This is a genomic window from Micromonospora sp. BRA006-A (genome assembly GCF_033433935.1).
In the GTDB taxonomy this organism is placed as follows: domain Bacteria; phylum Actinomycetota; class Actinomycetes; order Mycobacteriales; family Micromonosporaceae; genus Micromonospora; species Micromonospora aurantiaca.
The window spans coordinates 4,777,470-4,834,341 of the sequence record NZ_JANCLW010000001.1; the positions used below are offsets into that span (position 1 = coordinate 4,777,470).

The following is a 56,872-nucleotide window of genomic DNA, read 5'->3' on the forward strand; positions in this document are numbered from 1 at the left end:
GTGTAAGGAGGGGGCCCTTGTTAACGCCTCCGGTAGAGGAAGGGCCCCTTATTAACGCCGGCAGCCCGCCGCGCGCCCGCCCGGCGGCTCGCGGGCGCGGCAGGGCTGCGCGGCGTGGGCGTGGCGGTCAGCCGGCGTCGACCAGCGCGCGGCGGACGGCGGAGAGCAACTGACCCAGGCCGAACCCGGCGAGCAGCACCCAGACCGTGGTGGCCATGGTGATCGTGCCGGCGGTCAGGTCGACGTCGATCAGTCCGGTGAGCCCGGCGACCAGCAGCCCGACCAGCGCCACGCAGACCCGGGTCGGCCGCTCCCCCACCGTCACCGCGCCGATCTCCCGCATCCCCGCCGAGACCGCGCGCGCCCGCACGTACTCGTGCAGCCAGGACAGGCCACCGGCCGCCGCGACCAGCGCGCCCGGCGCGCCGAGCAGCCAGAACGCGACCAGCCAGGCGACCTCGCCGAGCCGGTCGGCGACCGAGTCGTACACGTAGCCCAGCCGGGTGGTGCGGCCGGTGGCCACCGCCACCGCGCCGTCGACGCTGTCGGCCACCGCCGCCAGCAGCACGAACAACGCGCCCAGGAACGGCCCGTCGCCGGGCCGCTCGACGAACAGGGGTACGCAGAAGCAGAGCAGCACCCCGAACACGGTCACCGGGGTGGGGCCGACGCGCAGCCGGCCCAGCACGTAGCCCACGTGGTAGGCGAAGCGCAGCCAGGCGCGCACCACCGGCGCGGCGGTACGCGGATCGAAGCCGCCGTGCAGCCGCGCCCACGCGGTCGCGTACTGGTCCCAGTTCAGCTGTGTGCCCACCACGGATCAACCGTAGAAGCACGGCGCGGGTGTCGTGTGGCGGGTGGTCACACCCGTGCGGCGGCGCGCAGCCGCTGCCACACCTCGCGGGTCGCAGTGGACCGGTTGAGGGTGATGAAGTGGATCCCCGGCACGCCCTCGTCGAGCAGCTTCTCGCACATCTCGCTCGCCTGTTCGACGCCGAGTCGGCGTACCGCCTCCGGGTCGTCGGCCACCCGCTCGAACCGCTCGGCCAGCGCCGGCGGGAACGGCGCGCCGGACAGCTGCACCGACCGTTCGATGGTGCCGATCTGGGTCACCGGCATCACTCCGGCCAGGATCGGGGTGTCGCAGCCGGCGGCGGCCACCCGGTCGCGCAGGCGCAGGTAGTCGTCGGCGTCGAAGAACATCTGGGTGATCGCGAACTCCGCGCCGGCCCGGCACTTGCGGACGAAGTGCGCGGTGTCGCTGTCCACGTCCGGCGAGCGCGGGTGCTTGTACGGGAAGGCGGCCACGCCGACGCTGAAGTCGCCGCTGTCGCGGACCAGCCGGACCAGGTCCTCGGCGTACCGGACGCCCTCGGGATGGGCGATCCACTCGCCGCCCGGGTCGCCCGGCGGGTCGCCCCGCACGGCCAGCACGTTGCGCACCCCGACCGAGGCCAGCCGGCCGATCACGTGCCGCAGCTCGGCGACCGAGTGGTTCACCGCGGTCAGGTGCGCCATCGGCAGCAGCGTCGTCTCGGTGGCGATCCGTTCGGTCACCGCCACCGTGGTGTCGCGGGTCGAGCCGCCCGCGCCGTAGGTGATCGACACGAACGAGGGCCGCAGCGACTCCAGCTCGCGGATGGCCTGCCAGAGCAGCTTCTCCCCGGCCGGGGTCTTCGGCGGGAAGAACTCGAAGGAGAACGTGGGGCGGCCGTCACGGATCAGCTCCCCGATGGCCGGCTGGGGATTGGGAAGGACCGAGGGAAGACCGAGCGCCACGGATCGACTGTAACCGGGACGGGACGCCGCATCGGGAATCTTCCCAGCCCGCGAACACCTGTCCCGGCGCGACGTCGTACCCCGGGGGTAGAAATGCGGCAGCGCGGTGGGGCGGCCGACGGCCGTTCCGGGGGCCCGCGCGGGGGTCGCCACGACGGCGACGCGCCGGCGCCACCACCTGGCCGGGCGTCCGCGTCGCCATCCGCGCCGTCGCCCCGGAGGTTCCGATGATCCCGTCCCCGCCGCCGGGCCCGCGCCTGCTCGGGCCGCTGCTGGCCGAGTTGCGGGCCGCCCGTGGCTGGAGCCAGCAGCGGCTGGCCGACGAGCTCTGCGCCGCCTCCGGCGTGCCCACGCTGACCCGCAACGAGGTGTCCCGCTGGGAGCGCCAGCTGCGGCTTCCCGGCGACTTCTGGTCCGCCTGGCTGGCGACTGTTCTGGGGGTGCCGGGTGAGGTGCTGGCCGGGGCCGCCGCCCGCAGCCGCCGGCTGGGCGTGGCGCCCGCGGTGGTCGACCCGGCCGGCTCCCGCGCCCGGCTGGCCCTGCTCACGCTCGCGTACCGCTGGGCGGCCGACCCGGGCGGCCGCACGCCGGCCGGTCCGTTCGCCGCCGCGCCGCCGCAGCACGGCCGTCCCGGGCGGGAGGCCGGGCGCACGACCGCGGACCAGCCCTTGTCGCTCGGCGTCCCGCGCGGGCCGGACGAGCCCGCCGGTCGTGGTCACCCGGCGGACCGGGTGACGCTCGCCACGCTGCGGCGCTGGGACGACCTGCTCGGCGGCGGCGACCTCGCCGGGCACGGCGCCCGCCGGCTGCGGCACGCGGTCCGCGGCTACCGGCGCGCCGGGCCCGCCGGCCGGCGCGCGATGCTGCCCGCGCTGGCCGAGTCGGCGCAGCTCGCCGGCTGGCTGGCCGCCGACGCCGGGAACCCCGGCGGGGGCCTGGTCGCGTACCGGCTGGCGCTGCGGGCGGCGGTGGCCGCCGGGCAGCCGCCGCTGGCCGGGCACGTGCTCGCGTCGGCCAGTCACCTGCTGGCCGACGCCGGCGACCCGGCCGGCGCGCTGGTCCTGGCCCGGATCGGGTACGCCGCCACCCGCGCCACCGCCACGCCCGGTCTGCGGGCGCTGCTGCTGCACCGGGTGGCGCTCGCCGCCGCGCTCGCCGGACGTCCCCGTGCCGCCGGGCAGGCGCTGGCCGGGGCGGACCGGGCGGGCACGCCGGAGCCCGGCCGGGAGCCGCCCTGGCTCTACTGGCTCGACGCGGCCGAACTGGCGGCGATGACCGGGCGCACGCTCGTCGCGCTGGGCCGCCCGGCCGCCGCCGTACCGCTGCTGACGCCGGTGGTGGGCGCACCGGGCCGCCCGCGCCGGTCGGCCGTCTACGGCGGCTGGCTGGCCCGCGGCCACCTGGGCCTGGGCGCGGTGCCCGAGGCGTGCGCGGTGGCCGGCGAGGCGCTGCTCGACGCGGTCCGGTCCGGGTCCGCCCGGGCCGTCGGCCAGCTCACCGCGTTCCGTCGCGGCCTGGCGCACGCGCCGCCCGCGCCGGCCACCCGGGGGTACGCGGGACTGGTCACCGCGGCCCGCCCGTACCTGCCGTCCGGCGTGCCGCGCCACCTGCGCGACCGTCCGGGCAGGTGAGCCACGAGGCACGCCGGGGCGCCGGGCACGGCGCGAACGGGTGTGAACCGCTAGCGTCGTGGCGTGACCCACGCTGCTCCCGTTTCCCCCGTCGACCGTGCCGGCCTGCGCCAGCGGATCGACAAGGCGCTCACCGAGTTCCTCGCCGGCCAGCGCGGCTGGCTGACCGCCGTCGACGACGGCCTGCTGCCCGTCGCCGAGGCGATCGAGGCGTTCGTGCTGGGCGGCGGCAAGCGGCTGCGCCCGGCGTTCGGCTACTGGGGTTACCGGGGCGCCGGCGGGGTCGACTCCGACCAGGTCGTCGCCACCCTGGCGGCGCTGGAGTTCGTGCAGGCCAGCGCGCTGATCCACGACGACCTGATGGACCGGTCGGACACCCGGCGGGGCGAGCCGGCGATGCACAGGCGGTTCGCCGCCCGGCACCGTACGGCCGGCTGGGGCGGCGACGCGGACTCCTTCGGCGACGCCGCGGCGATCCTGCTGGGCGACCTGTGCCTGGTCTGGTCCGACGAGCTGCTGCACTCCTCCGGCCTGCCGCCGGCCACCGTGGCCCGGGCGCGGCCGGTCTTCGACGAGATGCGCACCGAGGTGACCGTCGGGCAGTACCTGGACGTGCTGACCCAGGCCACCGGGGACACCTCGCTGGACCGGGCCGCGAAGGTGGCCCGGTACAAGTCGGCGAAGTACACGGTCGAGCGTCCGCTGCTGCTGGGCGCCGCGCTGGCCGGCGCGCCGCCCGAGGTGCACGCCGCCTACTCGGCGTACGGCCTGCCGCTGGGTGAGGCGTTCCAGCTCCGCGACGACGTGCTGGGGGTGTTCGGCGACCCGGAGCGCACCGGCAAGCCGGCCGGCGACGACCTGCGCGAGGGCAAGCGGACATACCTGGTGGCGGCGGCTCTGGAGACGCTCGACCCGGCCGGCCGGGAGGCGCTGCTGGCCGGGCTCGGCGTACCGGACCTGGACGCGGCCGGGGTGGACCGGCTGCGCGAGCTGATCACGACGAGCGGCGCGCTGGATCGGGCCGAACGGCACATCGCCGCGCTGACCGAGAGCGCCCTGGCCGCGCTCACCGCTGTCGACCTGGACACCGAGGCCCGCCAGGCCCTGGTCGACCTGGCCATCGCCGCCACCCGCCGCCCCGCCTGACCCGCCCTCCCTCCCCCGTCCCGCACCCGTCCCGCACCCGTCCCGCACCCGTCCCTTCAGCGGTCGATCATGAAGTTGGCGGCACTTTCGGAGATCGACTTCGCCGCCAACTTCATGATCGACGGGAGCGGAGGGGGGCGGGTTCGGGGGGGGGTTAGAAGGCGACGGCCTGGGCTCGGCGTTTGACCTCTCGGGCCAGGTCGCCGCCGAGGGCTACAGCGGGGGTACCGGGAAGACTGGGGTCCTCCCGGTAGAGCCAGCGCAGCGCCTCCTCGTCGTCGTACCCGGCGTCGGCGAGCAGGTTGAGCACGCCGGGCAGATGCTTGAGCACGGTGCGGTTGGCCACCAGGTCGGCCGGGATCCGGCGGACGCCGTCGCGGCGCACCGCGATCAGTTCGCGGTCGCGGATCATCTGGTGCACCTTGCTGATCGACAGGTCCAGGCGCTCGGCCACGTCGGGCAGCGTCAGCCAGCCGGCCGGGTCGGCCGGTCCGGCCAGGTCGGGGCCGGTCTCGGCGGGTACGGAATCGGTCACCCGACCACCCTGCCACGTGCCCGTCGAGCGCGGCGCGCGGCACCCCGCACCGTGGCGGTCCCCCCGTGTCGCAACCCGGCGGTAGCATCCTGTTCTACCTTCACCCTTCCGACACATAGACTGCCTGCCGATGGACACACAGGTCGCCGACACGTTGCTGGGCTCGCTGATCGAGGGGCGCTACCGCATTCGCGGGCGCGTCGCCCGTGGCGGCATGGCGACCGTGTACACCGCCACCGACGAGCGCCTGGAGCGCACCGTGGCGGTCAAGATCATTCACCCGACCCAGGCGCCGCAGGCCCGGGCCCGGATGGCCGGCTTCGTCGAACGCTTCACCGACGAGGCGAAGACGATCGCCCGGCTCACCCACCCGAACGTGGTGGCGGTCTACGACCAGGGCATCCACGCCGGCCTGCCGTACCTGGTGATGGAGTACGTCCGCGGCCGCACGCTGCGCGACGTGCTCGCCGAGCGCCGCCGGCTGAACCCGGACGAGGCACTGGCGATCACCGAGCAGATGCTCGCCGCGCTCGCCGCCGCCCACCGGGCCGGCCTGGTGCACCGCGACGTCAAGCCGGAGAACGTGCTTGTCGCCGAGGTGCCCACCGGCGGCAGCCGCAACCTGGTCGACAGCGTGGTCAAGGTGGCCGACTTCGGGCTGGCCCGGGCCGTCGAGGCCAGCGCCGAGGACGAGAACGGCAACCAGCTCATGGCGACCGTGGCGTACGTGGCGCCGGAGCTGGTCACCCAGGGCCACGCGGACCCGCGCACCGACGTCTACTCGGCCGGCATCGTGCTGTTCGAGATGCTCACCGGCCGGGTGCCCTACGACGGCGACCGTCCGGTCGAGGTCGCGTGGCAGCACGTCGACCGGGACGTACCGGCGCCGTCGACGCTGGTGCCGACGCTGCCGCCGGCCCTCGACGCGCTCGTCGCCCGGGCCACCCGGCGGGATCCGGCCGGCCGCCCGGCCGACGCCGCGGCGCTGCTGAGCGAGGTGCAGGCGGTCCGCGACCAGCTCGGCGACCCGCACGCGCACACCACCGTGCTGCCGCAGCTCAGCGACGACACCGCGGTCCTGAGTCAGCCGACCCAGATGGTGGCCGCGCTCCAGCCGGTCGAGCGCCCGGCGTGGGCCCGGCTGCCCGAGAGCGGTGCCGCGCAGCGCCCGCACCGGCGCCGCGCCGTCGAGGAGGACGTTCCGGGGACCGGTTTCGCCGCCCTGCGTACCCGGATCATGGGCTCGCCGCGCGGACGGCTTGCCGTCGCCGCGGTGGTCGTGGTGCTCGGCCTGGTCGCCGCCGGCGGTGGCTGGTGGTTCGGCGTGGGCCGCTACACGGTCGCGCCGCAGCTGGTGAGCCTGACCAAGGCCGACGCGGAGGCGCGGGCCGAGCGCGGCGGCTTCACGCTGCGGTACGCCGCGCCGCGCTACGACGAGAACGTCCCCAAGGACATGGTGCTCGGGCAGGATCCCGGCTCGGCCGCGCGGATCGTCAAGGGCGGCACGATCACGCTGACCCTGTCGCTCGGCCCGGAGCGGCTGCCGGTGCCGGACGTGGTGGGCAAGGACTACGCGCTGGCCCAGGCCGAGCTGGAGGGCGCCAACCTGGTCGTGGCCAAGGGCTCCTCCCGGTACGACGACGCGTTGCCGGCGGGTGTGGTGCTGGCCACCGACCCGAAGGTGGGCACAGTGGTCAAGCCCGGGGCGAAGGTGACGGTGATCCTCAGCAAGGGTCGCGCGCCAGTGACGGTGCCCAACCTGGTCGGCAAGAGCCTCACCGAGGCGCGCACCATCCTCGCGCAGCTCGGGCTGAAGCCGGTGGAGAACGTCAAGGAGTCCGACAAGCCGAAGGACGAGATCCTCGGCCAGAGCCCGGCCGACGGCACCGGCGTGGAGAAGGGCGCCCAGGTCAAGCTGGAGATCAGCAAGGGCCCGCCGCAGGTGGCCGTGCCCCGGGTGATCGACATGCCCTGCCAGCAGGCCAAGCAGACGCTGGAGAGCCAGGGCTTCCCGGTCAACGTCCAGCTCAACCCGAACGGCATCGTCCGGATCCAGAACCCGGCCGAGAACACGCCGGTGCCGCCGGGTACGACGATCACGGTGACGTGCCTGTGAGCGGATGTGACGGCCGCCGCCGGGTGGGGTCGCACACCCCCACCTCCGGCGGCCTGGGCCGGACGGCCCTGCCGTACGCGGACGCGGCCGGGTCCGAGGTGGTGCAGGTCTACGTCTCGAACTCGCGGGGCTGGGCGCTGCCGGCCGGTGACCCGGCGCAGGACGCGTCGTTCCGCGACGGGTGCGGCGAGCGCGGCCTGCCCGTGTTCATCCACGCGTCGCTGCTGGTGAACCTCGGCTCCCCCACCCCGGCGACGGTGACCCGGTCGGCCGAGACCCTGGCGCACGCGCTGCGCCGGGGCCGGGCGATCGGCGCCGAGGGTGTGGTGTTCCACGCCGGCAGCGCCGTCGACGCCGGTCACGCCGACGCGGCCCTGCGGCAGGTCCGGGAGGCGCTACTGCCGCTGCTCGACGAGGTCGCGGCCACCGGCGGGCCGATGCTGCTGGTCGAGCCGAGCGCCGGGGGCGGCCGGTCACTGGCGTCCCGGGTCGAACACCTCGGCCCCTACCTGGACGCGGTCGACCGGCACCCGATGCTCGGGGTCTGCTTCGACACCTGTCACGCCTGGGCGGCCGGTCACGACCTGGCCGCCGAGGGCGGCATGACCGCCACGCTCGACACGCTGGTCGCCACGGTGGGCGCGGACCGGCTGCGGCTGGTGCACGCGAACGACTCGAAGGACCTGTGCGGTTCCACCCGGGACCGGCACGAGAACATCGGCAAGGGCACCATCGGTGAGCCGGCGTTCGCCGAGCTGATGCGGCATCCGGCAACGGCCGGCGTGCCCGTGCTGGTGGAGACCCCCACGGAGAAGCACGTCGGCCACGCCGCCGACATAGCCACCCTGAAGCGCCTCCACCCCTGACGGTCCCGCCCTCCCCCGGCCCCTCCCCACCTTCCCCGTATGACCGCGGTGATCAAGGAGTTCGTGTCCCGCCACGGCGCGGATGAGGACACGAACTCCTTGATCAACGAGGCGGAGGACGGAGGCCGGTAAGGCAGGGGGTCAGGCGCGCAGGGCGGCGTTCAGGATGGTGGCGGCGCGGTCGATCTGCGCGTCGGTGACGTCCAGGTGGGTGACCAGCCGGGCGGTACGCGGGCCGAGCACCGAGATCAGCAGCCCCTCCGCCCGCGCGGCCGCCGCCAGCGCGTGCGCGTCCAGCGGGTGCTTGGTCAGGTCCAGCGGCACGATGTTGGTCCGCACCACCGCCGCGAGCACCCCGTGCGGGGCGACCGCCTCGGCCAGCCGGGCCGCCTTCACGTGGTCGTCGGCGAGCCGCTCGACGTGGTGCGCCAGCGCGTACCGGCCGGCGGCGGCCAGGATGCCGACCTGCCGCATGCCGCCGCCCATCCGCTTGCGCAGGAACCGCGCCCGGGCGATCTTCTCCGCGCTGCCCACCACCAGCGAGCCGACCGGCGCGCCGAGGCCCTTGGAGAGGCAGACCGAGAGCGTGTCGAACAGCACGCCGTACTCGGCCAGCGGCACCCCGTCGGCCACGTGCGCGTGCCAGATCCGCGCGCCGTCGCAGTGCAGGGCCACCCCGTGCTCGTCGGCGACCTCACGCATCCGGCGCAGCGTCGGCAGCGGGATCACCCCGCCGCCGCCCCGGTTGTGGGTCTGCTCCACGGCGATCGCCCGCGTGGGCACCGCGAAGTAGCCGTCCGGCCGGATCATCCCGGCGACCACGTCGGGGTCCAGCTCCGCGCCCACCGCCGGCCAGGTCCGCGAGGAGATCCCACCGTACGCGGCGGCGGCACCCACCTCGTACGTGACCACGTGCGCGTCGGCGTCGCAGAGCAGTTCGTCGCCGGGCGGTACGTGCAGCTGGAGCGCGATCTGGTTGGCCATCGAGCCGCTCGGGGCGAACAGCGCCGCCTCGTGACCGAACAGCGCGGCCACCTCGGTCTCCAGCGCGATGACCGTCGGATCCTCGCCGTAGACGTCGTCGCCCACCTCGGCGGCGGCCATCGCCTCCCGCATACCCGGCGTCGGCCGGGTCACGGTGTCCGTCCGCAGATCGATCAGTTCGGGGCTCGCAAGCTCACTCCTCGCGTCACCCACTGTGCCTCCTCCGGCTGCCGACTGCGGGGCTCGCAAGCTCACTCCTCGCGTCAGCCACGGAGCATCTCCGCCACCAGGAACGCCAACTCCAGCGACTGCTGGGTGTTCAGCCGGGGGTCGCAGGCGGTCTCGTACCGGTCGGGCAGGTCGAGGTCCTCGATGCCCTGGGCGCCGCCGAGGCACTCGGTGACGTCCTCGCCGGTCAGCTCGACGTGCAGGCCACCCGGGTGGGTGTCCAGGCCGCGGTGCACCTCGAAGTAGCCGAGCACCTCGTCCACGATCCGGTCGAAGTGCCGGGTCTTGTAGCCGTTGGAGGACTCGTGTGTGTTGCCGTGCATCGGGTCGCACTGCCAGACGACCTTGGCGCCGGCGGCGGTGACCTTGGCGACGATCGGGGGCAGCGCGTCGCGGACCCGGTGGTTGCCCATCCGGCTGATCAGCGTGAGCCGGCCGGGGATGTTGTCCGGGTTGAGCTTCTCGCAGAGCTCGATCGCCTCGTCCGGGGTGGTGGTCGGGCCGAGCTTGACGCCGATCGGGTTGGCGATGCGCGAGATGAAGTCGATGTGCGCGCCGTCGATCTGCCGGGTCCGCTCACCGATCCAGAGGAAGTGCCCGGACAGGCCGTACGCCTTGCCGTTGGAGATCCGGGTCAGCGCCCGGTCGTACTCCAGCGCCAGCGCCTCGTGCGAGCAGTGCAGCGTGACGGTGCGCAGCGCCTCGTCGTCGGTCATCCCGCAGGCCCGGATGAAGGCCAGCGCCCGGTCGATCTCGCGGGCGATCGCGTCGTAGCGCTCGCCGGCCGGGGACCGCCGGACGAAGTCCTTGTTCCAGTCGTGCACGGCGTGCAGGTCGGCCAGCCCGCCGGCCAGGTACGCGCGGAGCATGTTCATCGCGGCGGCCGAGTTCGCGTACGCCCGGATCATGCGCTGCGGGTCGGCGACCCGCGCCTCCGGCGTGGCCTCCAGGGAATTGATCATGTCGCCGCGGTAGGCGGGCAGCCCGCGGGCGTCGGTCGGCAGGGACCGGGGCTTGGTGTACTGGCCGGCGACCCGGGCGACCTTGACCACCGGCAGCGACGCGCCGTAGGTGAGCACGATGGCCATCTGGAGCAGCGTGCGGGCGTTGGCGAGCAGGTGGCTCTCGGTGTTGTCGGCGAAGGTCTCCGCGCAGTCACCGCCCTGGAGCAGGAACGCCTTTCCCTCGCAGACCAGCGCGAGCCGCTGCCGCAACTGGTCGACCTCGTAGGGCGCGACCACCGACGGCACCGTGTCCAGCACCCGGCAGACCTCGGCGACCTGGGCCGGGTCGTCCCAGGGCGGGGTCTGCGCGCGCGGCAGCTCCCGCCATCGGTCGAGGCCGAGGGCCGCGTCCTCGGCGGAGTCGGCGGTCGGGCGGCTGGTCTGCAGACCAGGGCTGCCCACGGCGGGGTGACTCAGCTGATGCCACTCATGGCGCATGAGGGAAAGCGTACGGCGACCGTCGCGATCACTCGCCGCCGAGGGGGATGGTTCCGGTCACTGGGAGGTGACCGGTGAGGGCGCCATCGCCGGCGGTGCCGGCTCCGCCGGGTCGGCGGTCGGCTCGGCCGCGCTCCCTCCGGGCACCTCGCCGGAGATGCACCAGTCCGCCCCGTTACGGGTGACGGTGAACAGCAGCGACCGGGCGGCCTTGCGCGCGCCGGCGGCAACGGTGATCGAGGCGCTGACCTCCTGGCCGTTCGGGCCGGAGCGGACCTCGGTAATCGTCGCCTCGGGCACCGTGAAGTGGTCGGCGAAGTCGCCGTTCGGGCCGGTGGCGGCGGAGTCGAAGGCGGCGTGCATGGGCGCGCAGAGCTGGCTGCGGCCGGCGGCGGCGTCGCGGGCGGTGAGCGCGTCCAGGTACGCCTGCACACGTTCGCGGCTCTTGGCCGCCGCCTCCTCGGCCGGCGCCTTCCCGCTGGGCGGGGTGTCTCCGCCGTCCTGGCCACCCGAGCCGCAGGCGGCCAGCGCCGCGGGCAGGAGCGCGAGGACGGCGAGCCCGGCGAACCGGTCCCGGTGGCTGCGACCCATCTGTCCTCCCGTCGCGTGGACTCGTCGAGCGGCGAGTGTGCCACACCCGGCCGGCGCGGCCGGGTGACTCCCCATCCTGACCCGGATCGGCGCGCTCGGCCAGGACGGCACGCGGGCGGGGAGGGGCCGGTGCGGCCCCTCCCCGCCGGGTGGGTGGTGCGTCGGCCCTCGGCTCAGCCGAGACCGCCCTTGATGGCGCCGATCAGCTCACCGTTGCTGGTGTCACCGGAGAGCTCCCAGAAGAACGCGCCACCGAGGCCCTGGCTGTTGGCGTAGCTCATCTTCCCGCCGATGGTCGACGGGGTGTCGTAGCTCCACCAGTTGCTGCCGCACTTGGCGTACGCCGTGCCGCCGACGGTGCCGGTGGCCGGGCAGCTGTTCTTGAGCACCTTGTAGTCCTCGATGCCGGCCTCGTAGGTGCCCGGTGCCGCGCCGGTGGCGCTGCCGCCGGGTGCGGCCTGGGTCACGCCGGTCCAGCCGCGTCCGTAGAACCCGACGCCGAGCAGCAGCTTGCTGGACGGCACGCCCTTGGACTTGAGCTTCTGGATCGCCGCGTCCGACCAGAAGCCCTGCTGCGGGATGCCGGCGTAGGAGTAGAGCGGCGAGTGCGGCGCGGTCGGCCCCTGGGCGTTGAAGGCGCCGAAGTAGTCGTACGTCATCGGCATCAGCCAGTTGAGGTTGTTCGCGGCGCCGGCGTAGTCGGTGGCGTCGATCTTGCCGCCGTTGCTGCCGTCGGCGGTGATCGCCGCGGTGACCAGGAAGCTGGAGCCGAACTTGCTCCGCAGCGCCGAGACCACGTTCTTGAACGCGTTCGGGCCGCTGCTGTCGCACTGGAGGCCGCAGGCGTTCGGGTACTCCCAGTCGATGTCGATGCCGTCGAAGACGTCCGCCCAGCGGGGATCCTTGACCAGCGAGTAGCAGGAGTCGGCGAACGCGGCCGGGTTCTGCGCGGCCTGGGTGAAGCCGCCGGACCAGGTCCAGCCGCCGAAGGACCAGAGCACCTTCAGGTTCGGGTACATCTTCTTCAGCTTGCGCAGCTGGTTGAAGCTGCCGCGCAGCGGCTGGTCCCAGGTGTCGGCGACGCCGTCGACGCTGTCCGCCGCGGTGTACGCCTTCTCGTAGTCGGCGTAGCTGTCCCCGATGCTGCAGCGGCCGCCGGTGGTGTTGCCGAAGGCGTACAGGATGTGGGTCAGCTTGGCGGCCGAGCCGCTCGTGTGGATGTTCTTGACGTGGTAGTTGCGGGCATAGACGCCCCACTCGGCGAAGTAGCCGACGATCTTCTTGCCGCCGGGCGGCGGCGTGGTGGGCGGCTGCGTGGTCGGCGGGGCGGTCGTCGGCGGTGCCGTGGTGGGCGGCGCGGTGGTCGGCGGCGCGGTGGTCGGCGGCGCGGTGGTCGGCGCGGTGGTCGTCGGCGTCCCGCCGCCGGTGCAGGAGCCGCCGTTGATCGTGCAGCTCACCGGCGCCTTGTACGCGCCGGTGCCGTTGTAGCCCCAGCTGAAGCTGGCGCCGGGGGCGAGCGTCGACGCCCAGCTCTTGTTGACCGCCACGTAGCGGTCACCGCTGCGGGTGATGTCGGCGTCCCAGGAGCTGCTGATCGAGGTGCCGGAGGGCAGCGTGAACTCGATGCGCCAGCCGTTGACGGTGGAGCTGGTGCCGTTGGTGACTGTCACCCGTCCCTCGTGGCCGGTCCCCCAGTCCTGCACCTTGGCGAACGTGGCGGTGACGCTGCCGGCAGCCGACGCGGTGGTCATGGGCACCGCGGCGACCGCGAGCGCGACCACGGCGCCGGTGGCCCACAGGGCCCGGCGGAGCGATCTCTTCATACGGCGTCCCTCCAATAGTTAGGAAACTTTCCAAATTGATTGCTGAGACGCTACTCACGCCGTCACCACTTAGTCAAGATGTCGATGCATCGATTTCACAGGTGGCGCGGGACGGTGGGCGCGAAGGCCCGTAACCTCGTCCCATGACCGTTTTCGACGTCCAGATCGACGCCCTCACCGGCGGCCCGGCCGACCTCGGCAGCTACCGCGGCCGCGCCCTGCTCGTGGTCAATGTGGCCTCCCGCTGCGGCCTCACCCCGCAGTACGCGGGCCTTCAGGAACTCGCCGACACGTACGCCGGACGCGGGCTGACCGTGCTCGGCGTGCCGTGCAACCAGTTCGCCGGCCAGGAGCCGGGCAGCGCCGCCGAGATCGAGGAGTTCTGCCAGGTCAACTACGGCGTGACGTTCCCACTGACGGAGAAGGTCGACGTCAACGGGCCGGACCGGCACCCGCTCTACGCGGAGCTGGTGTCCACGCCGGACGCCGAGGGGCACACCGGCGACGTGCGCTGGAACTTCGAGAAGTTCCTCGTCGCGCCGGACGGCACGGTGGCCGCCCGGTTCGGTCCGCAGGTCACGCCCGAGGCCCCCGAGCTGCGCGCGGCGATCGAGAAGGTCCTGCCGGCCTGAAGAGGCACACCCGCCGCCGGGCACGGCGACGCGGCACGCCCCCACGGGAGGCGTGCCGCTGCCGTGGACCGGGTCAGCCGGCGGCGGCCCGGAAGACCGGGTAGTAGCCGCCGGACTGCCCCGCGGCCGTCGGGTGGTACGACTTGCTCAGGCTCAGCACGTTCAGCGCGTGCAGCCACTTGGTCCCGTAGCTGCACAGCTGGTGGCCGACGAAGATGGAGCGGACGTCGGCGAAGGTGAAGCCGGCCGAGACGGCGGCCGTACGGGTGATGTCGTCGAGCAGGTTGATGCCCTCGTTGATCTTCGCCCGGGACGTCGCGCTGAGCCCGATGCAGGTGGTGCCGAGCTGGTAGAAGACCGGGTAGCCGACCACCACGACGCGGGCGGAGGGCGAGCGGCTCTTGATGCCGTTGTAGACGTTGGCGAGGCGGCCCGGCATCGAGGTCCGGGCCACGTTCATGGCGGACTGCACGGCCGCCACGCACTGGGTCTCCCCCTGGAGCACGCAGGTGCTCATGATGTTGGCGAAGCCGACGTCGTTGCCGCCCACCGTGACGCTGACCAGCGTGGTGGTCGAGGAGAGCGCGGAGAGCTGGCTGTTGATGACGTCCGCCGTGGTGGCGCCGGAGCAGGCGACCGAACGGTACGACGCGGGCTTGATGTTGGTGTTGTAGAGCGCCGGGTAGGCGTTCGTGCTGCGTAGACAGTTGCCGCTCTCGGAGGTGTAGCTGTCGGCGCCGACGCCGGAGGCGTACGAGTCGCCGAGCGCGACGTAGCGGTCGGACGGGGCCGCCTGGGCGGGGGCGGCCAGAGACAGAGTGACCCCGACCGAGGCGGCCAGGGTCAGGGCGAGGGTGGCAAGACGGGATCTCCGCACGTCGCACTCCTGGGGGCGTGAAGTGGTGGTGAGAGATAGATATCAATAAGATCACGGTGCATGGAAGATCACCGATTTGCGGCCGGGCGCGCATAGCGACTTACGCCGACAAATCGTTGCCGGGTTCGCGGAGCGGGATGAAGGATTGTTCCGGGAACGTCAGGCGCATCGCCGGGTCGGTGCTGGCATCGAAGACGCCGACGACCCGCTAATGCCGGCGCGCGTCAGCCACAGCGCGAGGTCAGACCGGACGGCGGCCGGCGAAACCGCACTCGACCCGGTGGTACCACCGGATGTCGGTGTCCCCCTCCAGCCAGCACCACAGCACCGCCCGGCCGTCACGCTCACCGGGGAAGTCGAGCAGCACCGGGGCGATGCCCTTGACCGCGATGTCGTGCTGGTGGAACTCGTCCACCACCACGTGCAGCCGCGCCTCCAAGGCCTTCACCTCGGCGAGCCCGCCGAGCGCGCTGACGCCGTGGTCGGCCAGGTCGACCCGCAGCTCGGCCAGGTCGGCCCGCAACCGGATCAGCTCGTCGACACGCGGCCGCAGCGTGGCCACCAGGTGTCGCGCCTGGGCGAGAGTGAACACCGGGCCAGTATGCGGCACGACCGGTGTCGTCCGGGTCACCGCTCACCCGCAGGTCGACCGTCAAGGCCGGGACGAGACGGTGGGTCCGGAATGGCCGCGGGAGACCAGACGACGCCGGCAGCCTCCCGCACCTCGGCCTGCCAGGCACGCAGGGCCCGCTTGATGCGGTCGTTCTCGCCCCGGGCGTCGTCGAGCAGCCGGGTCCGCTCCCCCAGTTCGTAGACGAGCCGATGCAACAGCGCATCGACGTCGTCGGTCCGGTAGCCGCGCCGGCCCAGCGACGTGCGGGGCAGTTCGACGGCGCTGAGCCGGTCCGCGGTGAGCGGGCCGGCCAGCGCGTGGCGGCTGCGGTAGACGCCCATCAGACGCCGAACCCGTCCGGCAGGTGGATCCGCTCGGCCGGCACCCCACCGGCGAGCAGCCGCAGCCGCGACCCGGCCACCATCAACGGCGGCCCGCACAGGTAGACCTCCTGACCGGGCCGCCAGTGGTCCAGCGCGACGGTGAGTGCGTCGCCCTGCTCTCCCGCCTCCGCCACGGGATCGTGCGAGAACGCGGGTACGACGGTCAGCCAGTCGTAGCCGCTCTGGAGCTTGTCCAGGCTGATCGGGTCGTAGAGGTCGGCGAAGGTACGGGCGCCGACGACCACTGTGACCCGGCGACCGGCCGGCGCGGCGGCGACCTGCTCGACCAGGGCGCGCAGCGGCGCCAGCCCGGTGCCCCCGGCGACGAGCAGCAGGTCCGCATTCGACGCCGGATCGAGGGTCAGGCCGGTCGACCGGGGCGGGCCGAGCCAGATCCGATCACCGGGGCGTACCCGGTGCACGAGCGTGCGGGAGACGGCGGCGACGGCACGGACGTGGAGTTCGACGGTGCCGTCGGCACGCGGAGCGTTGGCCGGCGAGTACCAACGCCACCGGCCGGGCCGGCGCTCGGTGCAGACGGGCAGCGCCTGACCGGGCCGAAACGCCAGACGGCGCCAGGGGCGCACGGTCACCACGGCGATACCGTCGGCCGCCCGGTCGTGGTCGACGACCTGCGCCGGCCACCAGGGCGGGCCGTCGTCGGCCCGCTCGACCGCACGGCTCACCGCCGCCGTGGCCCGCCGGGCGGCCCCAGTCCAGGCCGCCGCCAGCTCCGGTGTCCACCTCACCTGCCGGGACACCGTGGCGACGAGCGCGGCCTCGACGGTGAGTAGGTGCGGCACCAGCCGGTAGCGGCGGCAGGCGCGGCCGAGCACAGCCAACAGCGCCGCCCGCCCGGCCGGGTCGTCGCCACCGCTGACCAGCCGTCCGAACGCGGTGAGGAACACCGCTGCCTCCCGCTCCGGCAGCGTCCCGGGGCAGTGGTCCTCGACCGCGCACCAGAAGTGGTCGGCTGCCTCGCGGGCGTACCGCATGGTGGCGGACCACGACGCGGCCAGGGCGGCGGTCACGAGCCGACCTCGGCCGAGAAGGCCCGCCGGGCCGCTGTCACCGAGCCTGCCGGCACGTCGAGCGCCCAGAGCACCCCGGCCAGGTAGTCGACCATCCGGCGGTGCTGCGCCTCGGTCAGGCCCAGGCCCCGCCACGCCCCGGCCGCCGGCCGGGCGATGTCGCCCGCCGGTCCGCCGAGCGCCACCGTGAGAGTGAGCGCCAGGTGTCCGGCGAGCCGGGCCCGATCAACCCCGACGAGGTACGGCGCCAGCTCGGCGTCCGCCGCCACCAGCCGCAGCCACCGGGCCACCGCCTCGCGCACCGCCGTCGAGCCGGGCCAGCTCTCCATCGGGTACGCCCCGAGCCCGGTCACGCCCACGGCCAGGCGCCCGGGTCGCCGGCGGCGACCAGCTCGTCCACGCGCTCCTCGGTGAGCCCGGCCGCCCGTAGCGTGCTGCGGCCCCAGCGGGCCAGCCGACACGGATGCGGCACCCGCTCACTGCGGCACAGTGGACCCGCCGGCCACCGCTCCGGCACATGCACCGCCACCGCGCGTACGGCCAGCGCCACGTCCTCGTCGCTGACCGGGGTGAGCACCGGGAAGTCGTCCAGCACCGCCGCCATGAGAAGCCCTTCCGTCGAGAGTCGGAGCGGCACCGGGGCGGGCGGGGACGGCGGGCGCGCTCGGGTGACGCCCCACCGGAGCCCAGCACCCGCCCCGGGCCATGCGTCCACCCTCGCCAGCTTGCGGCCTACGGGGTACGACTACGCTCTGCACTTGCGCTGTACCAGCTCTGAAGTCGAGCCGCTAAGCTGCTGGCGGCCGGTCTCGACGCACTCGGAGGCGAGCCGATGACGACCGTGCAGAAGTGGACCGGGCGGGAGACCCGGATGCTGCGGCACGCGCTGCGAATGAGCATCCGCGACTTCGCCGAGCACCTCGGTGTCAGCGAGCGCACCGTCTCGAAGTGGGAGGCCGGCCGGGATGCGGTGCAACCTCGACCGGAGATGCAGGCCGCTCTCGACACCGCTCTGGTCAGAGCCAGCGATGAGGCGGTAGCCAGGTTCTGCCAGGCGACGGGCAACGAGTCTCCCGGCTCTGCTGCTTCGGTGACTTCCGGCTATCGCATGCAGTCCCACAAGTTCATCCCGGCGCACGTCGGTGGGGCTGCGGTACGGGAGTTGGCCACTTTGCCGCGGGTGAAGCCCCGCCCGCACGAGTGGCTGCACGTATGGACGACCGATGTGCCGCATCCAGACGGGCAGTGCACAGCGCACGTCTTCGCCTGCGGCGTGGTGGTGCTGCACCTCCAGCAGGAACTCACCTTCAGGAGGCTGGCGGAAGTCGCCGCCTGGCGGTACGCGAGCTACGGTGACGACCTACCGTGGGCGACCCGGCAGCTCAAACGGCTGCTCTCGGATCAGTTTGACCGACGAGAAGTGGCCCCGGAGTACGTGATGTCGATGTACCTTCCCCAGGAAATGGGGTGCCGCCCCGCGGAACTGAACAACGCCGTCCGCTTGTTGAGTCTCCCGTCAGTGCTGGTGAACCGACATGCAGCACCCCGGCCACAACTTGTTCCCGAACACGTCGAGCGGACCTTGTTGACCAAGGGGTTCGACCAGCCCACTGCTGTGCCGTTCGGAATCGCCGGGGTATCCGTCGGCTTCGCGACCTGGTCCGGACTCGCCTATCACGCAATCTCACCGGAGCGAGCCCTTACCGCCGACGAGCTGGTGTCGCTTGAGATCGACGTGCAGATGCTCTGGGCCTACTGCCGGCAGGTCCAGCGCGTGGTGGAGAACGGGCGAGACCCGGTGGTGCCTCACGGGTTCGGTTGGCGGTTCCTGAGAGCTGCCCGCTCGCGACTCACCACCGCACGAGTGCAGGAGACTGCGCAGCACTGCATGATGCGTCAGGCAGCCGTGACGACCAGCGGCCTACCCGAGCACCTGACGCAGGCCCAGGCGGCGCTTCGCGAAGCAGAAACGACGGCTGGAAGAGTCGGGGTATGAGCGGCAAGCGGGCGGCCCTGATCGTCATCGACATGCAGAACGGCTTCATCAACGACCGAAGCCGGCATGTCATCCCCAGGGTTGTGGACCTGGTCGAGCAGTGGGAGGCAACGGGCAAACCAGTCGTCTTCACGCGCTACTACAACTATCCGGGTAGCCCGTTCGAAAGGCTGATCCACTGGACGCGAATGCAGCACTCGCCCGAGACAGAGATCGTGCCTGAACTGAGCCGACATGCCGCTCGGGCACACGTGCTCGACAAGCCCACTTACTCGTATTTCACGAACGAGGGTGCGGACCTGACTGCTCGGGAAGGCTGGACCGATCTCGTGTTCTGCGGAGTGGCCACCGAGAGTTGCGTCCTCAAGTCAGCGGTGGACGCATTCGAGCGCGACCTGACGCCATGGGTGGTCACCGATGCGTCGGCCAGCCACGGCGGTCCGGCCGCACACGAGGCGGGCATTCTTGTGGCACGGCGCTTCGTCGGTTCTGGCCAGCTCATCGAGGCAGATGCGATCGGCGAGATCTTCGGCTTCTGGTGATCCTGCGATGCCACGACGACAGGCGGCATAACCGTTGCGCTGGCCGGTGACGCACTCAAAATGCTGGGGGAGCACGCAGCTGGCCACGTGGAGTCACCCGCCGACGCTACCCCGATCATCCACCGGCAGGAGGGCGAAGCCGGTCACACTCTGGCCCGCGAGAGCCAGTCTCTGCCCATCACTCCACCAGAGCAATGTCGCTCGCGGGTCGCCGCGACTTCCCAACCACATTCCTCATGCTTGACAATTACTAGATGATTCCTTCACAAGTAGGCCGCTATCCCACCAAGTACAGGTGGCACTCACTCTGGACGAACTGGTCGTGCGAAAGGGCTGCCCATTGTCGTAAACCTCGATCGTGCCGGACTGCCCCTGAGAAGACCAATCCACCTCGATGCGCCATTCGACGTCGTACTTAGAGATCACGGACGAGACAACGAAACTCTCGGCCTCATCAATCGCGACCTGATAGGGGAACTTCGCGGGATCCAAACGGGCGTTACGTTCGCCACCTATCGAGCCTGTAGTTTTCGAAGCCATGGACGGCGGATTTTTGTCGAGGTTGGCCTCCAGATATCTGTACTCGAAGGGCTCGCCGCACTGTATGTCCACAAGCGTGCCGACAAGGGGTGCCCTGCGAGCACCCACCACCACTACTCGAATGCCATCTACGACAACCCTGGCGTCCGAGACTCCTTGGACAGTAAGGAGTACTTCATGCCTGTTTACGCGCACCGCTCCCTGCTGCCGCGCCCAGGCTGGCCAGTCTATCCAGCCGTCATTTGCCTGAGGAATCGGACGAGGAGCGTCGGGCAAGACCCACCCTTCCCGGCAGTACTCGTCAGACTGCTGAACGGCAACGGTAAGCGGTGGCGAAGTTCCAGGAGTTGCAGTGGGTGGCGCAGATACCGACATCCCGGATAATGGGGCCTGCGGCTGGGTGCTAGTTAGGATATGAGGGAGGATAGATGCAACGACGGCAGAGACAGCGGTAATCGCAGCTGCCGACACCGTACCAATCAGTGCGATCTTAGCAACGTGGCGGTCGGATGAATCCGACTTATTCGATGAGACCGAATTTCGCCTTCGCCTCATTGGCGGCATTGCAACCTCTCGTAAACCCAGTAAAGCTGCCGTTCAACGTGCGATCGGCGCAGACCCCGTCGGCTAACACAGCGCAGGCCCGTCGGCGCCCTGCCACTTCCACAAGGCAGTGCGGGATAAGACGAAAAGCGTAGAGCCGTTTCGCCCGGATCGGGCCGCCTCTTCTGTCAGGCAAGCACAAGACGTGCCGTTCGAACCCTGGCTGCGGTGTAGGAGAAAATCGTTGCAGGCTCCTGACAGTCCTCGGGGATAGATCAGGCATCGGAGACCCACCTACGGGCCTCGGCGCCCCGCCGTCGCAGACTGATTCAATCACCTTGTGTCCACAGTGGCGTCAATCCCTACGGCCGAAACCCGCACGCTGACCGAAGGGATGAGTTGCGCGATCCGATCAGGCGGTAGCCTCCGCCTGTCAGGACTGGACGCGTTCCGCCTCCTGCACGAACGTGTCGCTCCGCCGCGCCCCCATCCGGTCCAGCTCGTCCAGCACCGCCCCCACCCCGTCCGCGCCCACCAGCACGGTGACGCGCAGCCGGGCCGACAGCGGCTGGTCCTGCCAGTAGCCACGCGGCAGCAGGCTCGCCTGTGGCGTCGTGGTCGCCACTGCGGCGTCGCTGACGATGACCGAGATCGCGCCCGCGCGCAGCAGCGCGTCGCGCAGGTCGGCGCTGTTCGCCGCCGGATCCGGCTCCAGCAGCGCGGTGACCACCCGTACCCGCTGGCCGGGCGGCACGGACGGTTCGCCGGCCGGCGCCGCGGCGGTACGGCGCCGGGGCGCGCCCGGCGCGGTCAGGCTGGTGACGCCGCCCAGGTGGTACGCGTCGGCGCCCTGCTGCGCCTGGTCCAGGCGTTCCTGGTCGGCCGGCGGCACACGCAGGCCGATGAGCGCCTGCACCCCGGCGGCGATCAGCCAGGTGAGGACGAAGGAGAACGCCACGACGCTCACCACGCCGACGAGCTGGCGCCACAGGAGGCCGCCTCCGCCGCCGAGGAACAGCCCGTCGGCGCCGAGCGGGTTGACCCCGCGGTTGCCGAACAGGCCGAGCAGGAGCGTGCCGAGCATGCCGCCGACGAAGTGCACGGCGAGCACGTCGAGCGCGTCGTCGAGGCGCAGCAGGTACTTCAGTTTCAGCGCGAAGTGGCAGACCAGGCCGGCCAGCGCGCCGATCGCGACGGCCGACGCCGCGTTGACGTACCCGGCGGTCGGGGTGACAGTCGCGAGGCCCGCGACCGCGCCGGAAACAGCGCCCACGACGGTGCTGTGTCCGTCGGTGACGCGTTCCAGCGCCAGCCAGACGAGCATCGCCGCGGCGGCGGCCAGGTGCGTGTTGAGGACGGCCTGGGCGGCCAGGCCGTTGGCCTGGAGGCCGTCGCCGCCGTTGAAGCCGAACCAGCCGAACCAGAGGATGCCGGCGCCGACGATGGTCAGCGGGATCGAGTTCGGCGGTGCGGCGGTGTGCGGCCAGTCCCGGCGCCGGCCGACGACGAGCAGGACGGCGAGGACGGCGGCGCCGGCGCTGGCGTGCACGACGAGCCCGCCGGCCCAGTCCTGGGTGCCGAACTTGGCGAGCCATCCGCCGGGGTGCCAGAGCCAGTGCGCGATCGGCGCGTAGACCACTATCGACCAGACCGCGAGGAACAGCACCCAGCCGCCGAAGCGCAGCCGGCCGGCGGTGGCACCGGTGACGAGCGCCGGTGTGATCACCGCGAACATCATCTGGAACAGCACGAACGCCAGCGTCGGGATGGTGATCCGGCCGTCGATGACGTGCAGGTTCGGCGCGGGCGGCACCTTCAGGTCGGTGAGCCCGAACAGTTCCAGGTTGCCGAAGAGTCCGCTGCCGGCGTCGTCGCCGAAGGCGATCGTGTAGCCGACGAGCACCCAGGTCAGGCTGACCACGCCCAGCGCGATCATGTTCTGTTGCAGCATCGCCAGGACGTTGCGGGTGCGGACCATGCCGCCGTAGAACGCGGCGAGCCCCGGCGTCATGAACAGGACGAGGCCGGCGCAGACGAGCACCCAGGCGGTGTCACCCGCGTTCGGAGCGGACACGGTTTCCCTCCTTCTCTCGCAGGTGGACGGAGTCGCGGACGGTGTGCATCACGGTGTCCTTGACCCGTTCGTGGTTGGGCACCGGCGCGAAGTGCCGGTCCGGCAGCAGCAACAGCCAGGTGGCGATGTTGAACGGCCCGGTCAGCACCGGGATGCCGAGCGGGGTGAGCATGGTGGTCAGCGCCATCTGCACGAACAGCGTCAGCGCGATGCCGAACAGCGTGTAGACGGTGACCAGCGCGCCGGGGCGGTGCGCCACGGCGCCCACCACGATCGCGGTCAGCACCGCGTTGAAGGCGAACAGGCCCTTGTCCAGGGACGCGCCGTCGGCGCCGAACCAGAGCGCCAGCAATGTCGCGCCGACGGCGCCGATCACCGCGAACAGCGCCGCCCACCGGGAGTTGATCAGCAGGGCGACGAGGATGAGCAGGCCGGTGACCCAGCTCTCGATCAGGTAGATCTGGGACACGCCCTTGAAGAAGACCGGGATGAGGCCCCAGTCGAACGTGCCGCCGGTCAGCGATCCCTCACCGGGGAACTTCGGCGTCAGCTTGGTGAGGACGGTGAACCTGTCGAACTGGTACGCCGCCATCAGCAGGAACCAGGTCGTGAGCACGAACGGGAACGTGTAGGCGGTCAGGTTCCAGCGTTTGAAGACGGCGTTGAGGGCGAGCGTGACCACCACCGTGCCGATCGCGCCGAGCACGAGGTAGAGCCACATCAGCGGACGCTGGTCGAGGAACGTGGGCACCGCGAGGCCGGTCAGCAGCGGGCTGAAGCCGAACAGGCCCTTGCGCCAGCTGGACATGTCGACACGCAGCGCCAGCGCGGTCGCGGTGCCCACGACCAGGCCGAGCACGCCGCCGCCGAACACCCGGGGCGTCCCGTTCTCGAACGCGCCCCAGGCCAGCGCGATCAGGATGAGCAGGCCGCTGAGCGGATTGTTCTGGAGCACCACCTGCGCGGCGCCGCGCAGGCTGGCGTCGACGAACCCGGCCGCCGGGTTCCGGTCGGCCAGGTGGTGCCAGCCTCGTCCGATGTCGGCCATGTCGCTGTTCTCCCTCGCCTCAACGCCAGCTGAAGACCGGCGGGAAGGTGCAGCCGGTCACCTCTTCGCGGGCGGCAGTGCAGAACGCGCGTACCGCGGCGCGGACCGGTTCGGTCTCCTGCCCGAGCACCTTGAACACCAGACCGGCGTCGTTCGGCAGCCGGCTGACGGCGGTGGCCAGCGGTGTCTGCTCGTCCCACACCGGCGTCGCGGTCCGTTCGAAGACCCGGGCCGCCCGGTCCGGGTCGGTGAGCAGCACGGCGTTGCCGAAGACGTGGAAGCGGTCCATCATCCCGATCCGCGACACCGGGAACCGGCCGGGCGTGATGACGAACTTCTCGACGAACAGCGGGCGTCCGTCGGGCCGCTGCGCCCGCAGCGTGGTGGAGAACAGGTCGTACGCGAAGATCTCGCCGTCACGGTAGTACTTGCGGCCGGGCTGGAGCACCTCGGCGTACAGCATCGTGGCGCTCTCCGGCAGCCGGACCACGGTGTCGGAGACGAACCGGCTGCGCCGGAACGGGATCACCGGTTCGGGCAGGAACTCCAGGTAGGCGTCCTCGGCCAGGGTGAAGCTCTGGGTCTGGGTGCCGTAGTTGGCGTCCATCTCCTGGATCTTGGTGGCGGCCTGGGTGACCAGGTGCGCCTGCGCACCCGGCCCCAGGTCGACGTCGATGCGCAGCCGGTCGCCCTGGAGCACGCCGCCGGAGGTGGTGAGGATCATGACGCAGGGCAGGCCCGGCATCTCCTCGTCCCAGTACAGCGCGCGCTGCACCAGCAGCGGAGACTGCCGGAAGACGTCGCGCATGATGGTCCGGTCCTCGCGCCGCTCGAACCCCAGCCGGAGGATGCCCACCTTGCCGTTCGCGGCGGCCGGCAGCTGCGCCGGCTGGTCCTGGTACGGCGCGAGTTCCCGGACGGAGTCCAGAGTGGTCATGCGAGGACTTCGGCGTCGAACAGCGCGTTGCGGCGGACCAGGTCCACCAGGTCGTCGATGCCCTCGCCGGTCTTGCAGTTGGTGAACACGAACGGCTTGCCGCCGCGCATCATCTCGGCGTCGCGGGCCATCACGTCCAGGTCGGCGTCGACGTACGGGGCCAGGTCGGTCTTGTTGATCACGAGGATGTCGGACTTGGAGATACCGGGGCCGTTCTTGCGCGGGATCTTGTCGCCGGCCGCCACGTCGATCACGTAGATGAAGTAGTCGACGAGCGCGGGGCTGAAGGTGAGCGTGAGGTTGTCGCCGCCGCTCTCGATGAGCACGACGTCGCTGTCCGGGAACCGCGCCTCCATGTCCTCGACCGCGGCGAGGTTCATGCTCGGGTCCTCGCGTACGGCGGTGTGCGGGCAGGCGCCGGTCTCCACGCCGACGATGCGTTCCTCCACCAGCACGCCGGTCAGGGCGCGGCGGACGTGTTTGGCGTCCTCGGTGGTGACCACGTCGTTGGTGATGACCAGGATGCGCAGGCCCTGCTCGACCAGGCGGGGCACGACGGCCTCGATGATGGCCGTCTTGCCGCTGCCCACCGGGCCGCCGACGCCGATCCGACTCGCTGATTTCATTTCCGAAAGCCCTTCAGGTGATGAGCACTCAGCTCATGAACATCCGTACGTGTGCGTGCTGGTGTGCGCCGGCCAGCACGTCGAGGTGCGGCGCGAAGCTCTGCATGTCGTCGAGCCCGGCGGTGCGCACGTCCTCGTAGTCCTCGCCGACCCGCTCGTTGACCGCGAAGAGGATCGACTGGGTGTCGAGGTGGTCCACCCGCATGAGCCGGACCGCCGCGCCGAGCACCATGGAGGCCGCGCCGTACTGGTGGGCGGCGAACGCGTCCGCCTCGCCCACGCCGAGTTCGGCGAAGAGCACGCCGAGCGCGACCGGGTAGGTGACCGGGACGCCGCCGCTCTCCGCGACGCGCTTGCGCAGCAGGGACTCCCCCACCACCCGTTCGGCGGCCTCGGCCAGCTTGCGCCCCATGCGGACGGTCATCGTCCGCGTCTCCTCGTTGATCTTGCGCAGGTGTACGGCCTCTTCGGCCGCCCGGATCCGGTCGAGGTCGCCGGCGCGGGCGGCGCGGTGCGCCACGAGCAGCGCCACCCCGTCAGCGGTGGCGGCGGCGCGCGTGACGGTACGTACGAACTCCTGCAACGTGGTCCGGTCGTGCACCGCGCCCTGCTCGACCGCCGTCTCCAGCCCGTTGGAGAAGGAGAAGGCGCCGACCGGGAAGACCGAGTCGCCGAACTGGAGCAGTTTCAGTGCCCCGGTCACCGTGGACACCCCGGCCCCTCAGTTCAGGTCGGCGGGCAGGTGCGTGTGCGGGGTCGAGTCGGCCCCGCCGAACAGGCGCCGCGACTCGTGCGGGGCCAGGTACGCGATGATCTCGGTGCCGGGGATGAACTCGTGGGTGAGACCGGTGAACGCGTGGGTCCGCATCACCGAGTCCATGACCTTGCGGTCCACGGTCAGCGGGACGTACATCTTGGTGCCCTTCACCACCGCCGGCCAGTGCTGGTTGCCGATCGCGTGGCCGAGTTCGACGGCCGAGCGGATCACCATGTCCAGGGACTCCCCGTGCAGCGTGTCGAGGTGCACGACCATCACCTCGCCGAGCGCGATCCGGGCCACCACCGCGGTCGCGGTGTCGTCGTCCCAGGCCAGCACGTCGCCGTCGCGCAGCCGTACGCCGCGGGCCAGGGACAGCGCCAGTTCGGTCCCGAGGCTTGTGGTGCGGCGCAGCCGGCTCTTCTGGGCGTCCCACTGGTCGAGGACCAGGTCGTCGACCTTGGCCTCCCGGAGCCGCTCGGTCCAGGCCGGCTCGTTCACGTTGCCGAGTACCGTTTCGACGAGCATGTGTTCTCCTTTCACGCGGCCCCGCCGCCGGCCCGGCCGGGGCGGGACACCGCGCCGGGTCAGCTGAAGAAGTAGAGCTGGCTGAGGGGGAGGTTCTTGGCCGCCGGCACCGTCGCGTGCACGCCGTCCATCTTCACGGCGAAGGTCTCCGGGTCGACTTCGAGCTTCGGCGTACGGTCGTTGCGCACCATGTCGCGCTTGGTCAGGTTGCGGCAGCCGTAGACCGGCATGACCTGCCGTTGCAGGCCGAGCTGTTCGGCCACACCCGACTCGTGTGCGGCCCGGGACACGAACGTCACGCAGTTCTTGGCGACCTGGGTGCCGGTGGCGCCGAACATGGGCCGGTAGTAGACCGGCTGCGGCGTGGGCAGCGACGCGTTCGGGTCGCCCATGATCGACCAGGCGATCATGCCGCCCTTGAGCACCATCTTCGGCTTCGTGCCGAAGAACGCGGGCTCCCAGAGCACCAGGTCGGCGAGCTTGCCCGGGCTGACCGAGCCGATGACGTGCGAGACGCCCTGGGTGATCGCCGGGTTGATGGTCATCTTGGCGACGTAGCGCAGCACGCGGAAGTTGTCGTTGGCGTCGGAGTCCTCGGCCAGCTTGCCCCGGACGTTCTTCATCTGCCCGGCGAGCTGGACGGTCCGCAGCCAGGTCTCCCCCACCCGGCCCATGGCCTGCGAGTCGCTCTGCATCATCGAGATGACGCCCTCGTCGAGGAGCACGTCCTCGGCGGCGATCGTCTCGGTGCGGATGCGGCTCTCCACGAAGGCGACGTCCGAGGGCACCTTCGGGTTGAAGTTGTGGCAGACCATGATCATGTCGTACAGCTCGGACTGGCTGTTGATGCCGTACGGCACTGTCGGCGTGGTCGAGGCGGGCAGGACGTTCATCTGGCCGGCGACCTTGATGATGTCCGGCGCGTGCCCGCCGCCGGCGCCCTCGGTGTGGAAGGTGTGGATGGTCCGGCCCTCGAAGGCGGCGATGCTGTCCTCGATGTAGCCGCTCTCGTTGAGCGTGTCGGTGTGGATGCTGATCTGGACGTCGTACTCGTCGGCGACCGCCAGGCAGGACCGGATCACCGCGGGCGGCGCACCCCAGTCCTCGTGGATCTTGAAGCTGGGCACCCCGGCCATGATCTGCTCGACGAGCGGCGCCCGGCCGCTGCTGTTGCCCTTGCCCAGCAGGCCGATGTTGATCGGCAGGTTCTCGAAGGCCCGCATCATGTTCTGGATGTTCCAGGGGCCGGGGGTGATGGTGACGCCGTTGGTGCTGTCGCTGGGCCCGGTGCCGCCGCCCCACAGGGTGGTGACGCCGTTGCTGAGCGCGGCGTACACCTGCTGCGGGGTGACCAGGTGGACGTGCGCGTCGATGCCGCCGGCGGTCAGGATCAGGTGCTCGCCGGAGATCGCGTCGGTGCCCGGACCGGTCACCAGGCCCGGGGTCACCCCGTCCATGATGTTGGGGTTGCCGGCCTTGCCGATCCCGGCGATCCTGCCGTCCTTGATCCCCACGTCCGCCTTGACCACGCCGAGCAGCGCGTCCACGATGGTCACGTTGGTGATCACCAGGTCCACCACGCCCTCGGCGCTGGTGGCCTGGCTGGCACTGCCCATGCCGTCGCGCAGGGTCTTGCCACCGCCGTACATGACCTCGTCACCGAGGACCCGCAGATCCTTCTCGATCTCGATGTAGAGGTCGGTGTCACCCAGACGGATCTGGTCGCCCGTGGTCGGGCCGTACATTCCGGCATATTCCTGCCGTGAGATCTGACTCATGCGTTGTCGCTCCAGCTCTGGCGCGTCGAAGGATTGCCGGGCTACTTGTCGCCCTTGCCGCTCTTGTCCTGGCCCTTGCTCTGCCCCTTGCTCTGGCCCTTGCCCTGGTCCTGCTGCTGCGACGTGGTCTTGAAGCCGCGCGTCTGGGCCTGGTGGAGCGCCTCGGCCCGGTCCGGCCGGTAGCCGGGGATCGGACCGTCGCCGGTCCAGCCCTGGACCAGGCCGTTGAAGCCGTACACCCGCTGGGAGCCGCCGTACGGGACGAGCTGGACGGTCTTGCGGTCGCCCGGCTCGAACCGGATCGAGGTGGTGGCCGGGATGTTCAGCCGTTTGCCGAACGCCGACGGGCGATCGAACTCCAGGAAGCGGTTGGCCTCGAAGAAGTGGAAGTGGGATCCGACCTGGATGGGCCGGTCACCGGTGTTGTGCACGACCACCTCGGTCACCGGCCGCCCGGCGTTGAGTTCCAGAGGTTGGTCGCTGAGCTTGTAGCCGCCGATGGGCCGAAGGTGCTTGGAGTTCGGTCCCGGGTGTTGCTTCGCCATGTCGCCCCCGCTCTGCCGGAGACCGTGGCCTCCGGTCGCTGCTCTACTGGATGGGTGAGTGGACGGTGATCAGCCGTGACCCGTCGGTGAAGACCGCTTCGACCTGGAGCATCGGGATCATGTCCGCCACGCCGGGGATCACGTCGTCGGCGGTGAGCACGTGGCTCGCGTCGTTCATGACCTCCTCGACGGTCTTGCCCTCGCGCGCGCCTTCGAGCGCCGCGGCGCAGATGACCGCCACGGCCTCGGGGTGGTTGAGCTTGACCCCGCGCGCCTTGCGGGCGTTCGCCACCATCGCCAACGAGTGGATCGTCAGCTTGTCGAATTCCTTCGGCGTGAGATGCACTTCGCGATCCCTTCGTCCGCACTTTTTGTACGGTTTCAGCTATCCCGTCACGGTAAGAGCGGTTTAGTCAGCCCGCAGCCGTTCAGGGAGATTTCAGGAACCGGAGCGCGCCCGCTCGCGCCGGTCGTAGTCGGCGACCCACATCTGCTGGATCTGCTCGAGCGTCCGGCCCTTGGTCTCCGGCAGGTAGCGCCGGACGAACAGGAACCCGAGCACGCACAGCCCGGCGAAGAGCGCGAACACGCCCGACCGGCCGAGCGCGTCGAGCAGGCTCAGGAAGAACTGCGTGATCAGGTACTCGGTGCCCCAGTGGGTCGCGGACGCGATCGCCACGCACCGGCCGCGGATCGGACCGGGATAGATCTCGTTGATCACGGTCCACGCGCCCGGCCCGATGGACACCGCGTAGAACGCGACGAAGAAGACCACACCGACCAGCAGGAACAGGCCCGAGGTGGTGATCCGGCCGTCGCCGCGCCCGGCACCCGCACCGAGGAAGCTGACGCTCACCACGGCGAGCGAGACCGCCATCCCGGCCAGGCCGGCAAGCAGCAGCGGCCGGCGGCCGACGCGGTCGAGCAGGCCCACCGCGACGAGCGCGAACGCCGCGTCCACCGCGCCGATCGCCCAGGTGGTCGCGGAGAGCTGCGCCTCCGGGGTACGGAATCCCGCCGCCGAGAAGATCGAGTCGGCGTAGTAGATGATGCCGTTGATGCCTGTCGTCTGCTGGAACAGCGCCAGCCCGACGCCGAGTGCGAGCGGACGCCGCCACTGCGGTGACAGCAGCTCCCGCCAGCTCGCCTTTCGGCCGTGCAGACTCTTCTCGATCTCGCCGAGGCGCTGCTCCACCCGCTGCTCGGGAACGGTGCGGCACAGCGACTCCCGGGCCCGGCGCCGGTCGCCCCGCTTGAGATACCAGACCGCCGAGTCCGGCACCACCACTGTCACCAGGATCAGCGCCACGCCCAGCACGACCGCCGCGCCGAGCAGGTAGCGCCACGACTCGCCGCCGGTGAACAGCTCGTCCGCCAGGTAACCGATGAAGATCGCGAAGGTGGTCGAGAACTGGTAGACCGCGAGCAGGCCGCCGCGGATCCGTTCCGGCGCCGCCTCGGCGGCGAACATCGGGCCCGCGACCGAGGCCACGCCGATACCCACGCCGAGCAGCAGCCGCGCGCCGAGCAGGGCGCCGATGGCCGGCGCCGCCGCCTGCACGATCGTGCCGACGACGTACGCCCCGGCGGCGACCCAGAGCGCGCCCCGCCGGCCGATCCGGTCGGCGAGGTGACCACCGGCGAGCGCGCCGGCCAGCGCGCCGAGTGTCACCCAGCTCGCCGCCACCTCCACCTCGAAGGTGTCCACGTCGAACGTGTGCCGGATGTCGTGCAGCGCGCCGCTGATGACGCCCTGGTTGTAGCCGAAGAACGCGCCGGAGAGGACGACGATCGACACGATCGCCACGAGGTTGTCGCGAGACGGACGGCCGGCCGCGCGTCCGCTCGCCGCCATGTCACCCCGTCCGCCGGCAGCCGCCCCACGAAACGGCCGAGAACCTACATATGCGACATATAGTAAGTTCGCCGCAGCGGTCCGACGGCAAACTCCCGGACGCCGCCGGGGCCGCTCCTGCACACGGACGGGGGAAGGGTGAACCGGTCGGCGCCGTACGGCCCCGCGGACTCCTACCGCGAGTTCCGGCACCCGCTCGCGGCGCTCGTGCTCGCCGTCGTCACCGCCGGCGCGCTGGACGCCTTCGCGTTCCTGCGATACGGCGCGTTCGTCGCCAACCAGTCCGGAAACGCCATCTTCCTCGGCATGGGACCGGCCGGCGGGCATCCCACGTGGCCGGTCTCGGCGGCCTCGATCGTCGCGTTCGCCACCGCCGCCGGGCTGGTGAACCTGCTCCGCCGCCGCACCCGGCCGGCGGTGGCGCCCCTCGTCGACATCGCGGTCACCGAGGCCGCCATGATCGTCTGGGCGGTGCTCAACCTGGCGCTCGCGTACGGCCGGCACGGCGTGGCCTCCCGGGTGCTGCTCGCCGCCGCCGGTGCCGTCGCCATGGGCAGCCTCACCACACTGGCGAGCCGGACCGCGGGCATCGCGACGCCGATCACCTACCAGTCGGACACCACGACCAAGACCGGTGAGCGGGCCGCCCGCTGGCTGCTCGGCCCCGCCGCCGGCCGGGGCCGGGCCCGGCGGGGCACCCTGCTCGGGCTGCTCGCCCTGGTCAGCTACAGCGTCGGCGGCGCGGTCGGCACGCTCGCCCAGCACCGGCCCCGCTGGGTGCCGCTGTGGGGGACGCTCGCGCTGGCCGTGCTGATCCTGCTGCTCCGCCGGCACCGGCGACCGGGACCGGCGTCGCGGCCCGGCTGAGCGTCAGTCCGCCTGGGCGGCGAGTTCCCGGGCCCGGTCCCGGGCCGCCTCCAGCGCCGCCAGCATGGCCGCGCGTACGCCGTGGTTCTCCAGCTCGCGGATCGCCGAGATGGTGGTGCCCGCGGGCGAGGTGACCGCCTCGCGCAGCTTCACCGGGTGCTCCCCGGAGTCACGCAGCATCACCGCCGAGCCGATCGCGGTCTGCACGATCAGCTCGTGCGCCACCTGGCGCGGCAGGCCGAGCAGGATGCCCGCGTCGATCATCGCCTCGACCAGCAGGTAGAAGTAGGCCGGACCGGAGCCGGAGAGCGCGGTGACCGCGTCCTGCTGCGACTCGGGCACCCGGACGGTGGCACCGAGCGGGGAGAACATCTCCTCCGCCAGGGCCAGATGCTCGCCGGTGGCGTACGCGCCCGCCGAGATCGCGCTCATCGCCTCGTCGACCAGCGCCGGGGTGTTGGTCATGACCCGGACCACGGGGGTGCCCTCTGGTAGCCGGCGGTTGAAGAAGGCGGTCGGCAGCCCGGCGCAGAGCGAGATCACCAGCTTGTCGGCCGGCACCTTCGGGCCGATCTCGTCCAGCAGCGCGGCGGCGTCCTGCGGCTTGACCGACACGGCCAGCACCTCGGCCTCGGTCACGGCGGTGAGGTTGTCCACCACCCGTACGCCGTAGCGGTCGGCCAGCTCCCGCGCCCGCGCCGGCCGCCGCGCGGTGGCGAGCAGCCGCTCCACCGGCCAGCCGGAACGCAGCAGCCCCGAGAGCATCAGCTCACCGATCTTGCCGGCGCCGATCACCGCGACCGTGTGCACCTCGCGTGCCATCAGCCGTACCCCTTCCCGGGTCACGTGGGCAGGGGCGTGGCGGGCCGGTCGCCGGCCCGCCACGCCGTGCGCCGTCGATCAGCTGCCGAAGAAGACCTCGGCCTCGGCGTACCGCTCCAGCGGCACGGTCTTCAGCTCGCGGGTGGCGTCGGCGAGCGGGACGCGGACGATGTCCGTGCTCTGCATCGCGACCATCTTGCCCCAGTCGCCCTCGTGCGCGGCGTCGATCGCGTGCAGGCCGAGCCGGGTCGCCAGCACCCGGTCGAACGCGGTCGGGGTGCCACCGCGCTGGATGTGGCCGAGCACCACGGTGCGGGCCTCCTTGCCGGTCTTCGCCTCCAGCTGCTCGGCCAGCCACTGGCCGATGCCGCCGAGACGGACGTGACCGAACGCGTCCAGCTCCTGGTTGTGCAGCACCATCTGGCCGTCCAGCGGCTGGGCGCCCTCGGCGACCACGACGATCGGGGCGTACTGGTGCTGGAAGCGCTTCTCGACGTAGCCGGCGACCTGCTCGACGTCGAACTGCCGCTCCGGCAGCAGGATCACGTTGGCGCCACCGGCGAGGCCGGCGTGCAGGGCGATCCAGCCGGCGTGCCGGCCCATGACCTCGACCACCAGGGTGCGGTGGTGGCTCTCCGCGGTGGTGTGCAGCCGGTCGATCGCCTCCATGGCGATGTTGACGGCGGTGTCGAAGCCGAACGTGTAGTCGGTCGCACCGAGGTCGTTGTCGATCGTCTTCGGCACACCGATGACGTTGACGCCCAGCTCGTGCAGCTTGGTGGCGACGCCGAGCGTGTCCTCGCCGCCGATGGCGATCAGCGCGTCCACGCCCTGGGCGGCGAGGTTGTCCTTGATCCGCTCCACGCCGTTCTCGATCTTGAACGGGTTGGTGCGGGACGAGCCGAGGATGGTGCCGCCGCGCGGCAGGATGCCACGCACCTCGGCGATGCCGAGCGGCTTGGTCAGGCCCTCGAGCGGGCCCTTCCAGCCGTCCCGGAAGCCCACGAACTCGTGACCGTAGGTGGCGACGCCCTTGCGGACCACCGCCCGAATCACCGCGTTGAGACCTGGGCAGTCGCCGCCGCCGGTGAGCACGCCGATACGCATGATCTGCTCATCCTCCTGGAGCATCAGGTGAAGCCCGGATAAGCCCCAGGATATGTGTCAGATCAGACCATCGGCGCCGTTGCCGGCCCGGGGCGGGCCGTCACTGCGCACTGTAGTCGGCGCAGGTGTACGCCGGCACCGCACCCCGGGCCGTTCCGGACGGCGGACGGCTACCCGTCAGTAGCTGACCTCGTGGTTCTCCCCCGCCTTCGGCGGCTTGCCGGTCACCGCCGCCTTGGCGAAGCCGAGCAGGTTGACCACGGTGCTGCCGGGCGAGTCCCAGTACTCCGCCGACCCGGCGTGCACCTTGATCAACGTGATCCCGGGCGTGTCCAGCCCGTCCGGGAACCACGCCTTCAGCAGCGGGCTCCACAACTCCTTCGCCCGGCCCGGGTCCCACTCCTCGGTGGCGGTGCCGGCGACCGACACCCAGGCGTGGTGGCGCTGGTCGGAGAAACCGACGTTCACCTGCGGGTTGACCCGGATCTGCCGCACCTTCGCCGAGTCGGCGTACGCGAAGAACCAGAGGTCGCCGTCGAAGTCCGCCTCCTGCAACCCCATCGGGCGACTGATCAGACGCCCGTCCACGCCGGTGGTGGTGAGCAGGCAGATCCGGGCGTCCCTGATCAGCTCGGTGACCCGGCGGCGGGCGTCCGCGGCGCTTGTCGGCTCATTGCTCATGGGGCACTCCTGTCTCGGATCGGCGTAGATGCCGCTCCCGTGCCCTGGGCGGAACCGGTCAAACCTCCCGCGCCGTCATCGCCCGCCACCGCGCCAGGTTGTGCCGCGCGTCCACGAGCGCGTCGTGCCGGTCGGCCTCGGCGTCCGGCAGCCGGGGGCGCCCCCGGTCGTCCCAGAGCTGGCGCAGCTCCTTGGTGAAGCGGGGGATCTCCCGGGGCAGCGCCGGCATCGCGCCCCAGAGCTGGGCCAGCACGACGTGGTCGTAGGCGGCGTACCAGGCCCACAGCTCCAGCTGCTCGCCCGGCCGGTCCCGCACCGGCTCCAGCAGGAACTCGTGCAGGTCGTCGCGGATGCGCGCGCGGGAGCGCCAGGCCCGGTCGGCCGGCGACGGGAGCTTGTCCAGCACGTTGCGCCGGACCCAGGGCACCGCCCGGGAGTCGTCGAACTCGGTGGAGACCGCGTAGAACTCGCGGCCGTACTCGTCGACGACGCCGATCGACACCAGGTCGACGATGCGGCCGTCCTCGATGAATTCGCAGTCGTAGAAATAGCGGTAGACCATCGCCCCCATCCTCGCCCATCACCGGCGCGGACCGGTCGCCGGGGCGTCCGCCGAGGTCGGCGGGCGTGCCGGCGGCGGCCGGGCATGGTCACGGAAGTGTTTCCGGGGGTGTACAGCACGCGACGAGAGCGTCATGATCTGATGTGTACCGCCGTCGGGCGCCGAACCGGTTGAGCTGCCTCGTACCGGGAATGACAGCTTCACCCGGTGTGCGAGTCGTGACTTCTGACCGGGGAGGGGTTGAGCCGTGGAGTCTCGCCTGCCGGAGCCGGGTGACGCGCTCACGGGTGTGGAGATGTTCGCCGGGCTCGAGCCGGAGGTGCGGCAGCGCGTCATCGCCGCAGCCGTACCGCGCACCTACCGCAAGGGCCAGCTGCTCTTCGTCGAGAACGATCCCGGCGAGTCGCTGATCGTGCTGCGCCGCGGCGCGGTTGCGGTGTTCCGCACCGCCCCGACCGGCGAACGCGCGGTGCTGTCGGTGATCCGACCCCCGGACGTGCTCGGTGAGGTGTCCCTGTTGGACGCCTCCACCCGCTCGGCGTCGGCCGAGGCGATCGAGGACTGCGCCGCGCTGGCGCTGTCCCGGCCCGCGTTCATGGAACTGGTGCACTCCAACCCGCGCATCCTGGACGCGGTGATGCGCTCGCTGGGTCAGCTGATCCGCCGGCTCACCGAGCAGAACGCCGACCACGTCTTCCTCGACCTGCCCGGCCGGGTCGCAAAGACGCTGGTCCGGCTCGCCGGCGAGAGCCAGGCCCCGATGATCACCATCGAGCTGAACCAGAGCCAGCTCGCCGAGATGGCGGGCGGTTCCCGGCAGAGCGTCAACCAGGCCATCGGCTCGTTCGCCAGCCGGGGCTGGCTGCGCACCGAAGGACGCCGCATCGTGGTCACCGACGTGGCCGCGCTGCGCCGGCGGGCCGGCATGAACGACCGCTGACACGACGACGGCGGGGGCCGGCGGTCGTCCCGCCGGCCCCCGCCGCGTTCGTCGTACGCCGGTCAGTCGTCCTTGGTGTCGGCCGGGGGCGAGCTCGGGCCCGGGCCGATCTTCGACGGGTCGGTCTTCTTCGGCGGGGTCGTCGTGGTGGTCGTGGTCTCGGTCGATCCGCTACCCGCGGGCTGCTCCACCATGCCTTTTTCCTCCAGTTCGGCGAGGGTTACGGCGTCCACGTCGACCGTGTCGCCGACGGCCCACACCGTCCCCCGTGGATCGGTCCATGAGGCGGACAGCCGGACGTGCACGGCAAACTCCCTGTCGACGGGACTTCCTGCTAGGGGAGACTAGACCCGGCCGAACAGCCGTGACGTCCCGCCGACCCGTCGGGTACCCGACTGCACGGCCGCGCGGGACACTGGGGACCTCACGCGTACGGAGCCGGACATCGACCTCACCTGTGGACACTGCGCCCGGACCGCCGGGCCGGACGACCGTTTCTGCGGTGGGTGCGGTCGCCCGCTGGCGGCTGCCTGCCCAGGCTGCGGCCACGCCAACGACAGCGGCGCCAACTTCTGCACCAACTGCGGTCAGCCGCTGCGCGACCACGCGGTCACGGTGCAGGAGGACCGCCGCCAGGTGAGCGTGCTCTTCATCGACATCGTCGACTTCACGACATACGCCGAGCGGGCCGACCCGGAGCAGGCCCGCAGCCTGCAACAGGTCTACTTCGCCACGGTGCGCCGGCTGGTGCACCAGTACGGCGGCGTGGTGGAGAAGTACATCGGCGACGCGGTCATGGCGCTGTTCGGCGCACCGGTCGCCACCGACAACGACGCGCTGCGCTGCGTACGCGCCGGGCTGGAGCTGCAACGCAGCCTGGCCCGGCAGCCGGCCGGCCCGCATCCGCCGCTCGGGTTCCGGGTCGGCATCGCCACCGGCGAGGCCCTGGTCGACCTGGCCGCGGCACGCGACGGCGGCCAGGCGTTCGTCACCGGCGACGTGGTGAACACCGCCAGCCGGTTGCAGGGGCTCGCCCCGGTCGGCGGCGTGGTGGTCGACGAGAGCACCTGGGCGGCCACCCGGCGCGAGATGGAGTACGACGACCAGCCGCCGGTCACGTTGCGCGGCCGGTCCGCGGTGAGCCGGATCTGGCTGGCCGTGCGGGCACGGCCCCGGCGCGACGGGCAGACCGCCGAGCTGACCCCGATGGTCGACCGGGACCACGAGCGGGGCCTGCTCGTCAGCGCGCTGCACCGCACGCTCACCGAGCGCACCTCGCAGCTGCTCACCGTCTTCGGCCCGGCCGGGGTGGGCAAGAGCCGGCTGCTGCGCGAGCTGGCCCGGCACGCCGCCAGCCTGCCCGGCACCCGGGTCACCTGGCTGACCGGCCAGTGCCCGCCGTTCGGCGAGAACGTCACCTACGCGGCGCTCGCCGACATCGTCCGGAGCTGGGCCGGGCTGACCGGAGCCGACGACCCGGCCGCCAGCCGGGACCGGCTGCGCGAGCAGCTGGGCCGTCTCGCCGACCCGCACGCGGTACGGCTGGCCGAGGCGCTGGGCCCGCTCGTCGGCGTCTCCGGGGAACGGCTCACCTCGGCCGAGACCGAGGCGGCGTGGCGGCGGTTCCTGCTCACCCTGGCCGCGACCGGTCCCACGGTGCTCGTCTTCGAGGACATGCACTGGGCCGACGAGGCGATGCTGTCCTTCGTCGAGCAGCTCGGCGCGGCGGCCCGCAACGTGCCGCTGCTCGTCGTCGCGACCGCCCGGCCGGAGCTGCGCGAACGGCACCCGGCCTGGACCGGCACGATCAGCGGGGCGATGTCCATCTCGGTGCCGCCGATGCACGACGGCGACATCGACACGCTCTACTCGCTGCTGCTCGGTCAGGCCACGCTGCCGCAGGAGGCGCGCGCGCCGCTGATCGAGTTCGCCGACGGCAACCCGCTCTACGCCCAGGAGTACGCGCGGATGCTGCTCGACGGCGGGCTGGCCGAGCGGGCGGCCGGGCTGGCGCTCGTCGACCCGGCCGGCGGGGCCGGGATGCCGCGTACCGTGCAGGCGGTCATCGCCAACCGGCTGGACCTGCTCGACCCGGCCGACCGCGCGGTGCTCCAGTCCGCCTCGGTGGTCGGCGTGCAGTTCTGGGCCGCGCCGGTCGCGCTGGCGCTCGGCCGCCCGGTGGAGTGGGTCGAGCGCGCGCTGCACCACCTCCAGCGACGTGACCTCGTCTACGAGCTGCCCGTCTCGACCATGCCCGGCCAGGCGGAGTACCGGTTCCGGCACGTGCTGGTCCGGGACGTCTGCTATCAGCGGCTGCCCCGCGCCGAGCGGGTCGCCCGGCACCAGCGCACCGCCGACTGGCTGGAGCAGCTCGCCGACGGCCGCCAGCACGACCTGGCCGAGGTGCTCGCCAACCACAGGTGGGCGGCGCACGAGATCGCCCGTACCGTCGGGTTGGACCAGGCCCCGCACGCCGCCGCGACCCGGTCCGCGCTGCACCGGGCGGCCCGCCGGGCGTACGACCTGCACGCGCTGGAGACCGCTGCCACGCTCGTGGACCGCGCGTTGAGCGTGGAGTGCGGCCCGGACCCGGCACTCGAACTGTTCCGGGCCGAGCTGGCGTTCTACCGGGACCGCGACGGCTTCCTCGACGGTGGCGGGACGGCGCTGCTCACCACGCTGGCCGACCGGCTGACCGGCGCCGGTGACCGGCCCGGCGCGGCGAAGGCGTGGCGGCTGCTGGCCACGGCGGCCTTCGCGCGGGCCGACCGTTCGGAGCTGATGCGCTGCCTGGACCGGGCGATCGGGCTGCACGCCACGCTGCCGGACAGCGAGGACAAGGTGGGCGTGCTGCTGGAGCTGGCCCGGGCGCACATGCTCGACGCGGAGACGGAGCCGGCGTGCGCGGCCGCGCGTACCGCCGCCGAGCTGGCCGAGCGGCTGGGGCTGCGCGAGGCCCGGGCGAACGCGCGCATCACGCTCGCCGTGGTCCGCTACCAGGCCGGTGCCGAGGAGGCGTACGCCGAACTGGCCGAGGTGACCGAGGAGTGCCGGGTGGAGCGGCTGACCAGCCGCCGCCGCGCGGTGCACAACCTGGCCTGGGTGCTGCAGGAGGAGGGTGACCTGGCCGGCTCGGCGCGGCTGGTCGACGAGCAGCGCTCCCTGGACCTGGCCGGCGAGCACGCCCTGACGGTGAGCTTCAGCGACCAGTGGGCCCGGTCGTACTACAGCGGGGACTGGACGTCGGCGCTGCGGATGGCCGAGGGGTCGACGCGGCGCCCGACCGACGAGTGGGACCTGCACATCGTGGCCGTGTCCGGCTGGATCCGGGCGCTCGGCGACGACCCGGCCGGCCCGGGCACCGGCGAGGACCTGGTCGACCAGGCGCTCGTGGCGGCCCGCCGCAGCGGCTTCCAGCGCGTACTGCGCTCCACGCTGGCGCACGCCGCGCTCTGCCGCGCGGTGCAGGGCCGCCGGGACGAGGCGGTGGCGCTGCTGTCCGAGCTGGACGAGGACTGGCGGCAGACCCGGATGATCCCGTTCGCCGAGTGGGTGCCGGCGGTCGGCCACGTCGCCGCGCTGCTCGGCGGCGACGCCGCGGTGCTGGTGCGCGACCTGCTGGCGCGCTCGCCGCGCACCACCCGCTGGGCGCGGGCCGCCGGGCGGTCGGCCGAGGCGGCGCTGGCCCGGGGCGACGGCGACGCCGCGCGGGCGGGCCGGCTGCTCACCACCGCGGCCGAGGGGTACGCGGAGATGACCGACGTCACCGACCAGATGATCGCGTCCGCGCTGGCGGTCGGGCCGCTCACCGAGGCGGATCCGCCGGCCGCGGCGGCGACCCTGGACCGGGTACGCGCGTTCGCCGGCCGGCACGCCGCCGGCGGGTTGCTCCGGATCGCCGGGGCGGGCTGAGGGTCAGGCCGGGACCGGCTGCCGTCCCGCGGCGCTCTTGGCCTTCTGCGCGTACGTGTCGACGTACTCGCGGCCGGACAGCTCCATCAGCTCGTACATGATCTCGTCGGTGACCGCCCGCTCGACGAACCGGTCGCCGGCCATCCCGGCGTAGCGGGAGAAGTCCAGCGGCGGCCCGAAGCGGATCCGCACCCGGCCCAGGTTCGGGATGATCTGGCCGGTGGGCTGGATGGCGTCGGAGTTGAGCATGGCCATCGGCACCACCGGGGCGCCGCTCTCCAGCGCCAGCCGCGCCACGCCGGTCTTGCCCCGGTAGAGCCGGCCGTCCGGCGAGCGGGTGCCCTCCGGGTAGATCCCGGCGATGCCACCGGCGCGCAGCACGGAGAGCTGGGTGTCGAGGGCGGCGCGGGCGGCCCGCCCGCCGGAGCGGTCGACCGGGATGGTGCCGGAGCCGACGAAGAACATCTTGGTGAGCCGGCCCTTGAGTCCCTTACCGGTGAAGTATTCGGCTTTCGCGATGAAGGTGACTTTTCGCTTGACGATCAGCGGTGTGAAGATCGAATCCGAGAAGGAGAGGTGGTTGCTGGCCAGGATCACCGGGCCGGTGGCCGGAACGTGCTCCAGCCCTTCCACCTGCGGACGGAAGATCAGCCTCAGCAGCGGGCCGAGAACGACGTACTTCAGCAGCCAGTACAGCACCGGCGTCCTTCCCGTGTCGGTGGCGGCGGACGGGTCGCCGCGTGGCCCCGCAGGTGCCGGCGGCGCCCACGGGAGTCCGGGAAGAGGGTACGAACGACGAGCGGCACGCCACAACGCACTCCCGGAACCGGGTGCCGACGTGTCACGATTCAGGGCACGGGCAGGGATCGGCGAAGGGGGTGTCCGGTGTCAGGGGGCGGTCCCCGTCGGGGACGACGGGACAACGGGCTCGACGCGGCCGAGTACGCGGTCGCGGGCGACGTCGATCCACGCGTCGGCGAGCACCTGCTCGACGTGCTCGCCGCCGGTGGCATCGCGGCCTACCTCCAGCCCTCGGCCGACCTGAACCCGGTGACCCGCACCACCACCGTCCCGGCCCGCCCGGTCGACCGGCTCTACGTCGACAGGTCGCACCTGACCACCGCCCGCGACTACCTGACCCAGCTCGCCGACGAGGGCGCGGGCGACCCGCCGCGCGCCGACGAGCCGGACATCGAGGCCGAGTGGGCGAAGATCGTCGCCGGTTTCCACACCGCGCCGAGCGCCGGCAGCCACCCCTGGCCCGCCGCCGAGGACGTGGACGATCCGCCCGCGCCGGGCACCGCAGCGGGCGGCCGGGCCGAGGAGCCCGCCGGGCCCACCGCCACCGACGTGCGCCGGCTGCCGTACGCCGCCGACGTCTCCGGCGTCTCGCTCAGCCGGGACCGCCACGACGAGCCCTCGCTGCTCGACGGCCTGGACACGTTCGGCGCGAACCTGCCCGACGAGGCGTCGGACGAGGATCACTACACCCCGCCCCCGCCGCCACCGCTGCCCCGCTTCTCCAAGTACGCGGTGCTCGGCGTGGCCTGCATCGTGCTCGGATTCCTGCTGTTCCTGTCCCCCACCGTGGTGTCGCTGGTCGACCCGTCGGTGGTCACGCTGCTCGGCTTCACCGGCATCCTGGCCGGCTTCGTGATGCTGATCTGGCGGCTGCGTCCGGGCGACCGGGACGACCACGACCCGGACGACGGCGCGGTCGTCTGACACCACCGCCGGGCGCTGCCCGGATGCCGGGACGCCGCCCACCCTGGGCCGGGGCGTAACAAGCGTGTAACTTACAGTCAGTAGGAATAGGCTGAACGTCACGTCCCGCACCGGCTGTCCGGCTTGCGTCTCCTTCCGGGTCGCCGGTCCCCTGCTGAGCGGATTGCCCGAGATGCGACAGAGCCCCCTCGTGGTGGTGGCCAACCGCCTCCCCATCGACGACAGCGTGGCGCCCGACGGCGCCTTCGAGTGGCGCCGCAGCCCCGGCGGCCTGGTGAGCGCCCTGCACCCGCTGCTGCGGCAGACACCCGCCACCTGGGTGGGCTGGGCCGGCGGCACCGGTCCCGCGCCCGAGCTGCCGGATGTGGACGGCGTGCGCATGCACACCGTGCCACTGAGCGCCGAGGACTTCCGCGACCACTACGAGGGCTTCGCCAACGCCACCCTCTGGCCGCTCTACCACGACGCCGTCGAGCAGCCGGAGTACCACCGCCGCTGGTGGGAGGCGTACCAGCGGGTCAACCAGCGGTTCGCCGAGGCCGCGGCCCAGGTGGCCGAGCCGGGCGGCCTGGTCTGGGTGCAGGACTACCACCTCCAGCTGGTGCCGGGCCTGCTCCGCGAGCTGCGCCCCGACCTGCGGATCGGGTTCTTCCTGCACGTGCCGTTCCCGCCGCCGGAACTGTTCATGCAGCTGCCCCGCCGGGCCGAGCTGCTGCGTGGCATGCTCGGCGCCGACCTGGTCGGCTTCCAGCGCGCCCAGGCCGCGCACAACTTCGCCCAGCTCGCCGCCAAGGTGCTCGGCCTGCCCGCCACCGACCGGCGGATCGGCGTCGACGGCCGGGTGGTGCGCATCGGCGCCTTCCCGGTCGCCATCGACACCGCCGAGGTGTCCGCGCTCGCCGCCCGCCCCGAGGTCGCCGAGCGGGCCCGCCGGCTGCGGCAGGATCTCGGCCGGCCCGAGCACGTGATCCTCAGCGTCGACCGGATGGACTACACGAAGGGCATCGAGCAACGCCTCAAGGCGTACCGGGAGCTGCTCGCCAACGGCGACATCAAGGTCCGGGACACGGTGCTGGTCCAGGTGGCGGTGCCCAGCCGCGACCGGGTGGCGCAGTACCAGATCCTGCGCGACCGGGTGGAGCACCAGGTCGGCCGGATCAACGGCGAGTTCGGCCGGGTCGGCGAGCCGGCGATCCACTACCTCACCCAGCCGTTCGACCGCGCCGAACTGGTGGCGCTCTACCGGGTCGCGGACGTGATGGCGGTGACGCCGCTGCGCGACGGCATGAACCTGGTCGCCAAGGAGTACGTGGCGGCCCGGGTCGACGGCACCGGCGCGCTGCTGCTGAGCGAGTTCGCCGGCGCCGCCTCCGAACTGGAGCAGGCGTACCTGGTCAACCCGCACGACCTCGACGGCCTCAAGCAGGGGCTGCTGGCCGCGCTGCGCGCCGGCCCGGAGGACGTCGAGGCCCGGATGCGCGCGATGCGCGACCACCTGGCCCACAACGACATCCACGCCTGGGCGGCGTCCTACCTCAGCGCGCTGGAGGAGAGCGGGACGCTCGTCGGCCGCCGCCCCGCCGCCAGGTGACCGGAGCCCCGGCGCTCACCCCTGGGCGGGCGCCGGGTCCTTGTCCAGCCAGTCCAGGATCGCGTCGATCGGCTCCCGCCAGCGGGCGTCGAGCATCAGGTCGTGTCCCATGCCGGGGAACAGCAGCGGCGCCGAGGCGTACCGCCGGGCGGCCCTGGTCAACGCCGTCGCCGGCAGCACCCGGTCGTCCGGGCTGCCGAGCACCAGCACCGGCGGGCGGCCCACCGCCGGCTCCGGGGACCGGCCGGTCAGCAGCTGCCACTGCGCCCGCCGCCCGGCCCGGCCCAGCCGGGCCAGGTGCCGCCGCGCGTCGGCGTCCGGCAGTTCCCGGCTGAACAACTGCCGCCGGTTGAGCCGCAGCCCGGCACCGAAGACCGCCGGCACCGTGCCGGCCGGGTTGCGCCGCAACGCCGTGCCGAACGTCGCCCAGCCGCCGAGCACCGGCGCCACCAGCACCGCGGCCCGCGCCGGGTAGCGGGCCAGCGCGTGCGCCACGACCCGGGCGCCGGCGCCGTGCCCCACCAGCACCGCCTGCCGCGGCAGGCTCGCCGCCACCTGAGTCACGTCATGGGTGTACGACCGCAGCGTCGCCTCCGGCGCCGGCTCGCTGCCGCCGTGCCCGCGCAGGCTCAGCGCGTACGCCGGGAAGCCGCGACCGGCGGCGTGCCCCAGCCAGTGCTCGGCGAAGGCCCACGCGCCGTGCCCGAACCCGGGCACGAACAGCAGCGGCGGCTTCGCCTCCTCCCGCTCCGGCAGGGCGGCGAGCACCTCCCGGCGGGCGGGCCGTTCCGGCCGGGCCCACTCCCAGGACCGGACCACCCGCACCCGCTCGGCCGCCGTCATTTACCCTCCTCCAGCTCGTGCAGCGCCCGCTGGAGCGCGCGCAGGTAGTCGGCGTGCCCGACCTCGAACCAGTGCCGGGTGCTGTCCTTGACCTTCGCCGAGTACCGCTCCCCCAGCCCTTCCCGGACCCTGCGGTCGAACGCGGCGGCCCGCTCCGGCCGGGTGGCGCGCAGCGTGAGCAGCCGGGCGAACAGCACGCTCTGCCAGTGCGAGATCGGGAAGATGCCGGAGTCCGGCTGCACCAGGCCGACCACGGCGAGCGTGGGATGACCGGCGGTGAACGCGTTGAGCCACAGCCGGGGCCGCCCGGATCCGTCCTCGTCGCCGAGCACCCGGCCCTTGAGGAACTCGAAGCGCGGCAGGTAGCCGGTGGCGAAGACGACCAGTTCCGGGTCGATCCGGCGGCCGTCGGTCAGCTCCACCGCGCGGTCGTCGAAGCGGGCCACGTCCGGCACCGGGGTGATCTCGCCGTGGCCGACGTAGTAGACGAGCTGGCTGTTGGCGATCGGGTGCGTCTCGTAGACCCGGTGGTCCGGCTTCGGCATGCCGAACCGGGTCAGGTCGCCGACGGTCAGCCGCAGCGTCCAGTGGTAGAGCCACTGCCGTACGCGCAGCGGCACCCGCAGCGCCAGCAGCGTGTCGTTGACCTGGTCGGCGGGGCGGCCGAGGACGTACTTCGGGGCGTACCAGTAGCCGCGGCGGGTGGAGTGCCAGCAGTGCGACGCCTGCTGGGCCGCCTCGACCGCGATGTCGCAGCCGGTGTTCCCGGCGCCGACCACGAGCACCCGCTTGCCGCGCAACTGCGCCGGGTCCTTGTAGGACGAGGCGTGCATGACCTCGCCGCGGAACTCCTCCAGCCCCTCGTAGCGGGGCAGCTTCGGCGACCAGTTGTGGCCGTTGGCGAGCACCACCGCGGCGTACCGGGAGGTGCGCTCGGGGCCGTAGCCGCCGGTGCTGCGCGTGGTCACGTCCCAGCGGTCCCCCTCGACCGGCTCGACGCGGACCACCTCGGTGCCGAACCAGACGTGCTGGCGCAGGTCGAAGTGGTCGGCGTACCGCTCGAAGTAGGACAGCAACTGGCTGTGGTGCGGGTAGTCCGGCCAGTCGTCGGGCATCGGGAAGTCGGGGAACTGGGTGAACGGCCGGGACGAGATCAGGTGCGTGCTGCCGTACACCGGGCTGCGGTCGTGCCGCCAGTTCCAGGCGCCGCCGACGCCCGTCTCCCGCTCGTAGCAGTCGACGCCGAAGCCGGCCTCGCGGAGGTTCTTCACGGCGGTCAGGCCGCTGGCGCCGGCGCCGATGACGCAGACCGTGTCACCCCGGTCGGAGACCGGGCGGTCGTCGCGGACCGGGACGTCCGTCCGGTCCGGATCGGGGCGGCCGAGGTCGGTGGAGGAGGACACCGGGAATTCTCCTTTGTGCGGCACGCGTGCCGGGTCGGAGCGAAATCCTGCCGAGAATGCCCGCCGTTGTCCAGCCACCGGATCCGGCAGCCGGCGCCCGCCCGGCTCCCCTGACTCAGCGTCACCGCAGAGCCGGTCACCGAGTGTGAGTGGACCGGCGGCGCGGGAGGCGTACCCTCTTTCGCCCTTTGCTCTGCAGCCACGGACGCAGCACCGCCGGGAGCTGCGCCGATGTCTCGCGGCCGTCCGGCCGGGACACGGCCCGCCGGTCACGGCGGGTCACTGATGCGCATATGGCGGCAGAGCAAAGGCGGCGAAGCGGTGGTCCGGCCGGCCGCCGGACACCTGACCGTGCGTCACGGCCCCGGCGGTCCGGCCGCTGCGCAAGCGCGGGCGGACCGCCGGGCACGGTGCGACCCGGCGGTCCGTGCCGGTCAGGCGGTAGGCAGCAGCAGGTCGACCAGGACCGGGAAGTGGTCGCTGGCCCGGCGGGCCGCCGGGGTGTCCACCACGTCGTAGTCGACCACGGTGATCCGGGGATCGACGAAGAGCGCGTCGATGCGGCGGCGCGGGTCGGCGCAGGAGAACGTGTGCCGGTCGGCCCGGTCGGCGGCGAGCGCCGTGTCGGTCAGCCCCTCGGCGAGCGTCTGCCAGGCCGGCCCGTCCGGGCCCTCGTTGACGTCGGCGCCGGCCACCACGGGCAGCGTGGACGCGTCCAGCTCACGCTTGAACGCCGCCGCCTGGGCCGGCCGCTCGGCCGGGTCGGTGGACAGGTGCGAGCCGGCCAGCAGCACGTCGACGCCGCCGACCCGGCAGTGCGCGTACGCGGCGCCGCGCATGTGCCGTCCCGGCGTCAGCGGGTACCGCTGGCAGTCGGTGTCGACGACCCGCAGCCGCAGGCTGGTCAGCAGCACGTTGCCCAGCGACGGCAGGCCGCCGGCCGCCACCACCATGCCGAACGACTCGGCCAGCGCGGCGGTCTTCTGCCGCCACCGGAACCGGCGCGGTCCCTCCTGGACGATCACCACGTCCGGGGCTGCCGTCCGGACCACCTCGGCCAGCGCGGCGGTGTCGTCGCGCTGGCTGTGGATGTTGTACGACAAGACCCGCAGCGGCACACCCGCGTCAGTCATGTCAGATCCGCCGGGCCAGGTCGGCGGCGCCGATCACGCCGGCGGTGTTGCCCAGCTCGGCCGGGCGCACCTCGGCGACGGGCAGGCGGCTGCGCTGGGCCAGCGCGTCGGCGAAGGACCGCCGGGTCGGGCCGAGCAGCAGGTCACCGGCGTCGATCACGCCGCCGCCCACCACCAGCACCTGCGGGTCGAGGATCTGCGCCATGTCGGCGAGGCTGGTGCCGAGCCAGCGGCCGACCTGGGCGAACGCCTCGGTGGAGACCGGGTCGCCGCCCTTCGCGGCGGCGGTCACCATCGGGCCGGTGATCGTCTCGGCCTCGCCCCCGGCCAGCTCCAGCAACGCGGCCGCGCGGTGCGGCTCCTGCCGGGCGGCGGCGCGGGCGAAGCGGACCAGGGCGCTGCCGCTGGCGTACTGCTCGATGCAGCCCAGCCGGCCGCAGCCGCACTGGTGGCCGTCCGGCACGGTGAGCATGTGGCCCAGTTCGGCGGCGATGCCGTTGGCGCCGCGGACCAGGCCACCGCCGAGCACGATGCCGCCGCCGACGCCGGTGCCGATGGTGAACATGACCATCGAGTCGTCGGCGTCGCGGGCCGCGCCGTAGCGGAACTCCGCCCAGGCGGCCACGTTCCCGTCGTTCTCCACGATCACCGGCAGGCCGGTGGCGTCGCCGACGTACGTGCGCAGCGGCTCGTCCCGCCAGGCCAGGTTCGGGGCGAACAGCACGGTGGAGCGGGAGGCGTCGATCCAGCCGGCGGCGCCGATGCCGACCGCCTCCACGGCGTGACCGGCGGCCAGTTCGGTGACCACCTCGATGATGACGTCGCGGGTCTTGGCCACGTCGTCGGCGGGGGTGTCCCGTCGCGTCTGCACGAGTACCGTGCCGGCGTCGTCCACGACACCGCCGGCCACCTTCGTGCCACCGACGTCGACTCCGATGGTCAGCGTCACCGCTGCCACTCCCCTCTGCTGTGCTGCCCGGAGACCGGCCGAACCGGCCGTACGGTCCCGGGATGTCCGGTGGTCAGGCCCCGTCGCCTGGTGCGTCCGCGCCCACCTCTCCGGACGCCCGCGAGGCGGGCACCACGGGACGGCCGGCCGGTGACCGGCTCGTGTCCGGCTCCGGCGGCCCGGCGGCGTCGGCGGTGGCACCCGAATCGGCCGCGCCCTCCCCCCGGGTGGCGGCGGACCACACGTCCTGCTCGGGTGCCGGCTGAGAATCATGCCCGGTACGGGTCGCCTCGCGCCACACGTGGTCCCCGGATCCGTCCGGCGCGGCGGTGCCGTCGCCGGCGGTCCGCGCCGGCTCGGCGGGGGTGAACGCGCGCAGCAGGCTCGCCACCCCGGCCGCCAGGTCCCCGGCGCCGGTGGCGAGCCGCTCGGCGAATTCCGGACTCGGGTCGCGCAACGCGGCGATACCGCGACAGACGGGGCAGACACAGCATTCTGGCGAGCCGGTGGCGAAACCGGCGGGCTCGGATGTCTCCGGAGCGGGGCCGGCGCCGGGCGGGGTGTGACCGAGGACACCGGAGAGGATCCCACCGAGCGGACCCCAGGCACCCGAGCCGGGTGCGGCGGCGGCCATCTTCGCGCCGGCGAGCAGGGTGGCGACGAGGCGCTCGGCCTCTTCCCGGGCCGAACCCGGATCAGTGGTGCCCATGGTTCGGCTCCTCCAGCGTGACTACCGGGACGACGGTCGGATCATTGCGCCGCACCGGGTGCTTCTACCCGGCGCTTGAGCTGCTTCAACGCCGCGTCCATGATCATTTTCTCGGCCTTGCGGCGGAACATGCCGAGCATCGCCACGGACAGCTCCACCTCAAGGGTGTACGTCACCGTGGTCGTCCCGTCCGAGTTGCCCACCAGGTCGTACGACCCGCGCTGGGAGCGCTGCATCTTCGACGGTGCGACCAGGTGCCACTCGATCCGGGAGATGTCCTCGGCGTATTCGTAGGCCAGCACGTACTCGTCGGCCATCACGCCCGCGTCGAGCGTGAACCGGACCTGGCTGGCGTAGCCGTCCTCGTACTCCTCGATCACCTCGGCCCGGCGTACCGCCTCGGCCCACTCGGGATAACTCGGGAAGTCGCAGATGACGGCCGCCACCCGGTCCGGTGACGCGCCGATGATGATCGACTGGGTGGAGGAGTCCGCCATGGGGGGAGGCTACCCGGCCGCCGCCCGGCCGGTCCCGCTCCACCCCGGCGGACGGCGTCCCACCAGCCGGGCGGGCAACCTCCCTGGCAGACCCACCGGGGTGTGCGGGTAGGTTTCGACAGAGCCGACCAGGCCGGCCCCCGCCGGTAGAGCACGAGGGAGTGCAGGTGCGCGAGTTCTCCGTCCCGCCGATCGTCACCGTCGGCGACGCGGCCAACCTGACCGACCCGGTCTGGGAAAACGCCGAGGTCGCCCCGGACACCGTGCAGTTCGTCCGCCCCGCCGCGGGGACGGACGCGCGTGAGGATGTCACCTGCCGCCAGTTCCGCGACGAGGTCGTGGCGGTGGCGCAGGGCCTGATCGCCGCCGGCATCTCCCCCGGCGACCGGGTCGGCCTGATGAGCCGCACCCGCTACGAGTGGACCCTGTTCGACTACGCGATCTGGGCGGCCGGCGCGGTCACCGTGCCGATCTACGAGACGTCCAGCGCCGAGCAGGCCGCCTGGATCCTCGGCGACTCCGGCGCCGTCGCCGTGGTGGTGGAGAGCACCGCGCACGCCACCATGGTCGCCGGCGTCCGGGACCGCCTGCCCGAGCTGCGCGAGGTCTGGCAGATCGACCTGGGCGCGGTCGGCGACCTGGTCGCCGCCGGCGCGTCGGTGGACCGGGCCGAGGTGGAGACCCGCCGCTCGCTGCTCAAGGCCGACGACGTCGCCACGATCATCTACACCAGCGGCACCACCGGACGGCCCAAGGGCTGCGTGCTGACCCACCGCAACATCTACTCCGACATCGCCAACGCGGTGCCGGTGCTGCCGAACCTGTTCCGCCAGGGCGCCTCCACCCTGCTGTTCCTGCCGCTGGCGCACGCCTTCGCCCGGCTCATCCAGGTCGGCGTGGTGCACGCCCGGGCCACCATGGCGCACTGCGCGGACACCAAGAACCTGGTCGCCGAGCTGCAGGACTTCAAGCCGACGTTCGTGCTCTCCGTACCCCGGGTCTTCGAGAAGGTCTACAACGGTGCGCGGCAGAAGGCCGAGGCCGAGGGCAAGGGCAAGATCTTCGACCGCGCGGAGAAGGTCGCCATCGCGTGGAGCGAGGCGCAGGAGCTGCCCGGCGGTCCCGGGCTGGGCCTGCGCGCGCAGCACGCCCTCTTCGACAAGCTGGTCTACCGCAAGCTGCGGGCGGCGATGGGCGGCCGGTGCCGCGACGCCATCTCCGGCGGCGCGCCGCTGGGCGCGCGGCTCGGGCACTTCTTCCGCGGCGTCGGGGTGACCATCTGCGAGGGGTACGGCCTCACCGAGACCTCGCCGGCCGCCGCCGCAAACCTGCCCACCGGCACCCGGATCGGCACCGTCGGCCGCCCGCTGCCCGGCGTGACCATCCGGATCGACGACGACGGCGAGGTCCTGATCGCCGGCGACATCGTCTTCCAGGGCTACTGGCACAACGACGCGGCCACCGCCGAGGCGATCACCACCGACGGCTGGTTCCGCACCGGCGACCTCGGGCACCTGGACGACGACGGCTACCTGAGCATCACCGGCCGCAAGAAGGAGATCATCGTGACCGCCGGCGGCAAGAACGTCGCCCCGGCGGTGCTGGAGGACCAGGTACGGGCGCACCCGCTGATCAGCCAGTGCGTGGTGGTCGGCGACCGGCAGCCGTTCATCGCCGCGCTGGTCACCATCGACGAGGAGGCGCTGCCGAAGTGGCTGGCCGGGCAGGGGCGCCCGGAGACCACGAGCATGGCCGAGCTGCGCGACGACGCGGCGCTGCGCGCCGAGGTGCAGTCCGCGGTCGACCAGGCCAACCAGGCGGTCTCCAAGGCCGAGGCGATCAAGGTGTTCCGGATCCTGCCGCAGGACTTCACCGAGACCACCGGCGAGCTGACCCCGTCGCTGAAGGTCAAGCGTCAGGTCGTGCACAAGACGTACGCCTCGGAGATCGCCGAGATCTACCGGGGCTGACTACCATCCGTCACGTGCCCGCCTCCACATCCCGCCAGCCGTCGACGCAGCCCCTCGCGGCGGCGGCTCGCGCGGTCCTCCTCGCGCTGGTCGCCACCCTGACCCTGTTCGCCACCCGCGACGCCACCCAGCTCTGGTGGATCGCGCTGCTGGCCGTCGCCGGCCTGCCCGCCGTGCTCGCCCCCCAACACCGGCTGCTCGCCCCGATCAGCCGCTTCGCCGAGGTGCTGGTGCTCGGGCTGGCCGCCAGCCAGGTCGCCGCCGACACCCACCTGTCCGGCGTGACCGGCGGGGTGGGGGCCTCGGCGGTGCTGCCGTACCTCGCCGTGCCGGTCACCGTGACCGCGCTGAGCCGCCGGTTCCGCGAAGGCGCCGCGCTGCTCGCGGTGGCGGCGGCGACGCTGCTGGCCAGCGCCGCGTTCACCCAGGTCGACGGCGGGCCGCAGCTCGGCCAGGTCGGCTACCTCGCGGTCTGCGCGCAGTGGCTGATCCTCGCCGGGCTCGGCCTCTACACCGCCGGCACGCTCCAGCGCGTCATGCGGGTGCGCGGCGAGGGCAAACCCCAGCCGTACGCCGAGGCGACCCGCCTGCTCACCCAGCTCCGTACGGTCGCCCGGCAGCTGCCCGGCGCCACCCTCGACCCGGGCGGCATCTCCGAGCACCTGCTGGAGGAGCTGCGGGTGGTCGCCAAGACCGACCGGGGCGCGGTGCTGTCCGCCAGCGGCGGCGGCCGGCTCGTGGTGCTCGCGCAGATCGGCGCGGACCGGGTCGACTGGGAGACCACGCTCGACGCCGACTCGGCCATCGCCGACGCCTGGGCCACCCAGCAGCCGACCGTCTCGGCCCGCTCGCAGGCCCGGTCCCGGCACTCCGGTGAGGTCTCCGCGCTGATCGTCCCGCTGGTGGCGGGCGTACGCACGGTCGGATTGGTGGTGATCGAGGCGGACACCGCCGCCGCGTACCCGCCGCCGGTGGTGTCCCGGGTGACGGCGCTGACCGGCCCGGCGGCGCTGCGGCTGGAGGCGGCGCTGCTCTTCGACGAGGTGCGCTCGCTGGCGACGAACGAGGAGCGGCAGCGGCTGGCCCGGGAGATCCACGACGGGGTCGCTCAGGAACTGGTCATGGTCGGGTACGGCATCGACAACGCGCTCGCCACCGTGCACGAGGACGCGGACGAGACCGCCGACTCGCTGCGGACGCTGCGCCAGGAGGTCACCCGGGTGATCACCGAGCTGCGGCTGAGCCTGTTCGAGCTGCGCAGCGAGGTGGACCGGCACGGTGGCCTGGCCGCCGCCATCGCCGAGTACGCCCGCACCGTCGGCGCGTCCGGTGGCCTGCGGGTGCACCTGTCGCTGGACGAGTCCACCGCCCGGCTGCCGGCCGCCACCGAGGCCGAGTTGCTGCGCATCGCGCAGGAGGCGGTGACGAACGCGCGCAAGCACGCCGGCGCGTCGAACCTGTGGGTCACGTGCGAGGTGGATCCCCCGTACACCCGAATCGAAGTGTCGGATGACGGTCACGGCATCGGTGACCAGCGCCCGGACGGGCACTATGGCCTTGCGATCATGGCCGAGAGGGCGGAACGTATCCGAGGCCGGTTGGAGATCAGGCCGCGACAGCCGAGTGGGACGACTGTGGCGGTGGTGCTCGGTTCGTCGCCCCGGCGCGATAAGGTGCGCGGCAGCGCCGCAGCAGCAGAAGGGGAGTAACCCGAGGATGACCAGCAGTCCGACACCGGCCACCCGTACCAAGGTTCTCCTGGTCGACGACCACGACCTCATCCGCAAGGGGCTGCGTCACGCGTTCGAGCGCGACCGCCAGTTCGAGGTCGTGGGCGAGGCGGCCACCGCGGCGGAGGGCGTGCGCCAGGCCGGCGCGCTCCAGCCCGACGTGGTGATCATGGACCTCCGCCTGCCCGACGGCAGCGGCCTGGAGGCCACCCGCGCCCTGCGCAAGTCCAGCGCGTCCATGGGCATCGTCGTGCTCACCATGTACGCCGGTGACGACCAGCTCTTCGGCGCCCTGGAGGCGGGTGCGAGCGCGTTCGTGCCGAAGACCGCCCCGGCCGACGAGGTGGTGGCCGCCGCCCGGCACGCCGCCTCCTCCCCCAGCGCGTTCACCGCCGCCGACCTGGCCGAGGCGATGAAGCGCCGGCTGGCGCCGTCCGGCCCGCAGCTGTCCCCCCGTGAGGGCCAGGTGCTGCGGCTGCTCGCCGACGGCATGAGCGTGGCCGGCATCGCCAAGCAGCTGTTCGTCAGCGAGTCGACCGCCAAGACCCACATCTCCAAGCTCTACGAGAAGCTGGGCGCCGCCAACCGGGCGCAGGCGCTGATGACGGCGCTGCGGCTGGGGCTGCTGGAGGCCCCGGACGCGCCGAAGTTCTGACGCGTACCGCCGAAGAGGCCCCGTCCGCCACGGACGCGGGCCTCTCGGCGTTTCCGGCCCCGGCTGGTCGCTGACGGTGAGCGGCCGGACGCGCAGTGACGGCGGTCTTTGCAGCGCGACGGCGGAGGGGCAGAATACCCGGGTGATCCGCGCGGCGGTGACGACCGCGTGTCGCCGACACCCGAGGGGCAGGACATGCAGCGGCCGGACTGGGCACCCGAGACGATCGACATCGAGCGCCCCAGCGTCGCCCGCATGTACGACTACTACCTCGGCGGCTCGCACAACTTCGCCGCCGACCGGGCGGCGGCCCGGGCGATGGTGGAGGCGGTGCCGGAGGCGCCGCTGATGGCGCAGGCCAACCGCGCGTTCCTGCGCCGGGCGGTGCAGTACCTCGCCCAGGCCGGCATCCGCCAGTTCCTCGACATCGGCTCCGGCATCCCGACCGTCGGCAACGTGCACGAGATCGCCCAGCGGATCGACAGGGAGTCGCGCGTGGTCTACGTCGACGTGGACCCGGTGGCGGTGGCGCACAGCCAGGAGATCCTGGCCGGCAACGCGCACGCCGCCGTGCTCCAGGAGGACCTGCGCAACCCGGAGGCGATCCTGGCCCACCCGGAGGTCACCCGGCTGCTGGACTTCACCCGGCCGGTCGCCGTGATGATCGTGGCGGTGCTGCACTTCGTCCCGGACGCCGACCGCCCCGAGGAGATCCTGCGGACGCTGCGCGGGGCGCTGGCGCCCGGCAGCCACCTGGTGCTCTCCCAGGCCAGCGAGGACGGCCGGGCCGGCACCGGCGAACGAGCGGAGGCGGAGCGGGTCTACCGGCGTACCGACAGCCAGCTCTGGATCCGCAGCCGGGCCGAGCTGACCGCGCTGTTCGACGGCTTCGAGCTGGTCGACCCGGGCGTGGTGTGGGTGCCGCAGTGGCGGCCGGACTCCCCCGACCAGGCGGAGAACGCCGAACGGGCCGTGTTCATGGGCGGGGTCGGGCGGCTCGGTGGGTGACGACGCGGCCCGCAGCAGGCCCGGGGTGTTCGCCCGGGCCTGGGCCAAGGCGGTGTCCGGCACCAGCTACCTGCCGATGACCCAGTCGCAGCTGGAGGAGATGCTGCAACGGCTCACCGACCGGCTGGCGCAGGCGCTGCGCGCCGAGCCGTTCGACCTGCGGATCGGCCAGCAGGTCGGCGCGGAGCTGGTGCAGGCGCACATCGCCTCCGCGGAAGGGCTTGGCCGCACCGTCGAGGTGATCCAGCTACGCCTGGTGCGCGACCTCGACCTGGTCGTCGACGACGTCGAGGACCGGATGGCCCGGCTGCTCGCCACCGTCGCCACCGGGTACGCCCGCGCGCTGCGCGACCGCACGCTGGACGAGCAGGAGTCCATCCGCCGCGCCGCCATGATGGCCCGGGCGCAGGCGGAGCGGGCGCTGCGCGACAGCGAGGCCCGGTTCCGGCACCAGGCCACTCACGACCCGCTCACCGGCCTGCCGAACCGCACGCTGTTCACCGAACGGCTGACCGCCGCGATCACCGCGCCGGGGCGGGGCGCCGACCGGGTCGGTGTCTGCTTCCTCGACCTGGATCGGTTCAAGGTCGTCAACGACTCCCTCGGCCACCAGATCGGCGACTCGCTGCTGGTGACGGTGGCGCAGCGCCTGCACCGGGCGCTCGGCGAACACCTGGTCGCCCGGCTCGGCGGCGACGAGTTCGTGATCCTGGTCGAACGCACCGCCGGCACCGACGACGTGGTGAAGGTCGCCGAGGCGGCCCTTGCCGCGGTACGCGAACCGGCGCTCGTCGACGGTCACGAGCTGACCGTGTCCGCGAGCATCGGCATCGTGGAGCGCCCGGTCGCGGGCACCTCGCCGATGGACCTGATGCGCGCGGCCGACAGCACGCTGCACTGGGCCAAGGCCGCCGGCGGGGCCCGCTGGTCGCTGTTCGACGCCGACCGCAACCGCCGCGAGCTGGCCCGGTACGCGCTGTCCGCGGCGATCCCCGCCGCGCTGGACCGGGGCGAGTTCTACCTCGACTACCAGCCGCTGACGTCGTTGCGCGACGGGCGGGTGCTCGGCATGGAGGCGCTGGTGCGCTGGCGTCACCCGGAGCTGGGTGTGCTGCGGCCGGACAGCTTCATCCCACTGGCCGAGGAGACCGGGCTGATCGTCCGGCTCGGCAGTTGGGTGCTGGCCGAGGCGTGCCGCGAGGCGGGCACCTGGCCGGGCGCGGACGGCGATGCGCCGTTCGTCAGCGTCAATCTCGCCGTCCGGCAGTTGCACCGCACCGACCTGGTGACCGAGGTACGCGGTGTGCTCGGGCGCACCGGCCTGCCGCCGCACCGGCTGCAACTGGAGATCACCGAGAGCACCATGATGAGCACTGTGGTCGAGCCGGTGCGCGCGCTACGGGTGCTCGGTGACCTCGGGGTCCGGGTCGCCATCGACGACTTCGGCACCGGCTACTGCAATCTCGCGTACCTGCGGGATCTGCCGGTCGACGAGCTGAAGGTGGCGGGCGAGTTCGTGACCGGCCTGCGCGCGCCGGGCTGCGGCACCGACGAGCGGATCCTCGCCTCGCTCGTCTCGCTGGCGCACGCGCTTGACCTCACCGTCACCGCCGAGGGCGTGGAGACGGCGGACCAGGCGGACCGGCTGCGCGCGATCGGCTGCGACGCCGGGCAGGGCTGGCACTTCGGCCGTCCCGGCCCGGCCGCGCCGCACCTGGGCCGGGTGCCCGCCCACGTCGACGCGGCCTCTTGACGCGGCCGTCGCCCTGACCCGGCCTTCCTGATCCGGCCGGCGCGGTCAGCCGGCCAGCAGCGCGGCCATCCGCTGTGCCTGCGTCTCCCAGCGCCACTCCCGCTCCACCCAGGCGCGGCCGGCGGCGCCGAACTGCCGGGCCAGATCCCGGTCGGCGAGCAGCGTGGCGACCCGGTCGGCGAGCCGGGCCACGTCCCGGCCGCCGACCACGTACCCGGTCTCCCCCTCGCGGACCGCGTCCGGCGCGCCGCCGGAGTCACCGGCCACCACCGGCAGCCCGGTCGCGCTCGCCTCCAGGTAGACGATGCCGAGGCCCTCGACGTCCAGCCCGCGGTTGCGGGTGCGGCACGGCATCGCGTACACGTCGCCGGCCGCGTAGTGCGCGGGCAGTTCGGCCGAGGGCACCGAGCCGGTGAAGACCACGTCGCGTTCCAGCCCGGTCTGCCGGGCCAGCTTCTCCAGCGTCGAGCGGTACGGACCGCCGCCGACCACGAGCAGCGCGGCGTCGGGCACCCGGCGGCGGATCTCCGGCAGCGCGCGGATCAGCATGTCCTGGCCCTTGCGGGGCACCAGCCGCGACACGCACACCACCACCGGCCGGTCGGACAGCCCGAGCCGTGACCGGACCCGCCCGCCGTCGGCGTCCGGGTGGTAGGTGTCCACGTCCACGCCGGGCGCGAGCCGCCGCAGCTCGGTGAGCCCGTCCAGCACGCGGGCCAGCCGCGCCCGGGTGTACTCGCCGAGGTAGGTGGTCACGTCCACGCCCCGCCCGATCCGGCGCAGCGCCGACCGGGCGCCTGGGAGCGCCGCCCAGCCGACCTCGTGCCCGTGGGTCAGCGCCACCGCCCGGCGGATCCCGGCCCGCCGCCGCAGGCCCGCGGCGAGCAGGCCCAGCGGTGCCGCCGCGCCGAACCACACGGTGTCGCAGTCGTACGCGCGCGCCAGCCGCGCCGCCCGCCGGGCGATCAGCGGGGTGGGCAGCAGCACCCGGGTCCGTTCCCGGACCACCTCGAACGGCTGGTCGGCGTCGAACTTCTCCGCGCCGCGCCAGCTCGACGCGTACACCACCACCGAGCCGGGCTGCTGGCGCACCGCGAGGTTGTGGACGAACGACTGGATGCCGCCGGGGCGCGGCGGGAAGTCGTTGGTGATCAGCAAGGTGCGGCTCATCGGCCGGACTCCCTGGCGTAGGCGCGGGCGGCGGCCATCCGCTCCACGGTGGACGGGTGGGTCGCCGACCAGAGGCGCTCCCAGCGCGGCGGGTCCGGGTCGGCCAGGTTGACCCCGGCCAGCCGGCGCTGCATCGCCTCGAACGTCGCCGGGTCGCCGGTGAGCGCCAGCGCGTGGGCGTCGGCGCGGGCCTCGATCCGGCGCGAGACCAGCGCCTGCGCCGGGGTGGCGAGCAGCCCGGCGACCGTGACCAGCGCGATCAGCAGCGGGAACGCCCGCGGCTGGGCGATCGAGTCGACGCCGGCGAGCCGCAGCAGTGGCGTCCACGAGCCGATCAGGTAGAGCGCCACCACCGCGGCGGCGGCGCCGAGCGCGCCGAGCACGGTGCCGGTCCACACG

53 protein-coding genes and 1 pseudogene (1 of these 54 running past the window's edge) are annotated in these 56,872 nt (G+C 72.6%); 17 read left to right on the plus strand and 37 right to left on the minus strand.

Annotated elements, in window-relative coordinates:
* Positions 1-127 precede the first annotated feature (127 nt).
* Positions 128-817, minus strand: coding sequence for a CDP-alcohol phosphatidyltransferase family protein (locus NMK34_RS21590; protein WP_318334946.1), 690 nt, complete (start codon positions 815-817; stop codon positions 128-130).
* A gap of 44 nt (positions 818-861) precedes the next feature.
* Complete coding sequence (metF, locus tag NMK34_RS21595; protein WP_135241307.1) at positions 862-1,779, minus strand: methylenetetrahydrofolate reductase [NAD(P)H]; 918 nt, start codon at positions 1,777-1,779, stop codon at positions 862-864.
* A gap of 227 nt (positions 1,780-2,006) precedes the next feature.
* On the opposite strand from metF, the gene NMK34_RS21600 reads away from it, so the two are divergent.
* Together NMK34_RS21600 and NMK34_RS21605 are read left to right on the plus strand one after the other, a co-directional pair.
* Positions 2,007-3,410 (plus strand): helix-turn-helix transcriptional regulator, encoded by a 1,404-nt coding sequence (locus NMK34_RS21600; RefSeq protein WP_318334947.1) that lies wholly within the window; start codon positions 2,007-2,009, stop codon positions 3,408-3,410.
* Positions 3,411-3,473: 63 nt separating this feature from the next.
* Positions 3,474-4,556, plus strand: coding sequence for a polyprenyl synthetase family protein (locus NMK34_RS21605; protein WP_318334948.1), 1,083 nt, complete (start codon positions 3,474-3,476; stop codon positions 4,554-4,556).
* A 154-nt stretch (positions 4,557-4,710) separates the two neighbouring features.
* Here NMK34_RS21605 and NMK34_RS21610 read toward each other — a convergent pair whose 3' ends face one another.
* Positions 4,711-5,091: an Rv2175c family DNA-binding protein gene (locus NMK34_RS21610; protein WP_135241310.1), complete on the minus strand. Its 381-nt coding sequence runs from the start codon at positions 5,089-5,091 to the stop codon at positions 4,711-4,713.
* A gap of 130 nt (positions 5,092-5,221) precedes the next feature.
* Here NMK34_RS21610 and pknB point away from each other — a divergent pair, with 130 nt between their 5' ends.
* Positions 5,222-7,207 (plus strand): Stk1 family PASTA domain-containing Ser/Thr kinase, encoded by a 1,986-nt coding sequence (pknB, locus tag NMK34_RS21615; protein ID WP_318334949.1) that lies wholly within the window; start codon positions 5,222-5,224, stop codon positions 7,205-7,207.
* On the plus strand, positions 7,204-8,073 hold the full coding sequence (locus NMK34_RS21620) for a deoxyribonuclease IV (RefSeq protein ID WP_318334950.1): 870 nt from the start codon (positions 7,204-7,206) through the stop codon (positions 8,071-8,073). Before pknB ends, NMK34_RS21620 begins: the two co-directional genes overlap by 4 nt.
* A 141-nt stretch (positions 8,074-8,214) precedes the next feature.
* On the opposite strand, the gene NMK34_RS21625 is transcribed toward NMK34_RS21620, so the two are convergent.
* From NMK34_RS21625 to NMK34_RS21640, 4 genes are all read right to left on the minus strand, one after another.
* Complete coding sequence (locus NMK34_RS21625) at positions 8,215-9,234, minus strand: GntG family PLP-dependent aldolase (protein ID WP_318336395.1); 1,020 nt, start codon at positions 9,232-9,234, stop codon at positions 8,215-8,217.
* Between the two features lie 86 nt (positions 9,235-9,320).
* Positions 9,321-10,727 carry a class II 3-deoxy-7-phosphoheptulonate synthase gene (locus tag NMK34_RS21630; protein WP_013475760.1) on the minus strand — a complete coding sequence of 469 codons (1,407 nt, stop codon included), beginning with the start codon at positions 10,725-10,727 and terminating at the stop codon, positions 9,321-9,323.
* Positions 10,728-10,784: 57 nt separating this feature from the next.
* Positions 10,785-11,318 carry a hypothetical protein gene (locus tag NMK34_RS21635; protein ID WP_318334951.1) on the minus strand — a complete coding sequence of 178 codons (534 nt, stop codon included), beginning with the start codon at positions 11,316-11,318 and terminating at the stop codon, positions 10,785-10,787.
* Between the two features lie 173 nt (positions 11,319-11,491).
* Positions 11,492-13,141 (minus strand): glycosyl hydrolase family 18 protein, encoded by a 1,650-nt coding sequence (locus tag NMK34_RS21640; protein WP_318334952.1) that lies wholly within the window; start codon positions 13,139-13,141, stop codon positions 11,492-11,494.
* Positions 13,142-13,284: 143 nt separating this feature from the next.
* On the opposite strand from NMK34_RS21640, the gene NMK34_RS21645 reads away from it, so the two are divergent.
* Positions 13,285-13,773, plus strand: a complete 489-nt coding sequence (locus NMK34_RS21645) for a glutathione peroxidase (protein WP_318334953.1) — start codon at positions 13,285-13,287, stop codon at positions 13,771-13,773.
* A gap of 73 nt (positions 13,774-13,846) precedes the next feature.
* On the opposite strand, the gene NMK34_RS21650 is transcribed toward NMK34_RS21645, so the two are convergent.
* The 6 genes from NMK34_RS21650 to NMK34_RS21675 form a co-directional block, all read right to left on the minus strand.
* The gene (locus tag NMK34_RS21650; protein WP_318334954.1) at positions 13,847-14,650 is read right to left on the minus strand and encodes an SGNH/GDSL hydrolase family protein; all 804 of its coding nucleotides are present in this window, start codon (positions 14,648-14,650) and stop codon (positions 13,847-13,849) included.
* Positions 14,651-14,891: 241 nt separating this feature from the next.
* Positions 14,892-15,242, minus strand: coding sequence for a DUF2203 domain-containing protein (locus tag NMK34_RS21655; RefSeq protein ID WP_018785307.1), 351 nt, complete (start codon positions 15,240-15,242; stop codon positions 14,892-14,894).
* Positions 15,243-15,277: 35 nt separating this feature from the next.
* Positions 15,278-15,604, minus strand: a complete 327-nt coding sequence (locus NMK34_RS21660; RefSeq protein WP_318334955.1) for a DivIVA domain-containing protein — start codon at positions 15,602-15,604, stop codon at positions 15,278-15,280.
* On the minus strand, positions 15,604-16,677 hold the full coding sequence (locus NMK34_RS21665) for an FAD-binding oxidoreductase (RefSeq protein ID WP_318334956.1): 1,074 nt from the start codon (positions 16,675-16,677) through the stop codon (positions 15,604-15,606). The genes NMK34_RS21660 and NMK34_RS21665 overlap by 1 nt, the downstream gene beginning before the upstream one ends.
* Entirely contained in the window at positions 16,674-17,036 is a 363-nt protein-coding gene (locus tag NMK34_RS21670; RefSeq protein WP_318334957.1) for a hypothetical protein, read from the minus strand. The genes NMK34_RS21665 and NMK34_RS21670 overlap by 4 nt, the downstream gene beginning before the upstream one ends.
* On the minus strand, positions 17,027-17,281 hold the full coding sequence (locus NMK34_RS21675) for a hypothetical protein (protein WP_260034121.1): 255 nt from the start codon (positions 17,279-17,281) through the stop codon (positions 17,027-17,029). Before NMK34_RS21675 ends, NMK34_RS21670 begins: the two co-directional genes overlap by 10 nt.
* Before the next feature lie 228 nt (positions 17,282-17,509).
* Here NMK34_RS21675 and NMK34_RS21680 point away from each other — a divergent pair, with 228 nt between their 5' ends.
* Positions 17,510-18,673 (plus strand): helix-turn-helix transcriptional regulator, encoded by a 1,164-nt coding sequence (locus NMK34_RS21680; protein ID WP_318334958.1) that lies wholly within the window; start codon positions 17,510-17,512, stop codon positions 18,671-18,673.
* Positions 18,670-19,215: an isochorismatase family cysteine hydrolase gene (locus tag NMK34_RS21685; protein WP_318334959.1), complete on the plus strand. Its 546-nt coding sequence runs from the start codon at positions 18,670-18,672 to the stop codon at positions 19,213-19,215. The genes NMK34_RS21680 and NMK34_RS21685 overlap by 4 nt, the downstream gene beginning before the upstream one ends.
* 1,516 nt (positions 19,216-20,731) lie before the next feature.
* Here NMK34_RS21685 and NMK34_RS21690 read toward each other — a convergent pair.
* The 10 genes and pseudogenes from NMK34_RS21690 to NMK34_RS21735 all read right to left on the minus strand — a co-directional run bounded on the left by NMK34_RS21690 (position 20,732) and on the right by NMK34_RS21735 (position 30,389).
* Entirely contained in the window at positions 20,732-22,372 is a 1,641-nt protein-coding gene (locus NMK34_RS21690; RefSeq protein ID WP_318334960.1) for an ammonium transporter, read from the minus strand.
* On the minus strand, positions 22,350-23,420 hold the full coding sequence (gene yut, locus NMK34_RS21695) for an urea transporter (protein ID WP_318334961.1): 1,071 nt from the start codon (positions 23,418-23,420) through the stop codon (positions 22,350-22,352). The genes NMK34_RS21690 and yut overlap by 23 nt, the downstream gene beginning before the upstream one ends.
* A 19-nt stretch (positions 23,421-23,439) precedes the next feature.
* Entirely contained in the window at positions 23,440-24,357 is a 918-nt protein-coding gene (locus NMK34_RS21700) for an urease accessory protein UreD (protein ID WP_318334962.1), read from the minus strand.
* Positions 24,354-24,983 carry an urease accessory protein UreG gene (gene ureG / locus NMK34_RS21705; protein WP_260034115.1) on the minus strand — a complete coding sequence of 210 codons (630 nt, stop codon included), beginning with the start codon at positions 24,981-24,983 and terminating at the stop codon, positions 24,354-24,356. Before ureG ends, NMK34_RS21700 begins: the two co-directional genes overlap by 4 nt.
* A 28-nt stretch (positions 24,984-25,011) precedes the next feature.
* Positions 25,012-25,686 carry an urease accessory protein UreF gene (locus NMK34_RS21710; protein WP_318334963.1) on the minus strand — a complete coding sequence of 225 codons (675 nt, stop codon included), beginning with the start codon at positions 25,684-25,686 and terminating at the stop codon, positions 25,012-25,014.
* A gap of 18 nt (positions 25,687-25,704) precedes the next feature.
* A complete protein-coding gene (ureE, locus tag NMK34_RS21715; RefSeq protein WP_318334964.1) occupies positions 25,705-26,268 on the minus strand; it encodes an urease accessory protein UreE in 564 nt (187 codons plus the stop codon).
* A 59-nt stretch (positions 26,269-26,327) separates the two neighbouring features.
* Positions 26,328-28,046 carry an urease subunit alpha gene (locus NMK34_RS21720; RefSeq protein WP_318334965.1) on the minus strand — a complete coding sequence of 573 codons (1,719 nt, stop codon included), beginning with the start codon at positions 28,044-28,046 and terminating at the stop codon, positions 26,328-26,330.
* 209 nt (positions 28,047-28,255) lie between these two features.
* Positions 28,256-28,591 (minus strand): annotated as a pseudogene (locus NMK34_RS21725) (urease subunit beta); the annotation flags it as partial.
* Between the two features lie 43 nt (positions 28,592-28,634).
* Positions 28,635-28,937: an urease subunit gamma gene (locus NMK34_RS21730; protein WP_013287657.1), complete on the minus strand. Its 303-nt coding sequence runs from the start codon at positions 28,935-28,937 to the stop codon at positions 28,635-28,637.
* 93 nt (positions 28,938-29,030) lie between these two features.
* On the minus strand, positions 29,031-30,389 hold the full coding sequence (locus tag NMK34_RS21735) for a sugar porter family MFS transporter (protein ID WP_318334967.1): 1,359 nt from the start codon (positions 30,387-30,389) through the stop codon (positions 29,031-29,033).
* 195 nt (positions 30,390-30,584) lie between these two features.
* Between NMK34_RS21735 and NMK34_RS21740 the strand changes: the two genes are divergently transcribed.
* Positions 30,585-31,313: a YoaK family protein gene (locus tag NMK34_RS21740; RefSeq protein ID WP_318334968.1), complete on the plus strand. Its 729-nt coding sequence runs from the start codon at positions 30,585-30,587 to the stop codon at positions 31,311-31,313.
* 3 nt (positions 31,314-31,316) lie between these two features.
* Here the strand turns inward: NMK34_RS21740 and proC are convergent, their stop codons facing one another.
* From proC to NMK34_RS21760, 4 genes are all read right to left on the minus strand, one after another.
* The gene (gene proC / locus NMK34_RS21745) at positions 31,317-32,135 is read right to left on the minus strand and encodes a pyrroline-5-carboxylate reductase (protein WP_013287660.1); all 819 of its coding nucleotides are present in this window, start codon (positions 32,133-32,135) and stop codon (positions 31,317-31,319) included.
* Between the two features lie 78 nt (positions 32,136-32,213).
* Complete coding sequence (locus NMK34_RS21750; protein WP_030273929.1) at positions 32,214-33,242, minus strand: 6-phosphofructokinase; 1,029 nt, start codon at positions 33,240-33,242, stop codon at positions 32,214-32,216.
* A gap of 177 nt (positions 33,243-33,419) precedes the next feature.
* Positions 33,420-33,923, minus strand: coding sequence for a pyridoxamine 5'-phosphate oxidase family protein (locus tag NMK34_RS21755; protein ID WP_318334969.1), 504 nt, complete (start codon positions 33,921-33,923; stop codon positions 33,420-33,422).
* Between the two features lie 58 nt (positions 33,924-33,981).
* Entirely contained in the window at positions 33,982-34,485 is a 504-nt protein-coding gene (locus NMK34_RS21760; RefSeq protein ID WP_013287663.1) for a polyadenylate-specific 3'-exoribonuclease AS, read from the minus strand.
* Positions 34,486-34,732: 247 nt separating this feature from the next.
* Here NMK34_RS21760 and NMK34_RS21765 point away from each other — a divergent pair, with 247 nt between their 5' ends.
* The gene (locus NMK34_RS21765; protein WP_013287664.1) at positions 34,733-35,425 is read left to right on the plus strand and encodes a Crp/Fnr family transcriptional regulator; all 693 of its coding nucleotides are present in this window, start codon (positions 34,733-34,735) and stop codon (positions 35,423-35,425) included.
* Positions 35,426-35,487: 62 nt separating this feature from the next.
* Here the strand turns inward: NMK34_RS21765 and NMK34_RS21770 are convergent, their stop codons facing one another.
* Positions 35,488-35,730 carry a hypothetical protein gene (locus tag NMK34_RS21770; protein WP_135241323.1) on the minus strand — a complete coding sequence of 81 codons (243 nt, stop codon included), beginning with the start codon at positions 35,728-35,730 and terminating at the stop codon, positions 35,488-35,490.
* 139 nt (positions 35,731-35,869) lie between these two features.
* Here NMK34_RS21770 and NMK34_RS21775 point away from each other — a divergent pair, with 139 nt between their 5' ends.
* Positions 35,870-39,337 carry an ATP-binding protein gene (locus NMK34_RS21775; protein ID WP_318336396.1) on the plus strand — a complete coding sequence of 1,156 codons (3,468 nt, stop codon included), beginning with the start codon at positions 35,870-35,872 and terminating at the stop codon, positions 39,335-39,337.
* 3 nt (positions 39,338-39,340) lie between these two features.
* Here the strand turns inward: NMK34_RS21775 and NMK34_RS21780 are convergent, their stop codons facing one another.
* Positions 39,341-40,036, minus strand: a complete 696-nt coding sequence (locus tag NMK34_RS21780) for a lysophospholipid acyltransferase family protein (protein ID WP_318334970.1) — start codon at positions 40,034-40,036, stop codon at positions 39,341-39,343.
* A gap of 186 nt (positions 40,037-40,222) precedes the next feature.
* Here NMK34_RS21780 and NMK34_RS21785 point away from each other — a divergent pair, with 186 nt between their 5' ends.
* Together NMK34_RS21785 and NMK34_RS21790 are read left to right on the plus strand one after the other, a co-directional pair.
* Positions 40,223-41,062, plus strand: coding sequence for a DUF308 domain-containing protein (locus NMK34_RS21785; protein WP_318334971.1), 840 nt, complete (start codon positions 40,223-40,225; stop codon positions 41,060-41,062).
* 172 nt (positions 41,063-41,234) lie between these two features.
* Positions 41,235-42,653 carry a trehalose-6-phosphate synthase gene (locus NMK34_RS21790; protein WP_318334972.1) on the plus strand — a complete coding sequence of 473 codons (1,419 nt, stop codon included), beginning with the start codon at positions 41,235-41,237 and terminating at the stop codon, positions 42,651-42,653.
* Positions 42,654-42,668: 15 nt separating this feature from the next.
* Here the strand turns inward: NMK34_RS21790 and NMK34_RS21795 are convergent, their stop codons facing one another.
* The 6 genes from NMK34_RS21795 to NMK34_RS21820 all read right to left on the minus strand — a co-directional run bounded on the left by NMK34_RS21795 (position 42,669) and on the right by NMK34_RS21820 (position 48,187).
* Positions 42,669-43,496 (minus strand): alpha/beta hydrolase, encoded by an 828-nt coding sequence (locus NMK34_RS21795; RefSeq protein WP_318334973.1) that lies wholly within the window; start codon positions 43,494-43,496, stop codon positions 42,669-42,671.
* Positions 43,493-44,899 (minus strand): flavin-containing monooxygenase, encoded by a 1,407-nt coding sequence (locus tag NMK34_RS21800; protein WP_318334974.1) that lies wholly within the window; start codon positions 44,897-44,899, stop codon positions 43,493-43,495. The genes NMK34_RS21795 and NMK34_RS21800 overlap by 4 nt, the downstream gene beginning before the upstream one ends.
* Positions 44,900-45,333: 434 nt before the next feature.
* Entirely contained in the window at positions 45,334-46,032 is a 699-nt protein-coding gene (locus NMK34_RS21805) for an endonuclease/exonuclease/phosphatase family protein (protein WP_318334975.1), read from the minus strand.
* 1 nt (position 46,033) lies between these two features.
* A complete protein-coding gene (locus NMK34_RS21810) occupies positions 46,034-46,981 on the minus strand; it encodes an ROK family glucokinase (protein ID WP_013287673.1) in 948 nt (315 codons plus the stop codon).
* Positions 46,982-47,054: 73 nt separating this feature from the next.
* Positions 47,055-47,690 (minus strand): hypothetical protein, encoded by a 636-nt coding sequence (locus NMK34_RS21815; RefSeq protein ID WP_318334976.1) that lies wholly within the window; start codon positions 47,688-47,690, stop codon positions 47,055-47,057.
* A 41-nt stretch (positions 47,691-47,731) separates the two neighbouring features.
* Positions 47,732-48,187 (minus strand): SRPBCC family protein, encoded by a 456-nt coding sequence (locus NMK34_RS21820; protein ID WP_318334977.1) that lies wholly within the window; start codon positions 48,185-48,187, stop codon positions 47,732-47,734.
* 167 nt (positions 48,188-48,354) lie between these two features.
* On the opposite strand from NMK34_RS21820, the gene NMK34_RS21825 reads away from it, so the two are divergent.
* The 5 genes from NMK34_RS21825 to NMK34_RS21845 all read left to right on the plus strand — a co-directional run bounded on the left by NMK34_RS21825 (position 48,355) and on the right by NMK34_RS21845 (position 55,303).
* Positions 48,355-50,157: an AMP-dependent synthetase/ligase gene (locus NMK34_RS21825; protein ID WP_318334978.1), complete on the plus strand. Its 1,803-nt coding sequence runs from the start codon at positions 48,355-48,357 to the stop codon at positions 50,155-50,157.
* 14 nt (positions 50,158-50,171) lie between these two features.
* Complete coding sequence (locus tag NMK34_RS21830; RefSeq protein WP_318334979.1) at positions 50,172-51,866, plus strand: GAF domain-containing sensor histidine kinase; 1,695 nt, start codon at positions 50,172-50,174, stop codon at positions 51,864-51,866.
* A 7-nt stretch (positions 51,867-51,873) separates the two neighbouring features.
* On the plus strand, positions 51,874-52,542 hold the full coding sequence (locus NMK34_RS21835) for a response regulator transcription factor (RefSeq protein ID WP_013287678.1): 669 nt from the start codon (positions 51,874-51,876) through the stop codon (positions 52,540-52,542).
* 195 nt (positions 52,543-52,737) lie between these two features.
* The gene (locus NMK34_RS21840) at positions 52,738-53,550 is read left to right on the plus strand and encodes an SAM-dependent methyltransferase (RefSeq protein WP_318334980.1); all 813 of its coding nucleotides are present in this window, start codon (positions 52,738-52,740) and stop codon (positions 53,548-53,550) included.
* Positions 53,551-53,626: 76 nt separating this feature from the next.
* Positions 53,627-55,303: a bifunctional diguanylate cyclase/phosphodiesterase gene (locus NMK34_RS21845; protein WP_318336397.1), complete on the plus strand. Its 1,677-nt coding sequence runs from the start codon at positions 53,627-53,629 to the stop codon at positions 55,301-55,303.
* A gap of 45 nt (positions 55,304-55,348) precedes the next feature.
* Here the strand turns inward: NMK34_RS21845 and NMK34_RS21850 are convergent, their stop codons facing one another.
* Positions 55,349-56,473: a glycosyltransferase family 4 protein gene (locus NMK34_RS21850; RefSeq protein ID WP_318334981.1), complete on the minus strand. Its 1,125-nt coding sequence runs from the start codon at positions 56,471-56,473 to the stop codon at positions 55,349-55,351.
* Positions 56,470-56,872 carry the end of a M48 family metallopeptidase gene (locus NMK34_RS21855; protein ID WP_318334982.1) on the minus strand. It continues 857 nt past the right edge of the window, so only the last 403 of its 1,260 coding nucleotides appear in the window; its start codon lies off the right edge, out of view; it ends in the stop codon at positions 56,470-56,472. The genes NMK34_RS21850 and NMK34_RS21855 overlap by 4 nt, the downstream gene beginning before the upstream one ends.

Excerpts from the sequence above, each read along its gene's own strand:
- NMK34_RS21600 (WP_318334947.1), top strand. The coding sequence starts at position 2,007 with ATGATCCCGTCCCCGCCGCCGGGCCCGCGCCTGCTCGGGCCGCTGCTG.
- pknB (WP_318334949.1), top strand. The coding sequence starts at position 5,222 with ATGGACACACAGGTCGCCGACACGTTGCTGGGCTCGCTGATCGAGGGG.
- NMK34_RS21630 (WP_013475760.1), bottom strand. The coding sequence starts at position 10,727 with ATGCGCCATGAGTGGCATCAGCTGAGTCACCCCGCCGTGGGCAGCCCT.
- NMK34_RS21635 (WP_318334951.1), bottom strand. The coding sequence starts at position 11,318 with ATGGGTCGCAGCCACCGGGACCGGTTCGCCGGGCTCGCCGTCCTCGCG.
- NMK34_RS21640 (WP_318334952.1), bottom strand. The coding sequence starts at position 13,141 with ATGAAGAGATCGCTCCGCCGGGCCCTGTGGGCCACCGGCGCCGTGGTC.
- NMK34_RS21645 (WP_318334953.1), top strand. The coding sequence starts at position 13,285 with ATGACCGTTTTCGACGTCCAGATCGACGCCCTCACCGGCGGCCCGGCC.
- NMK34_RS21660 (WP_318334955.1), bottom strand. The coding sequence starts at position 15,604 with ATGGGCGTCTACCGCAGCCGCCACGCGCTGGCCGGCCCGCTCACCGCG.
- NMK34_RS21675 (WP_260034121.1), bottom strand. The coding sequence starts at position 17,281 with ATGGCGGCGGTGCTGGACGACTTCCCGGTGCTCACCCCGGTCAGCGAC.
- NMK34_RS21680 (WP_318334958.1), top strand. The coding sequence starts at position 17,510 with ATGACGACCGTGCAGAAGTGGACCGGGCGGGAGACCCGGATGCTGCGG.
- NMK34_RS21685 (WP_318334959.1), top strand. The coding sequence starts at position 18,670 with ATGAGCGGCAAGCGGGCGGCCCTGATCGTCATCGACATGCAGAACGGC.
- yut (WP_318334961.1), bottom strand. The coding sequence starts at position 23,420 with ATGGCCGACATCGGACGAGGCTGGCACCACCTGGCCGACCGGAACCCG.
- NMK34_RS21700 (WP_318334962.1), bottom strand. The coding sequence starts at position 24,357 with ATGACCACTCTGGACTCCGTCCGGGAACTCGCGCCGTACCAGGACCAG.
- ureG (WP_260034115.1), bottom strand. The coding sequence starts at position 24,983 with ATGAAATCAGCGAGTCGGATCGGCGTCGGCGGCCCGGTGGGCAGCGGC.
- ureE (WP_318334964.1), bottom strand. The coding sequence starts at position 26,268 with ATGCTCGTCGAAACGGTACTCGGCAACGTGAACGAGCCGGCCTGGACC.
- NMK34_RS21720 (WP_318334965.1), bottom strand. The coding sequence starts at position 28,046 with ATGAGTCAGATCTCACGGCAGGAATATGCCGGAATGTACGGCCCGACC.
- proC (WP_013287660.1), bottom strand. The coding sequence starts at position 32,135 with ATGGCACGCGAGGTGCACACGGTCGCGGTGATCGGCGCCGGCAAGATC.
- NMK34_RS21750 (WP_030273929.1), bottom strand. The coding sequence starts at position 33,242 with ATGCGTATCGGCGTGCTCACCGGCGGCGGCGACTGCCCAGGTCTCAAC.
- NMK34_RS21755 (WP_318334969.1), bottom strand. The coding sequence starts at position 33,923 with ATGAGCAATGAGCCGACAAGCGCCGCGGACGCCCGCCGCCGGGTCACC.
- NMK34_RS21760 (WP_013287663.1), bottom strand. The coding sequence starts at position 34,485 with ATGGTCTACCGCTATTTCTACGACTGCGAATTCATCGAGGACGGCCGC.
- NMK34_RS21790 (WP_318334972.1), top strand. The coding sequence starts at position 41,235 with ATGCGACAGAGCCCCCTCGTGGTGGTGGCCAACCGCCTCCCCATCGAC.
- NMK34_RS21795 (WP_318334973.1), bottom strand. The coding sequence starts at position 43,496 with ATGACGGCGGCCGAGCGGGTGCGGGTGGTCCGGTCCTGGGAGTGGGCC.
- NMK34_RS21805 (WP_318334975.1), bottom strand. The coding sequence starts at position 46,032 with ATGACTGACGCGGGTGTGCCGCTGCGGGTCTTGTCGTACAACATCCAC.
- NMK34_RS21815 (WP_318334976.1), bottom strand. The coding sequence starts at position 47,690 with ATGGGCACCACTGATCCGGGTTCGGCCCGGGAAGAGGCCGAGCGCCTC.
- NMK34_RS21820 (WP_318334977.1), bottom strand. The coding sequence starts at position 48,187 with ATGGCGGACTCCTCCACCCAGTCGATCATCATCGGCGCGTCACCGGAC.
- NMK34_RS21835 (WP_013287678.1), top strand. The coding sequence starts at position 51,874 with ATGACCAGCAGTCCGACACCGGCCACCCGTACCAAGGTTCTCCTGGTC.
- NMK34_RS21840 (WP_318334980.1), top strand. The coding sequence starts at position 52,738 with ATGCAGCGGCCGGACTGGGCACCCGAGACGATCGACATCGAGCGCCCC.
- NMK34_RS21845 (WP_318336397.1), top strand. The coding sequence starts at position 53,627 with ATGACCCAGTCGCAGCTGGAGGAGATGCTGCAACGGCTCACCGACCGG.
- NMK34_RS21850 (WP_318334981.1), bottom strand. The coding sequence starts at position 56,473 with ATGAGCCGCACCTTGCTGATCACCAACGACTTCCCGCCGCGCCCCGGC.